Origin of the sequence: Streptomyces sp. NPDC003036 (genome assembly GCF_040611175.1) — a bacterium.
Classification (GTDB): Bacteria; Actinomycetota; Actinomycetes; order Streptomycetales; family Streptomycetaceae; genus Streptomyces.
Map to the genome: position 1 here is coordinate 57,672 of NZ_JBEXNO010000009.1, position 56,438 is coordinate 114,109.

Here is a 56,438-nt window from a genome sequence, read left to right on the forward strand (position 1 = left end):
GTAACGTGGATGTGGCAGCTCAGTGCCCCTTGCAAGGCCGGACGAAAGGCGCAATGTAGGGACCTGCACGTGACCTAAACACCGGCGACATCGACGTCTTCCTCGGTGGACGTCGGAAAGGGCGAACATCGCGCCACCGCCGTCACACCGACCGGGAAGAAGGCGTTCGACAAGCGGCTGCCCAACACCGAACCCAAGCTCCGCGAGCTGTTCGCCAAGCTCAGAACCAAGCACGGAACGGTGCTGGTCGTGGTTGATCAGCCGACTTCGATTGGCGCCCTGCCGCTGGCGGTCGCGAGGAACACACGGCGACAGCACCCGAGGTTTCGCCGGTAGGAGTGCGGCGTTCGCCTGGCGCGACAGCCTTACGGCCTGCGCGCAGCGAGGGCTTCATACGATCCGTACGTCCAGCTTTTCCGCTAGGACGTCCGGCCAATTGGATCTTTCCAGACCAGCCCTCATCAGAAGGTCCCTCCAGTCCCTTTTTGCCGCGCTGAGGATTGTGTTGATGTCAATCCCTTCTTTTGACAGGGTGACGATCGCACCTGCCAGTGCGGTCAAGCGGGAGCTCGGCCGCCATGCGTCCGTCGGGGGTCCGACCATGGGAGGGGAGCAGCACCGCCCGGTCCTGTCAGCGAAGCGCGGCCGCCCCTTCCTGTCTACGCCCCGGGCCGCGGCCTGCGCGACCGGCGGGCCGGACGAGTCGGCGGCCCGGGTCCCTCGTACGGGTTGCCTTCCCGCGATCGGCGAACCGGCCGGCCCGGCTGAGCCGTCGGTGGGGGCATGGAGATCGATGAGCAGCGCATCGCCGAGCCCGGGCTCGTGGTCCTGGACGTCGCCGCCGCGGATGAAGACACCGTGCGCGCCGTTATGGAGGGCCTTCAGCGGACGTGGGCGACCTCCGGCATCACGCCGGTGTGGCGTACGCCGGGTAAGCCCGGCGTGAGGGCGCGGGTGTACGCCGACGTACGCCGTCCCGACACCGCGCGCTAGCGGGCCCGGTGCCGCTCGTACGGCTGTGAGCAGCTCCTGACCATCCTTGCTGGTTTCCCCATCGGCGGAGCTCGTCGGGTGCGAGGATCGCACCCTCTGGATGCCGCCCCCCATTTACTGCAGAAGGGTTCTTGGTGAGCCGTACCGTACGCACCACCGCACTCGCCTCCGCCGCGCTCGCGTTCGTGGCCCTGGCCACGCCGAGCCAGGCCGCTTCCACCACCGGCGCACTGATGCTCACGCAAGTGCGGCCCAACGCCGCCGGCGCCGACAGTCGCGACGGCACCCAGCTGAACGTCAACGGCGAGTACTTCGTCATCAAGAACGTCAGCACCCGGACGGTGAACACCGGCGGCTACGTCCCCGACATCACCACCAACACCTACGGGCGCGCCCTGCCCTCATACAACCTGCCGGCCGGTGCGAGGGCGTACGTGCACACCGGCAGCGGCCGCCACTACCGCGACAGCAGCGGCGCACACCACATCTACCGCGGCTACGCCCGCCACGTCCTGCTCAACACCAGCACCGCCAAAAACCCGGACCTACGGCTGAAGAAGCCCGGCAGCCCGGACAACAACACCGCCACCGGCAGCATCACCGCCTGCAACTGGAACACCGCCGCCGACGGCACCACCTACACCTGCTGACCCAGACCCCCGCGCCCGCAGCGCAGAGCCCCACCCCCAGCGCCGGCTCCGCGCTACGGGCATTACTCCCTCCCCCATCGCCGCCGAACCACGATCGCGGCGCACAGCAGCCCCCGGACGACGCGGGAGCTGCGTGAGAAGTCAAAGACGGCTCTCATGGCGGCGTTGCAGGATGTACAGGTCCCAGCTGTCGGGGTCGCCGATGTAAACGAACAGCTTGGGCTGCTCGGGGCTCCCAAAGACCTCCCAGGTGCCCATAGCGCAGTCGCCCACGGACACCTCTACCTTCTGGGACCACGGTCCGGTGCCCGGGTCGTACGTCCAGGACCCCGTGCCGGTGCACTTGTGCACTACGGGTTCGAAGGCGTCGTCGATGTCGAACGTCTCGACGTCGGCCGCCGTGGCCTTGCCGTCCGCCGTGAGGATGAGCGTGCCACCCTTGCCGTCGGACCACGTCCCGGCGACCCGCTCCGCGCTCAGTTGCGGAGGCTCGTAGCCGATCCCCGCGTACAGGCCGATGCCGGCGAGCGTGCCGACCATGACGACAGCGAGCGTCCCGTAAAGAGCCACCAGGCCGAACATGGCACCGCCGGAGACCTGCGGACGGTTCGGCAGCAGCAGCCTGCGGGCGGTCAGCGCCGGGGCGGCGAGGACCGTTGTGGCCACAAGCCATCCGCTGAGGCCCGCCAGGACGTCGGCCTCCACAAGCTGCGCCGCCGCTAGAACCGCTGGGGCGGTTCCGGCGGCCGCCAGAGCCGGGATCCACCACCACGTCTCGCGCCCCGAAAGCCGGCGGCCGAGCCATCCACCCACCGCGAGGAGCGGCATCACCACGCCGATCGACAGCAGGGCTCCGAGGACGGCTCCGACCACCGCCACGAACGGCGCCATCATCAGCAGGAAGAAGACGCCCATCGCGTTGTTGGGCAGGGCCGGGCTCTCCCGGGTCTGCCCCCACACGAAGAGCGCGATCGCCCCGACCACAGCCTCGACGAACAGCACCGACATCGAAGCCGTCAGCACCGCGCCGAACCTGTCCCTCACGCGCGCCCTCGGCTGTACCGGCTCCCAAGTTTTTGAACGCATTCAAATCCCCTCCCATCCCGCATCCTCCCCCACGCGAGACGGCTCTGCGTAGCCGGGTCCGCCTCGAATCGACCACACATGATCAAGTAGGGGCAGTTCTGATCGCCCGTTAGTTTTCGGCAGGGCTCGTACGTAGGACAGGTGCCGGCGCGGTCCGCGTCTGCACCCTACGAACCAGTTGGAGTCCGCATGACGCTCCTGGAGCTGGCCGGGCTTTTCCCGGTCGCCGTGAGCGCGATCAGTGTGCTGAGTGCTGTGAGGCGCTGGGCCCGTCGGAAGCCGCGTGGCGGCGTGTGTGTACGCGGAACCGGTCGGGCAACCGTGTCCGGTGACTGCATGGTGCGGCGTGTGGTGCGGTACGAAGCCGCGGACGGAGGTGTGCTGACCGTTTGGACGGTCTGGCCCGCTCACGCGGCGGCGGCTCGTCGCGAGGAGCATGACCTGTGGTGAGCGACGAGTCCTCCGACGGTACTGCCGGCCGGCAGGAGCAGGTGTATCAGCTGCTCGTGGAGAAGCACCAGGAGTGCCTCCGGGAGGTGCAGCAGATGCTGAGCCGGAAGTTCCCCGCCATGCTGCTGGCGCGGCGCGAGGACATCGCGCTGGAGGCCTTCGCGCGAACGGCGCACAAGTGGCTGCGCGAGCCGGATCTCGTATGGCGGGACCCCGTCCCCTACGCGCGGATTGTGGGCCGGAACCTCGCTGTCGACAGCCTGCGGGAGAAGTCGGCGGTACCGACCTGCCCGCACGACCTGGACCAAGTCACCGTTCCGCAGGCCGGTCCGGACGACAGCGCAGCCCTACTGACCGACGTGGTCATCCCGGCGATCCGGCGCATGCCGCGAACGCAGCGGCGTGCGGTGGTGGAGCTGCAGAGCCGCGGTGCCGACGACACCCTGATCTCCGCCGAACTCGGGATACCGCGCATGCAGGTGCAGGTGCAGCGCAGCAGGGCGATCCGGGAACTGCGGAGCAAGTTGAAGGATCACATTCGTCCCAAAACAGAGCGAAATCGGCAGCGACGCGGGGAAGGGGAAACAGGTGAATGACGTGAGCAGGACCGAAGGCCACGGCGGGCGCCGTGAGCAGCCCGCACTCGCCGACCAGCTCGCCGCGCTGATGTCGCAGCCACAGCACGGGGTCGACTTCTGGGACCATCCGGACGGGGACTGGGCCTCGGTGGAAGCGGACGGTATGACCGCCAGCGCACGCAGGGAGGCTCTGGCCCACGCGAACTCCTGCTACCGGCTGGGTTCGAAGGCTCTGCGTCGGGGCGATTGGGAAGCAGCCACGAACTGGCTGAGCGAAGCAGCCGAGCGCGGGCACCCGGGAGCGATGTTCCGGCTCGCGGTCGCCGTCCACCGGATCGGTGCGCCCGGGGTGAAGGGCGATGTGCGTTACCTCGTCGAGCAGGCCGCGCAGCTTGGGCACGGTGATGCCCGCGTGCTGCTGAACCTGGCCGACAGGCGACCGGCGTCGCGCGCCCTGTCCGAGGATGCCGAGTTCGCCGATGAGGTTCGGCTCGCTCTGCTGCAGGCCGTCGTTCCCCGACCGCGGGAAAGCGCGCCTGGGCGCAGCGAGCGGTTCTCGACCTCTCCCCTGCGGGCACCGGAGCTGACGGTCGCCGCCCGGCAGGTTCCAGGGCGGGGTCCGGCACCTGGGCAGTGGAAGGCGGTGGAGGGCGCGTTGCGAATCCTGCACGTTCTGCACGGGTCGTCGGTGGCGCTAAGTGCGGCGCAACTGGCGAAGCGGACCAGCCTGCCCAAGAAGGTGCTGGAGAGGCTGCTGCACTGGTTGTGCCAGTGCGGTATGGCGGCGGGGCTGCCGGACGGCGGCTTCACATCCGGCCCGCAGTTGCAGACCCTCGCCCAGCCTCCCGGCAGGTCGGCTGAGGCGGCGCTGCAGCACCGGCTGGCGGCCTTGCGGTATGCGGTGGGCGCGGCGGTCTATGTCAGCAGCTACACCGACGGAGAGATCCACATCTCCCGGTTCGCCGACGGCCCACAGGCCCCCCGCGTGTATGAATGGGTGGACTTCCGCGCAGCGGCGCACGCCAGCGCCGTGGGCAAGAGCCTGCTGGCGCAGCTGCCCTTCGAGCAGCGCATGGACCACCTCTCGCGCCACCGGGCGGCGCGCTTGACCTCGCGGACCATCACCGATCCCCGCCGGCTGTTCGCGGACATCGACGAGCGGGGCCCCCGCGCCCCGCAATTCGACCGGCAGGAGTACTCCACCGGCGAGGTATGCGTGGCCATCCCGCTCAACCTGGGCAACCAAGCCGATGCCCTCGCGCTGTCCATGCCCGCGAGCCAGCAGCACCGGCTGGAGGAGGCTGCGCAGATCCTCTCCGACCAGTCCACCGTGGTCTTGCTGTCGCTTCTTCTGGCCGGTGACCCACCTGTCGAGCCCACGAGCGCGCCGGGACAGCAGATCATCGTGGTCCCACCCAACGATGTCCTGCGCCAGCGTACGGAACCGATCACCTTGCTGACACGGCCCGCTCCCCCGCCGCTGCAGGCGGCGCCGGCACCGATGGTGGAAGACGGTCATCCCGGCACGGACGGCGCAGTCACGCCAGGCACACAGGTGGTCGCCTGGGACGACGTGGTCGCCGGCCGTGAAGAACACGTGGTGACGATGGAGCCGCTCGGCGCCTACGCCGCCACCCCGTAAAGCCGAGACGACCACTGCGGTATCGGTGCCCCTGCGGGCGCCGATACCGCCTCGGGACCCGGGGCTTGCAGTGAGGCTTCACACCACCCGCATCGCCGCCACGCCCATCCCACTCCCCACCACCAGCTACCACGGGAACTTCAGGAAACACCTCGTGAGCCCAGCGTCGGGGGCTCCAGGCCTTCGGCGCTCTCCGGCCCACCGGTCCCGGACACGTCGTAGGCACACGGCATCGCGGTGTAACCCTCCAAGGTCTGCCAGTGCGACCACCAGGTGAAGACCACCCGGTCGGGATTGTCGTCGGCCTCGTCGTGCCGTTCGGCGCGCAGCTCCCAGTCCTCGCCGGCTGCGCGGAACTGGGTGATGGTCCAGCCGCGGGCATCACCGGGTCAAGAGTTCACGAGAAGGCGCGGCAGCCAAGGCAGCCGCGCGCCGACGTAACAACCGCAGGTTCCGCCGGGTGGAAACGCATCCCAGCCTGCTGTGACCGCGCAGAGCTCCGGGCCCTGCCCGTTGAGCCGCGCTGGCCCCCGAGGACCCCTCCCTCGGGGGCTCCGACTTACGGAACGGAACGGCGGCCCAGCACGCGCGGCGCAGAGCCAGACACGCAGGGACCCGGCCAGATGCGACGGCGAGCCCGGGCCTCCGGGCGCAGCCGGAACTGGGGCCGGACGCCGGCGTCGGCTGATGGCCGTCCTCGTCGAGGCCGCGGTGCGCTCCGGCGCGAGCAAGCAGGGGGCCGGCCATGGCCTCGCCCCGCCCTGGCACGGTGCAGGAGCCGTTCGCCGACCTCGCCGAGCACCTGGCGCCCTGCGGTGAGGTCCGGTGCTCGGTCACAACGTCGGCTGCGTCGGTTGGCCATGAGTGACAGCCCCTCTGCGGCCGTGATCCATCTGGACGCTGGTTAGTCTTCCTGCTGGTCGGTTGCTCCAGGCATAGCAGCGATTCGGTGAGGGGTGGGCATGAGCCGAGAGACATCTTCCGGCACGAGAGGCGGAGGCACTGACGGTGCCCGTGTGGACTTCCTGCCCGTGCCGAACGGCATCGACTACCTCTTGGAGGTTGTCGCGCGGCTTGCACAACCCGACGCAGAGGTCTCCCCGCGGGACCTGAAGTACGCGGTCCTTCACCTGCAGGCCGCCACCGAGGTGCTGGTTAAGGCACGCCTGCAAATAGAGCACTGGTCACTGGTCGTGAAGGACGTCAGCAAGTGCACCAAGGAGAAGTACGACCGTGGCGAATTTGAGAGCGCCACAGTCGCTGAGTCGATGCGCAGACTCGCTGACATCGTCGGGGTTCCCATCGGGAAAAGCGACCGGGGCGCGGTGGAAGAGCTCGCAAAACTCCGCAACCGTCTGCAGCACTGGGGGCTTCAGGAGACAGTCGCCCTGGTGGAGAAGCGAGCAGCGAGCGTGCTGGACTTCCTCATGCGGTTCGTGGATGAGCACCTGCTGCCTGCCCTGGGGGACGAGCAGGTCGCTGCCATGCAGGCCGAGGTAGACGCCGTACGCCGTGGCGTGCGGGACATCGCCACCTTTGTGGAGGCGCGGCGAACCCGCTTGCGTGACGAGCTCAAGGCGTTCGCCAGTACAACTGTGCAATGTCCTTCCTGCCACGAGTGGGCACTTGTTGTGCAGCAGGAGGGCAGCAGGTGCCACTTCTGTCCACGCGCCTGGGAGGATAACGAACACCTCGCGTACGCCTACGCAGAGACCTTCGAGACGATGAGCATCGAGGATCACGTCTCCTCGGGTGACTGCCCCGAGTGCTGGACTAGAGCGCTCATCGTTGGCGTGCGCACCGCGGCCGCTCCAGGGAAGCCGATCGACATGTGCTTCAACTGCACCGAAGTCTTCACCGGCCTGCATCTGTGCAACTGCCTCGAGTATTTCGTCCCCCAGGCAGAAGAGGACATCTGCCAGCGGTGCTTGGACAGATACCTGGAGCTGAGCGGGATCGCCTGATAACCGCGGCGCTGGTTGTACTCCCCTCGGCGTACTCGGCGAGCCAGGCACCGGCCGTCCGCGGGGCGGTTGCGGCGAGGTGCTCAAGGAACGCGGCGGTGAGGTACATGGCTACGGAGAGCAGGCACCGCTGCGGCTACCGCCGCGGTGTCGCCACGGTCATGCCCTGCCAGCCGGGGCCGAGTCCGCGGCGCCTGAATGTACTCGAGGGCGCCGACCGCGCAGAGGCGGGGGCACGGCCGACCGAAACGCCTTCCGAGCCGTCGAGGTGGTCGCGAAGCCGGCTGAGAGTGCCTCGGATGGCGAACAGGTGGAGGGCTGCGTGGCCGTCTATCTGCGGGGCTTCGGACAGGGCCTCACTCAGCGTTTCCATGGCCGTGATGACGTCCTCGACCGCCGCGTCGCTCCACCTGCCTCCTTGTACGTCGGCAAGGAGGCAGGCGGTCTCGGCAACGGCGTCGGCCAGGTCCTCTACGCCCGCGGCGGTGCTCTTTCCCATGACGTGATCAACGATGTCACACCGCCACCAACGTGTGAGCGGCACGACGGGCAAGGCCCGCCCCGGCGCGGGGCGATACGGCGCGTACCGCCCTGCGAGACGGCGGGGCTTGCCCAGGCACCGGGACCGTCCCGCCCCCGCGGCGGATGGTCCCGGCCCAGGCCGGCGGCCTAGCGGTGCCCCGGCCCCGGGCTGACCGTTCATTGGGCGCCCACGACAGCGACGGCGGCAACGAAGAGGGCGCCGATGGTTCCTGCCGCCATCAATGGCGCGGCGAACTTCGGGTGGCGGTAAGCCAGGTAGAAGGCGGCGCTCATGATGAGCAGGCCGACCAGGGCCAAGAGCAGGACGACGAGCAGGGCGAGCTTGGACACGGGTGGTTCCCCCTTCGGGTTGGGGTGTGCCGGGTCGGCACAGCAGGTGGCGGAGCTTGAAGTGCTGTCGTGCCTTAGGTCGCGGGCACGGCCCCGGACAGGGCGGCGAACCGGCACGACCGCGGCGCGGGATGACAGTGCGGGATGCGAGCCCTAGCGGCGCAAGCCGCGCCCAGGACGGTCACCTTGGCCAGCGCGAAGAGCCCCATTCAAGGCTTTGACCTGCGCAGATGCGGGTCAGGAAGTCTTGAATGGGGCTCGGAGTGCTGATAGGTGATGTGATTTGGTTATGGGGCGAACGGCCTTGCACGTTGGGACAGGTGACGCAGATCATGTGATGCGGGGTGGGTAAGCCTCCCCGGCGGACGGCTTGCCCACCGCGCAACTGGTGCGTGCCCAAACCTTCTCTATGGAGTCGAGTGCCGGGGCAGAGGCGTCCCGGGATCGGCCGGGCCGGCCCCCAGCCGACGCCGCCCGACGCGCGGCGCGGCCGGCGGGGCGAGTGGCTCGGCTACCCACTCCGCATCCGCGGCCCGTTCAGCGGCCGTACGAGCCCGCGGATCACGCGGAGCGGCTTCGGGGACGTCCGGGCCGGATCCCAGGGCCCGGCGGCGTGTAGCGCTCATCGCCGCAGTCTGGCACGCACCGGCAGCACAGCCTCGGCTGCAGGACGGCTGACGGACAGCAGCACGACCGACAGCTAGGGGCGGCCAACGGCAGCATGGCCGACGACATGACGACGGCGGCGAGGCGCGCCACAAGCCCCCCCCCCCCCCCGCACAGCCACGTAGCGGGGCGGGATGGGTGTCCCGCCCCCTGCGTTTCTACTCGCTCAGGTCGAGCCGGAGGGGCATCAGCAGGTGACGGTAGTCCTGACCGACCATGTCGGGCCCTTCCGTGAGCAGCACCGGCTTGGTGGTGAGTCCGTCCTTCATCTCGCGAATGTGCAGGGTGATGGTCTCGCTGATGAACGTGCCGAGCGCGTCCAGCAGGAAGGCGGGGTTGAGGGCGAGGAGGTTTCCGCGCAGGGTGTCGCTGCTTCCGTACGTGATGGTGGGCGGGATGGTCATGCCCTTGGTACGGGCCTGGTCTTCGGCGGTGCCGATACGGGGGGCGAGGGTGAGGGTGCCGTCGTCGGCCCACGCGAAGCTGACGGGCATGCCGCTTTCGCCCTTGGCCTTGATGAGGGCCTGGCACTTCTTCGCGGCCCGGACGACGGTGGCGCGGTCGACGCGTACAGACACGTCGCGCTGCGCCGGGAAGAGGCTGCTGTACTTCGGCAGGCTGCCGTCCAGCGGGCGAGTGGTGATGGTGGTATCGCCGATTGACAGGGTGGCGCGGGCGATGACGCCGTCGCCGTCCTCGAGAATGCCAATGCCCACGGGACCGTCGTACTTCTTCAGGCGCTTGGCCAGGGGCGCGAGGATGCTGGCGGGGATGAGGGTGGTCAGGGGCTTGTCCAGCGGCTGCACCGTGCCGCTGGTGGGGACTTCCGCCACTGCGAAGCGGTAGCGGTCGGTGGCCGCCATCGTGAGCGTCTCGCCCTCCAGGGTGATCTGGACGCCGGTGAGCACAGGGAGCGTCTCGTCGCGGCCTGCGGTCGGCAGCACGCGGTTCAGCTGGGTGACGAAGGTCTGTGCGTCCATGGTGGCCATGGCAGGCACCGCCTCCGGTGGGTGTGTGAACTCGTGGATGTCGAGGGTCGTGATCGGCACGGTGATGTGCTCGACGGTCAGCAGGTCGCCCGCGAGGGAGACGGGCGTGCGGGCGGCAACCGTCTAGGTTTCGCCCGCCACCATTGCGGCGAGTGCCTTTTTCAACTCCGCGAAATCGAGCAGCGAATATCCCTTCGCGACGGGCGTGCCCACGGGCACCGTGACCGACACGGCGGTCCAGAAATCGAAGGTGCTGAGGGTAAGCCGGTTGCGGCTCGTTTCGATAGGCACGCCGCGCTGCGCGAGTGGCTGAGCCTGGGTCGGTACACCGAATTCGGCGATGTTCAGCGCCTCGGTGATCTGCGCGTGCATTCCGGCGAAGTGCGCGGTCGGCTTGACGGGCTTCTTTTCGTCCTTCTCAGCCGTCTTCTCGGCGGTGACCTGAGTTTCGGGATGGGACATAGCTCTCCCTCGGGTTGGGGTATGCCTTCGGTTCGTTGACCGGCTGCCACCGCCGACCAACAAGACAACAATACCATCTATGAGTCACAAGCGGGGTGGTTCACGGCTGTTTCTGGGATCAATCTCCGCTGGCGCCTGGCATATGGGGCGGGGCACTACGCGGCGGGCATCGGCGGTGCCGCGTGGCGCGCAGTCCCGAGGGCAAGGAGGCGGGTGCGGAGCAAGGGAGCGAGGCGCGCAGCGCCCTCAGCGACCGGCCGACCGGCCTCCGTGGCACGTGAGAGCGCGCAGCGCTCGGTCCGGGCCGCAGCGCAGCGGAGCGCCCGGCACGCAGCAAGGGGCGAGGGCCGCGAGGCGGGCCCGCCCCGGCCGCCGCGCAGCGCCCCGCACCCGTCCCAGCAAGATGCCGCACCCGCTAGTGACGTCGCGGCGTTTTGACGGCACTCGGCCGTGCTGTCCAGATCAGCGGCCGAAGGGACCGGTGCCGGAGGGATCGCCCGCGAGTGCCTGATGGATACGGGCACGGGCAGCGTCCAGCTCATCTTCGGTGAACGCGCCATGCTCTTCCTCATAGCGGTCCAGCTCTTCCCGAAGCAGCCGACGCCTCACCCGGCGCGCGTCGGTTTCCGCCCGGACGCGATCCGCCACGATCTCCGCAACAAACTGCGGGACGTCGTCAGTCAGCTTCTCCAGCGCCTCCACCACGTCGGCCGGCAGCAACACGCTGATGGGCCTCATGTCCGTCATGGCTCTACCGTACGGCCGCCAGCGCTGCCCATACGAGACACGGGCAGCGGCCCGCCCCAGCCACCATGCAGGGCCGCGCCGCGCCCTGCACTCGGTCAACGAAGGTACTGCGCATGTGTCACTCGCGGCGGTGACAGGACGGGCGAGCAATGACCGAGGGGCGGGTAGGCTCCGGGTATCCGCGAAGCGGCCACCTCAGCGGCCGGCGGATTGTCTCGGAGGCCCGTGGCCCGGACTTCATGCTGGGATCATGAACGACTGGGACGGCCCCGATCCGCCGGACTGGCAGCTGTACGTCGTCGGCCATCTGGGGCCCGGCGAAGGGCCGGTCACTGGTGAGAGCTATGTGATCTATGTACGGCCGTGCTGGCAGTGCGGAGCGCCGGTCGGCGAGCTGTGTCTGCCGCTTGCCCGGGCGCGGCGGTTCCGGGGTGCCCATGCGGCGCTGACGTCGTACGACATGGAGCGCAATCGGGAAGCTCTCGGCCGAACGTGCCCGCGATGCGCCGCGGCTGCGGGGGCGATGTGCCGGACGGCGCCGATGGACGGGGACCGGCCGCGGGAGCTGCGACAGACTGTGCACCCAGCCCGCGAGAACGGCGCCATGGGCTGACGGGTCGGGCTGCACCGCCGTCTGACCCGCGGCGGTTATAAAAATTCGACCGTGAATGAGGGCGCAGTCGAGCACGAGCATCCTCTTCTTCGCCCGGCTGGATGGCTCCGAGTCTGCATCGGGCGAGGTGTTCGGGCCGGGAACGGCGTATCGGGCGGCAGCGATCGGGGGCTGCCTCGTTCGGCCCAGGCTGTGGCCCTGTTCACTGTGTCCCGGCTATCGGCAGGGCAGTGTGGGGAACGGAGTCCGCCCGGGAGTCCTTCGCACGTCGACCGGGCGGACCGCTCTGTCGTGGTCCTCAGAGAGGATGCAGGACGGTGACCACCTTCCGCGGATAGCTGCGTCGTCGCCCGGAGTCGGCTCGTACGCCGCGTTGTGGGGCATCAGCCACCCGGCCCGTTCTCGCGGCGCAGGCGCTTGACGGTGGATTGCCGCCCAGGAGCGCGGCAACGATGTCGCCGTGGTCGGCGATGGTCCTGGCACCGGGTGGTGACGATGCCGCCGTCGCAGATGGCAGCCTCGATCATGCTGTCGCCGACGACTTGAAACCGACCGGTTCGCCGCGTCTCGGAGGACTCCTCCCTAGAACCAGTCGCGGTTCTTCCTTTACGGGGCAGAGCCTGACGTGGGTTCGCTCGCTACAACCGACCAGCAGCACTGGAGTCGTGGCAAGCAGACGGCGGCTGGACCCGCTGGCGAGCCCGGAGAAGACGACGACGTAGTCCACGCACGAACACGGCAGCACCAACAGGGCCCCAAGGCGGATCGCCTGGTCGGCGAGCAGGGAGGTAAACATCGAGGCGACCGCCAGCGGGACCACGATGAAGTTCATCACCACCGCGGCGGACAGGAACCGGCCGTCACGTAGGCAGCGGACCAGCTCGGGGCCTGGATCTGGAGGAAGAGGCAGGTGATGAACAGCAACACGCGCCAGGACCGGCTTGATCACGTGTTCCAACCCCGGCCTGAGACCGGGCCCTGGTAGTGGAGGGCAGACGCTCCATCTCAGACGCTCCATCTGATTGCGGGCGTGGCACAGGACGCGGAGCGCCGAACCGGTGATGCGCAGCCTCTCAGTGATCTGGAGTCCGTCGTAGGAGAACTCACGGCGGATCGGGTCGAGTCGTTTCGCCCACCGCGTGGTGCTGACCGGCTGGGCCGGGGGGATGTGACGTCCCGCCCCCGACCCAGCCGGGGTCTACAGGGGCCGCAGGATCACCAGGACCAGGGCGGCGAGGGTGCCGCCGAGGAGCCAGGTCTGCCAACAGGCCCACCAGGGCAGGGCGCGACCGCGGCGGCGGTGGCTGGTCGTCACGGCGCGGGTGCGGGGTCCGGCGTGAGCGGGGCGTGCTGCTCGACCTCGGTCAGCCGGTCCAGCCGCTCGTACAGGGCACGGACGAGCCGGGCGCGGTCCTGGACGCAGGGCGCGGTGCCCTCAAGACCGGCGGACAGGCACCTGTCGGTCTCGTCGAGGACGACGTCGGCCAGTGCCCGGGACTGGTGGTCCTCGGGGAGCCGGGCGGCCGCGCGGCGGACGTCGCCGGCCACCGCCCGGGCGGCTCCGGCCAGCAGCAGGGCGAGCTGCTGGTAGTCCGCCGTCTGCAGGCCGGGGTCGCCTGTCCACGCGAGCACGGCCTTGGCCAGGCACTGGTGGGTCGCGCGGTCGAAGGGGAGCGTGCCTTCGATGCGTCCCTCGGGGTCGTACAGGACCGTGTGTGTGCTGGTCATCGGGGGGCCTCGCTGAATGGCGTGGTCGCGGAGGGCGCGGTCTCCTTCGTCGTACGTTGACCGCAAGGCGACCGTACGGGGACGCTCAGTGCGGTAGGACTTACCGTGAGTACGGGTTTCGGTGCGCAGGGCGACCGGGGAGCAGGCCGGTATGGGCAGGCCGCGACGAACATCAGCAGGTGCCGTCACCGGCTTCGTGCTGCGCCTGGTCCGCGAGTCCATCCCGCTGACGCAGGCGGGCCTGGCGGAGGCGCTGGGCGTGGAGCTGGACACGCTGCAGGGCTGGGAGTCCGGGCGGCGGCCGTTGGCGAACATGCGGGCCGGTGCGCTGCTGAATCTGCGCCGGCGGCTGCCCGCGCTGGGCGCGGACGCGGCGCTGGTGCAGTGGCTGGACGCGGCGATGGACGCGGACCGGATCATCGACGCCGGGCTGGGCGGTGACACCGGCGGGCCCCACCCGCTGGCCGTGTGGGTGCACACCCGGGACACCGCGCACATGCTGGCCTGGGCGCTGAACGGCGCCGTGCCGCCCGCGCTCGCCGGGCGGTTACCCAGGCCCCGGCGCGGCCCGGTCGCCGTGGCGCCCCAGCTGGCGCCCGCCGAGCAGACGGTGTCCTTCGACCATCTCCGCGCGACCACCGAGCAGGCGGCGGCGCAGGGGACGGCGGGAGCGCTGCTGCACCGGCAGGCGCTGTATCTGGCCTCGTACGACCGCGGCCCGGACGCGGCCGCGTGGACCGCGCACACGCTGCACCGGCGGCGCGACCTGCTGGCCCGCAGGGGCTGGTCGCCGCACTGGGCGGAGGCCCGCTCCACCGCCACCGCGCTCGCCCGGCTCGGCGACCCGCAGCCGCTGCTGGACTTCATCGACCGGCCCTTGCCGACGACGACACCGCCGAGGCCGCGAACCTGAACTACTGGGCGCTGTGGCTCGGAGCGCTGCCGGTACCGCAGCCGGACGACGCCTTCATGCGCGACCGGGACCTAACGGCGTGGGATCCGGTGACCCTACTGCGGGGCCTTGCCCGCGGACTGCACCTGGCGCCCGGCTATGTCGACCTGTACGCGCACTCGCTGTGGGCGCTGCTGACCGCGTTCCCCTGGCTGTCGCAGGCGGCCGGCCCCCTCGCCGGGCCGCTGCGCGAGCGGACCGCCCAGCTCCTGGACGGGGCGGCCATCTCGGCAAGATCGCGGCGCGAGTTGGGCCACGTCCACTACGTTTTCGATCACAACCGCTGACGACGGAGGACCGCATGGCCGACGACACCACCAGAGGCACCGCGAGCTTCATCTCCGAGATGGGCGTGCTCAAGCGCGTCGCACGGACCGGCTGGTGGTTCACCGGCAACAAGGCCCCGGAGTCCGTCGCCGAGCACAGCTTCCGGGTCGGGGTGATCGGCTCGGTGCTCGCCATGATGGAAGGCGTCGACCCCGCCCGGGTCGCGCTGCTGTGCCTGTTCCACGACAGCCAGGAGACGCGGGTCGGGGACATCCCGCACATCGGCCGGAAGTACATCAAGGCCGCCCCGAACCAGGAGGTGACCGCCGACCAGGTCGCCAACGCCCACCCGGCCGTCCGCCAGGGTGTCCAGGGCGCGGTCGACGAGTACGAGGCCGGCGAGACCCCGGAGGCGGTCGTCGCCCGTGACGCCGACAAGCTGGAGTGCTTGGTCCAGGCCGTGGAGTACCGGGAGCAGGGCTACAGCCTCACGCAGAACTGGATCGACACCAGCCTGGCCAGTCTCAAGACGCCATCAGCCAAGACCCTCGCCGAGGCGGCGCTGACCATGAACTCGCTGGAGTGGCAGAAGAACTTCCTGCCCTGACCCGCCCCTCCCACGACCGAGGCCCCCAGCACGCGCTGGGGGCCTCTGCGTTGCTGCTCAGCACCAGTTGGCAATGTTAGGACCAACAGGTCTACGTGCTCGACGACCGCTTCGTGTCGGGAGCCGTCTGCAGCAGCTTGGTAAGCCTCCGCCACGAACTCCTCACGGCAGGCAGACGAAACTTCCTTCGCCTGCCAGTACGTGTCGTACCGACCGCTTCCGGACTCCTCCCCCGGAGAGAGGTACTGGGCCCCGATACCCACAGCCAGGTCCTCGAGGGCTCCCATCATCGCGGTAGCAGCAAGCGCTACGGGCCGAGGGCCGAGCATGGCGACTCGCTCGCCTGCCCGGGCCACCGGAATCCGGTCCCGATGCATCTGCTCCGCGACGGCCTCGTTCGCTGTGTCCCAGCCGTCCTCTTGGTCGAGGATCTCGATCTCGTACTCGTTCAGAGTCCGTTCGCCGAGCTGCGCCACCGCCTCGTCCCACAGCGCAAGGAAGTCGACGAAAGCTTCCTGCCGCTGCCCGCGAAGCCATTGCTCGTGCTCAACCTTCGCCTGATCGCGCACCTGTCGGCGTCCGACCCACACGCCGATGAAACTGCCGGCCACAGCCACAGTCCCCGCTACTCCGGCCGCTACGACGGCCGCCACCCCCTGATCCATGAGGCTCATCCTGCCCGACTCCTACGAGAGGGGAGTCATCTGCAGGGGCCCGGTATCGGCGCCTCCGGGTCTATCCACGCGGACACCTCCTGATGCCGCTGAGGAAGGACGGGCCTTGGCCCGCCAGGTGATCTGGACGCGGTGATCGTCGGTGATAGCGGTGACCTTGGCGCGGTAGCTGTTGAGAACGTCGGGCTGGTTCGGGTCGAGGCGGGAGCGGTAGTCGTTGACGCGGACGCGGGCGACGTCGTTTTCGGCGAGAACCAAGGCGCGGCCGCCGGGCAGGGCGTAGGTGTGCATGGTGTGGAACGGTCCCGGCACAAGCGGCCGTGAGCGCGGAGCATGGTTGAGGCGGCGACCGCACGATCGGCAGCGGCAACAACGGCCGGACCCCAGTAGGGAGCGGCGAACTGCAGGCTCGTACGGCGGGCGCGGCAGACTGGCCTGGTACGGAACGGCCGAGCGACAGGTGGCGCTAAAGGACAGCCGGCCGCCGCGCGGTCTGGAGCCCCCGGCACAGGCGGCGGAAGCGGCGCCGTACGGCGGGCGACGGAACAGCCACGACCCGCCCGGCACGGCCGAGGGCGTCGCTCGCCTCAGCGGTTTTCCCGCACGTACGGGGCGCCCTTCTGAGTCACGCTGGTGTCGCCGTGCCTGCTCTTGGGTGGGCGCGGATTGGGTGTTCCCTGGCGTGAGGGGAGGCTTTTAGCACGGTGGTAAATCCCCCGGATGATTCCCGGTGTCCGGGGCTATGAGGGTACGTGCACGTTGGGGTCGGGCTGGAGTGACAGGCCGCTGTGGCGGTGGTAGCTCAGACGTGCGAGACGACGGTCGATCGGGTGCCCGTTGGGATGGAGGAGCAGGACGGGGCGGTCGGTGAGGGCTCCGGGGCTGGGGATGGTCATGGTGGTGAGGTCGAACGGGGATGTGGGGGCGGTGAACCAGTGGGCGGGGGCTTGAACGGTGTTGAGGAGGATTGCGAGGCGTTGCTGTCGGTGAGCTTCGGGGTGGGTGAAGGGGTGGTGCGGGGCAAGGTCGGCGGGGCGTTTGCCTTGGTGGTCCCAGGTGAGCTGGCCGGTGTGGGGGTTTTGGTAGAGCAGGACGAGTTCGACGGAGGGTGTGCCCAGGCGTGAGCGGGCGATTGTGTCGTGGATGGGGCCGGAGGCGATTTCGGAGACGCCGCTTGGGGATCCGTATTCGTCGTAGGGCCAGCGTGCGCGTTGTTCGGCTTGGTCGGCTTCCTGCTTGAGTCGGCGAAGCCAGTGGGGGTGGAGTTTGGCGAGGAGGCTGTGGGCGGGTTGGTCTCCTGTGGGGGGCGGGGTGCTGTAGACGGCGTCGATGAGCGCCTGGGTGTCCTGGGGGTGGGTGAGGGTGAGGGGGGCGTGGGTGGGGGCGCGTTCGGTGAGGGCGTGCCAGGTGGCGGCGAGGATGTAGGGGTCGTAGACGGTGTGCGGGCCGGGGGCTGGGAGTTGCGGCAGGCCGTCGGGGCGGGGGGTCCACAGGACGTGGGTGAGGGGGGCGAGGTGTCTTTTCGTGGGGCGGTTGATGAGGTGGCGCCATTGGCGGCCGCGGCGTTGGAGGAGGAGGTCGAGCGGGGCGAGGTCGGTGTAGAGGTGGTCGGTGTCGTAGTCGAGGCTCTGTTCGAGTACTTGGGTTCCGACGAGGATGAGCCGGCTGGGGCGCTGGGGGTTGGGCTGGGTGGCTCGGAGCTCGGGTTCGGGGTGAGGGCCTAGGAGCTCTTCGATGGTGTGCTGGTGGTCGGCTCGGTCGCCTTCGTTGTAGCGGCTGTGCAGGAGCTTGATCTCGTGGGGTAGCCAGCCGTGTCGGGGGGCTGCGTGCAGGAGGGCGCGGTGGAGTTCCTCGGTTCGGGTGACGGTGTTGCGGATGAGGGTGGTGATGCCGTTGGGGTGATTGGTGAGGATGTGGTGGGCCAGGGCTTGTGGGCCGGGGTCGGGCATGAGGCGGATGCGGGTGTGGTAGTGGCTGCGGCGTTGTCGGGGTGGGGTGTGGGTGCGGCAGTGGCCTGTTTCGTCGACGACGGTGATGGGGCCGGTGGGGTCGGAGGTGGTGGGGGTGGTTTTGTGTCCGCGGCACCAGGCGTTGATGAGGTCGCGCCGCAGGGCTGCGGGGAGGGTGGCGGACAGCACGACGATGCTGGCGCCGGCGTCGGCGAGCCAGGCGATGGCGGCGGCGAGGAGCCGCTGCTGGTAGAGGGCGTAGGCGTGGGCTTCGTCGATGACGACGGTCTTGTTGGCGAGTCCGTAGAGGCGTAGGAACCAGTGCTTGCCGCGCTGGGAGGCGAGGACGATCTGGTCGATGGTGCCGACTCCGAAGCAGGAGAGCAGGCCGCGGCCGCGGTGCAGGTACCACTGGTCGAGGATGACGGCGGGGGCGTTGTTGTGGAGGTCGGGGTCCTCGCAGGTGATGTTGGTTGGGGTGATGGCGGTGCTGTCGGTGATTTGGAGGTGGGCGGTGGTGCCGTGGGCGAAGGCGTTGCCGTGGACGACGGCGAGGTGGGCGTTTTCGCGGTCGCCGAGGATGTTGGTGAGGTAGGCGGCTTTGCGTTCGGCCAGCTGGTCGCCGGCGGCGCGTAGGGGCAGGGCGGTGTAGGAGCCGTGGTAGCCGCAGGTGAGGGCGAGGCGGTGGGTGAGGTAGTCGGCGGTCTCCGTCTTTCCGGCGCCGGTGGCGTCTTCGATGATGACGAGGCTGGGCCGGGTCGGGGGGTTGTTGATGATGGTTTGCTGGGTGGGGCGAGGGTGGGGGGTGCTGGGCATCTGTTCGGCCCAGGTCATCGGGCGGGGGGTCCAGCGTGTAAGGCGGAGTGTGGTGATGGCGGCAGCGGCCTGCTCTTGGCTGGCCTGCCACCAGGCTTGTGTGTCGGTGCCGGCGTTCTGAGGGGTGCGGTAGGAGAAGAGGTTCTCGTTGGAGGCGGTCCAGTCGCTGTGGACGACCAGGCCGGCGAAGAGCGGCAGGATGCAGGGCCGTTCGGGACGGATGAGGTCGGGCAGGCAGGTGAGGTCGACCTCCAGGAGGCGGGCGAGCTCGTGGAACAGGGCGCGGTGGACAGCCGCCCAAGCGGGGTCGAAGTCGCAGATCCCGGCGGTCGTTGAGCTGGGGATGTCGCCGTGGTGGCCGCCGAGCAGGGCGGCGATGTCGTGCAGGTTGCGGTGAGGGCGGGCTGAGGTGTCCTGGTCGGTGCACCTTGCACAGAGGCAGCCCAGGAGGCCGGGGAGGTACCGGGCGGTGACGAGGGCGTGCGGTGGAGCGGGCCGATGGCGGCCGGTGAGCGGCACGCCAGCTCGTGTGGCGTCCTCAGCCCAGCGTCGTCCGGCGGCGGCGAGTTCGGTGTCGCGGCTGTGGGCGTGGGCGAAGAGGAGTTGGAAGCCCGGGATCGCCTTGCCGGGCATGTCGTGGAGGGCGGCGAGCAGCATCAGCACACGGCGTGCGGTGGGGGCGTGTCCAGCGCCGAAGGCGTCGGCGAAGCGGCCGCGGACGGGTGCGGCGAGGTAGTGGTCGAACAGGGCGCCGCACGCGGCGGCTGTGTCCAGGCAGTGCGCCAGAAGGCTGTTCCAGGCCGGGCCGCCGCGCCGGCGGCTGATCCCGTAGCGGTCGGTCTTGCCCCATAGCCACAGCACGATCCACACGGGTGACATCGGCGCGTCGTTCACCAGTTCCCGTCCGGTGGGGCCTTCAAGCTGTGGCCCAAGTCCCAGTGAAGGGCGATTTACCACCATGCCTGCCATTTCGAGACTTTCTATCTACTCTGAGCCAATTACGTACGATCTGCGGCATAGAGTCTGCATCCCGGCACTGACAATCGGCCCTGACCTGCAAAAACACCTTGAGATGCTGTCCTTGCTGAGCGTTTTCAGGCAGGCCGAGAGCATCTCCGCGCTGGCGCACATCAGCCCCGGCGTCTGTGTTGCCCTGCACGACCTGCTGCTCGGCCTGATGTACGCGACCGGAGTCCATCCCCGCACCGAGACGGAGGCACAGGAGTGGGTGGAGGACTCCCACCCCTTGGACGAGGTCGCCGAGAAGCTGGCCGGCAGCGAGTACGACGGCCAGCTCGACCTGTTCCACCCCGAGCGGCCGTTCGGGCAGAACGCCAATCTGGCACCACATCTGGCCCGGCACGGCTACGGGCCGGCACAGCTCGACATCGAACGGGCCGGCGACGGGGCCCAGCTGGCGGAGCACGTCCACCTGCACCATGAGTGGCGGCCGACTGCGGCCGAGGCGCTGGCCGCGATGCTGGTCATGCACGCCTATGACACCGGCGGCCGGATGATGGCCCGCAACGAGTGGTTCGGGCGGGCGTTCACCTACGGAGCGGTGGGCCGCAACGCGCTGCGCGTGCGGAACTTCGCGCTCGGGCGGAGCCTGGCGGACACGCTTCGTCTGAACATCGTCCCCGTCGCGCGCTCGCGGACCGGACAGTTCAATTTCACGTGGACGGACGGCCGTGTGGACCGGCGGGTGTTCACCGGCCCAGCCGCGGCGCGGGCACGGACGGTATCCGGTCCGGCGGACTTGCACAGCTGGCTGGGGCGGTCGGTGCTGATGCATCCGGTCCGCCGTGCAGACGGCGAGATCGTGGTGGACCGGGTGCTGGTCGGTGGTGGGGAGCTGATGGAGCCGCTGCCTCCGGACCTCCTGCAGGACTGCGTCCTCGTGAAAGGCCGCCCCCAGCAGGCCCGGGCCGACCAAGCGCTGTGGCGCAGCTCGTCCGCGCTGTATGCGGGGGTGGGGCCGGCGCCGGAGGACGCCAAGGGAGCGGACCTGTTCTCCAGGCTGGAGGCTCTGGGGCGCCGGGTGGACATCTGGTCGGTCGCCCTGCTCACGTCGCAGAGCAGCTTCGTGGGGTGGGTCAGCGACACCTTTCCCTTCGTGGGGGTGCTGCGGCAGGAGCTGTACCTCGCCGCGGCGGACGGGGCGGCTTGGTGTGAGAAGGCCGAGCGAGCCGCAGCCGGTGCCGCGGCCGTGGCGCGGGATGTCGGCTACCCCCGTGCCCGGCCCGAGGAGCGCAAGCGGATCCTGGCCCGGCTGCTGGCGGCGCCGCTGCTGTGGGCACGCTTCGAGGAGCCGTTTCAGCGGCTGCTGGAGGAGGTCGCGTCCGGGCAGGACGCGAAGGCGGCCCGGGCCCGGTTCGCCGTACAGGTCGCGCAGACCACCCGCACCTCACTCCAGGAGTCCCTTCGCTGCCTACCTCCGTCAGGCAGCGGGCCGGAAGCCCGGCTGCGGGCTCTGGCCCGCCTCGAGATGGCCCTGACCAACCCGCGCATGTTTCCGTCTGAGTTCTTGGAGGCCACCATGCCCCCCGCCGCAGGCTCCCCCACCGCGGCGTCCTCACCGGCCCGCGCGCTGGCCGGGTGGCTCGCCAGCCTGGTCGAGTCCCGCAACCACGACCTGCTCAAAGGCCTTACCGTCCCCGGCCACCACTTCGAAGCTGAAGCCCGAAGCCAGGCTCGACAGTTCGCTCCCGCCCAAAAGCACGAGGGCGGCTACCTGCTGACCGCCAAGCTGTTCGCCCGCTATCACCGGGGCATCCCCACCCTAGACCGCGTACGCATCTTCGGGTCGGGCGACCTAGGTGCGGCGTGCCGGCGGATCGGGAGCAGCCGGTCACAGGGCGCCCGCGATCCGGGCGTGCAGCGGCTGTTTCGCCTGCTCGTAGCCTCCTCGCCCCTGCACAAGGTCGAGCCGACCTACCTCTTCCAGGCCATCGACCGGCTCCGCGCGACCCGTGCGGTTCCGCCCCACTGGGCCACTCTCGCCGACGACCTGGCCGCATGGGGCACGGGGGACGTCGTGCGCGACCGGTGGGGGGCGAGCTTCTACACCCCCGGTGTCCAGGCCCGCCGCCAGACCGCCGCCGCAACCCGATAGCGACAAGCGGGCCGGCTGCGCCGCACCCGCGACCGACCGGCAAGCCGCCGCTTCGATCCCATCAGGCCACACGCCACCGACACCAGGAGAACCCCGTGACCATCGATCCGACGAAGCAGTTCCTCAGCCTGCACTCTCTGACCACCTTCAGCCACGTGCTGCTCGTGCGCGACGACGCAGGCGAACCCAAGACCTCCTTCTACGGGGACGAGCTGCGGACGATCCTCCCAGCGCAGACGCAACGGCGCGCCGACCGGATGCACATGCGTGACGCGGCCAACCTGGGCACCGGCCCTCTCGCCTCACACGCCTGGGGCGTTCGCACCAGGGAGTGGGCGCTGCGCATCGCTGAAGCACTGGAGTCTCAGCACGCATGGAGCAAGCCCGAGGCGCTCGAAACTGCCCGGACAGTACTGCGCGGTACCGGACTGAAGTTCGGTTCCACTCCGAGCACCGCCTACCTGACCAAGGTCATGGTGTTCGCGCCCGAGACGACCGGCATCACCCTGGCGAAGATCATCCACAAGTACCGCAAGGAACTCACGGAGTGGATGGCGGCGGTCGCACGTATCGAGTCTGCGGAGAAGGAAGCGGGCAAGAGCAAGGGCCGCAAGGGGCGCGCGGCGGAAGAGGTTCGCGAGATCGAAACCCCTGCGGAGGAGCCGGATTCCCAGGCAGAACCGGGCAAGGTGCCACCGCTGCCCGGTAAGATCAAAAGGGAGTTGGTCACCGGGCTGGCTCCTGCCGACGCCATCGACATCGCCCTCTACGGGCGCTTCATGGCCGAGGTCGCCGACGCAGGCAACGTCGATGGCGCCATCCAGACCATCACGTCCTTCTCCGTGGACCGCGCGGCCATCGTGCGGGACTTCTTCAGCGCCGCGGACGACTTCAAGATCATCCGCCAGCGTCAAGGACGTGACTTCACCAACGCGCTCGCAGCCATGAAGTCCGCCGACCCCTTCGACGCGGAACCAGCCAGCGTCGCTCCCGTCGCTGACGACCGCGGCGCTGGCATGACCGGCTACCAGAGCTTCTTCAACGGCACCTTCTACGCCCACAGCGTCCTGGACCGGATCCAGCTGCGGCGCAACCTCGCCAACGGCGGCATGGCGGCAGAGGAGGTCGAACGGGCCGCCCGCGACGCTGAACGCGCCCTCCTCGACGCCTTCGTCAACGCCGTACCCAGCGCGAAGAAGAACACCACCGCAGCGCCCGGCACCTTGCCCAAGCTCGTCCTGGCACACGAAGCACCCCGCCCGTACAACTACGCCGCCGTGTACGAGGAGGCCATCCGCCCCGAGAACGGCACTCCGAGCATCCAGGCCGTCCAGCGGCTGCTCCAGCACCACGCCATGATCACCAAGAAGCGCGGCCTGGCCCCTGGCACCATCCTCACCTACGACATCGCCGTCAGCGAGCTCCTCGACGAGCACCGCCTGGCCGGCCGCCTCGGCCCGACCGAAGTGCACCACCCGGGCGAACTCAGCCCGCTGACCGCTGGACAGCCCGCATGAGCCCAGCACCCCACACCCTGCTCATCCGCCTGGAAGCCTTCCGCCAGTCCTGGGGCAACCGCTCCCCCTACAACGACCGCGACACCCTCACCCGCCCCACCAAAAGCGGCGTCATCGGCCTCCTGGCCGCTGCCGACGGCCACGACCGCGACGAGCACCGCGAACATGGGGCCGACTTCCTGCCCCTGGCCGACCTCGCCTCACTGCGCTTCGGGGTGCGTGCCGACCGTCCCGGACACCTCACCTGCGACTTCCAGACCAGCGGCGGAGGCCCCTACCCCCTTCGGCCCCGCGACGTGATCACCGACCCCGCCCGCGCGGACCGCGCCGCCACCCAACTCGCCACCGCCCAAGGCCCCGCCTTCGGACGCATCACCACCCCTCACCTGGCCGACTGGTACAGCGCGCCGAAAAACATCGCTCCCCACCGCGACACCCACACCCTCCACGCCACCAACAACCGCCGGCACCCGCAGATCTCCCGCCGCTGGTACCTGGCCGACGCAGCCTTCCTCGCCGCCGTCGAGTCCACCGACAAGGCACTCCTGCGCCGTCTCGCCCACCGCTTGGACAACCCCCGCCGTCTGCTGTGGCTCGGCCGCAAGCACTGCGCCCCCACCCAACCCCCGTTCCACGGCCTGCGCCCCGGCACCCTCGAACAGACCCTCGCATCCACCCCTCTCCTCCCCCGCTCCAGCCCCGGTCCCACGCCGGCCTGGGTCGAGGTAGCCCCCCATACACCCGGTGCCACGGCCACCAACGACCAGCCCGTCAGCTACGCCACCCACAACCGTGCCCGCGCGGTGCGGTGGGAGCAGCGGCTGTCCCTCACCCCTCCGGAGCTGCCGTGACCCCGACCGCCCGCGTCGTCGTCCATCACACCTTCGTCGAGCTCGATCTGAACCACCCCCGCACCGCCGGAGTCCTGGCCGATGCCCAGGAGCTGCACCGCCTCGTGATGAGCATGTTCCGCCACTGGGTACCCGACGGCGAGGAGCATCCGCGCGCCCGCATGGGCATCCTCCACTCCAGCGCCGTCGACCTCGAGCGGCGCACCATGGTCGTCATCGTCCAGTCCCTCGTGCCCGCCGAGACAAGCGCGCTGCCACCCGAGATGGTCATCGGCGTGCCTCAGAGCCGCATCGTCGACCTGGCGCTCGCCGCCGGACAGGACTACCTGTTCCGCACCACCATCACCCCCTCCGTCTACCGGTTCCACCGCGGCCGCTACACCCGCGAGGGACCCACCGATGCATCCCCAGCCGCAGCCCTGGCCTGGCTCACCCACCGACTCCAGCCCGACCCTCACGTCGCCTACGACCGTCACCCACTCATCGGGGCCGCAGCCCGCCCCGAGGACCTCCAGGCGCGCACCCTGCCCACGCTCACCGCGCGCAAGCCCGGCCGGCCCATCACCATCGCCCGATCCCAAATCCAGGGCCGGCTCACCATCACCGACCCCGCCGGCTTCGCCCGAGTCCTCACCGAAGGCCTCGGCCGCAACCGCGCCTACGGCTGCGGGCTCCTCCTCACCCAGCCCGCCCCCGCCCGGCCACACCCAGCTCCGCGCACACCCCGTACGGACCAGCGCCCATGCACTCCTACACCCACCCCACCCCGCCCCCGGAAGACCACCCACAACACCTCCCACACCTCTTCACCCGCAACATCGACACCGTCCCCGTCCACTGCGTCCGCCCAGCCGACACCGACCTCCCCACCTGGGCCGTCTACCAGCACCAGCACTACCTCGGAACCCTCCACCACCACCCCAGCATCGGCTGGTACGTCCAACACGCCCGCGAACACCACCACCACCTCAACGACGCCATCCGCGCCCTGCGCCGCCCGCCCACCTGGCCACACACCCGCGCCCGAGCCGCCGACTGGGCCCACCGCCTCCTCAACGCCGACAACATGTGCGTCATCAACATCCAAACCACTGGCCTGCGCCATCCCCGCGCCCTTCAAATCGCCGTCACCAACCTGGACGGCGTCCTCTTCAACGAACTGCTCAACCCCAACCACCCCATCGACCCCGAAGCCACCCGACTCCACCACCACACCCACCACACCACCCGCAACGCCCCCACTTTCAGCGACGTGCTCCCCTACCTCACCGACACACTGCGCAGCCGTCACTGCATCGCCTACAACCTCTCCTTCGTCCAACACGTCCTGCGTGGAGAACTCGCCCGGCACCGCACGCCCCCCCGGCCAGCCCGGCCATCGCTACAAGCCACGAGCTGGCACGACGCCATGACACCAATCGCCCATTGGGCCGGCCTATGGTCCGCCAAACACCAGACATACCGCCGCCAGAAGCTCCACGGCTCCCACGAAGCCTCAGTAAAATGTCGAGCCCTGCTCCAACGCCTCACCGACCTTGGGCGAGGGTAAATGCATGGCAAAGCCCCGATAAGACCGCAGCTCGCAGAAGGTCCAGCCCGTGCGCGCGGGAATCAGCGGGCGCTGCGCGAGCTCCGGGCGCGGCCGGGTGAGTCCAGCCCGTGCGCGCGGGAATCAGCGGGCTGGCTCCACGGGCCGATGGACGCCGCCGCCGTCCAGCCCGTGCGCGCGGGAATCAGCGGCCGTCACGAGCGGTGGGGTTCCGAAGCCCTCCGTCCAGCCCGTGCGCGCGGGAATCAGCGGGCCTGCGGCTGTACGACGTCGACGGCGAGGAGGTCCAGCCCGTGCGCGCGGGAATCAGCGGGAACCGACGCGCCCGCCGAGGGCGACGCCCACGTCCAGCCCGTGCGTGCGGGAATCAGCGGCGGCCAGGGTCAACGTCAGTGAGTTAGACAGTGTCCAGCCCGTACGTGCCCCGTGCGTGCGGGAATCAGCGGTGGGCCAGCTTCTCCAGCTTGTAATACCAGCCGTCCAGCCCGTGCGCGTGGGGATCAGCGGTTCGCGCTGGAGGAGCACCTCAGCGACGAGGCGTCCAGCCCGTGCGCGCGGGAATCAGCGGCCGTCAGGGACGACCAAGCCCAGCTCCCCGACGTCCGCCCCGTACGCGCGGGAATCACCCGGAGGCCACGTACATCGACGAGGAGGGCGCCGTGTCCAGCCCGTACGCGCGGGAATCAGCGGGGCCTGGAGTCGGAACGCGTCCGCATCGCCGGGTCCAGCCGTACGAGCGGGAATCAGCCGGCACCTCCACCCGCGACAATCACGGTCACCGCGTCCTGCCCGTACGCGGGAATCAGCCGTCATGGCATACCGAGCCCGGCGGGAAAGGGGGGTCCAGCCCGTACGCGCGGGAATCAGCGGCGCAAGGGCATGCGGATCGCCGCCCGCCTGGTGTGGCCCGTGCGCCGGGAATCAGCGGGCCGCGTACGACAAGCGCCCGATCGACGAGGCGTCCGGCCCGTGCGCGCGGGAATCAGCGGCCGTGTGAATATGCCAGAAGCTGACGGAGCGTGTCCGACCCGTACGCGCGGGAATCAGCGGAATGCGGGGTTGGTGCAGTAGGGGGTGTACTGGTCCAGCCCGTGCACGCGGGAATCAGCGGGAACGCTCGTGGAACCCGTGAGACCGTCCTACGTCCAGCCCGTGCGCGCGGGAATCAGCGGCGCAAGGGCATGCGGATCGCCGCCCGCCTGGCGTCCAGCCCGTGCGCGCGGGAATCAGCGGGCCGCGTACGACAAGCGCCGGATCGACGAGGCGTCCGGCCCGTGCGCGCGGGAATCAGCGGGCGCCGCAGGTGGGCGGCCTCGTCCAGCATCAGCACGATGCGGTCCAGCCCGTGCGCGCGGGAGTCGCGGTCGTCGCGGGCCTGCTGGTACCACAGCGGCGGGTCAGCCCGTATGAACGGGAATTAGCGGGACTCGAATGCTGGCCGGGACAAGAACCACGAGTCCAGCCCGTGCGAGCGGGAATCGGCGGGCGCCCCGGATTCCGGCGGAGGGGAAGCTGTCGGCCGGCCCATACGCGCGGGAATCAGCGGATCCGAATGCCCTGTCAGGGCAGAGGCGTGAGGTCCATCCCGTACGCTCGGGAATAAGCCGCACCCGCCGACGCCCCCTAACTTCGCGGCGTAGTCGAGCCCGTGCACGCGGGAATAGGCGGACCTTGTGGGACGAGGTTCGCGCACCACGTCTTCCAGCCCGCACAGCGGGAATCAGCGGCGGCAGGGGTATGCGCGGAGGGTGGGGCCGCCGTCCAGCCTGCACGCGTGGGAATCAACGGGAGGCCAAGACCCACCGGCGGGAGCCGGTAACGTCCGGCCCGTACGTGCGGGAATTAGCGGGCCCCCGCTTCCGATAAGGGCGGGGCCAATCGGTCCCACCCGTAGACGCGGGAATCAGCGGGCGGCGCTGTCGCTGGACGTGGTGATGCACACGTCCGACCCGTAGACGCGGGAATCAGCGGTACTTCGCCCAGCCGACCCACTCGGGCATGATGTCCAACCCGTACGCACGGGAATCAGCGGGCGCTCCAGGGGGCGGACGAGCACGTGGACAAGTCCAGCCCCTACGAGCGGGAATCAGCGGACGCCGATGATGGTCACGTTCACGTGCCGACCCTCCAGCCCGTACGCGCGGGCATCATCCGCGGCGCCAGACGTCGTTGACGCCGCAGCCGAGGTCCAGCCCCTACGTGCGGGAATCAGCGGGAGCACGTCGAGCTCGCCTCCGCAGCGACGTGTGCACCCGTACGCGCGGGAATCAGCGGTGGATAGGCGGCGGACTGGCGGCGATCCTGCTGTCAGCCCGTACGCACGGGAATCAGCGCGCGAAGACCGCAATCACGCTCCCGCAGGAGGTGTCCAGCCCGTACAGCGGGAATCAGCGCGACCCGGAGGACGTGATCGTGGCCCAGGGCCGACCGAGCCCGTACGCGCAGGAATCAGCGAGCCAGGGCCAAGCTCTTCGAGGACGCCCGCAAGTCCGGCCCGTAGGCGTGGGAATCAGCGGTAGCCCCAGCCACGGGCCACCCCGCCCCAGTCGTTGAGCCCGTACGCGCGGGAATCAGCGGTGCGCGATGTACTCGATCCTCACCACCGGACAGTCCAGCCCCGCACGCGTGGGAATCAGCGGATGTGTCGACCGCTCTCGTCGGTGATGCGGCGGTACAGCCCGTGTGCGCGGGAGCCAGCGGCGCGGCTGGGCTTTACGGCGTAAAGAAGACCCGATCCGACGCCTCCGCCCGCACGCGCGGGACCGGTGTCCGGACGGCGACCGCGAGCACCGGCGGCTGGCAGTAGCTGGCCGCTGTTAGCGGGCTCGGGTAACCGGGCGGGGCAGCAGGTTCCTGAGTAGTTCTGCGGTCTCGGCTTCCATGTCGACGCCGCCCAGCAGCTGTTCGTTGATGCGGGCGAGTCGGGCGGCGGCTTCGCGGAGGGCGTCGATGTCGCCGGCGGCATGGTGGGCGAGGAATACCTGGCGGTGCAGCAGCTCGCTTTCCTCGGCGGCGAGTAGGCCGCGCTTGGCCGCCCACAGGGCGCCGGGGATGTCATTGGCTTCCCTGCGGCGTGTGGACAGCTCGTACGCGACGTCCACGATCGCGGAGACCATCTCCTGGATGATCGGCTCGGCCCAGGCGTAGCGCTGGGGGTCGATGCCGGTGAAGGGGCGGCCGCGGACGAGGGCGAGCGCGCGGCGCAGGGCGAGGTCGCCGTCTTCGTCGTGGCGGGCCAGGCCGGTGCGGGCAAGGCGCTGGAAGCGGGTCCAGTCGCACGTGACGCCGGGGCCGAGGCGGTAGCGGCTGTCGCCGGTGTCGTGGACGCGCGGCAGGTGGGCGTTGCCGTCGGCGTCCTTGCCGAGCCAGGAGCGGGTCCGGCTGATCACGGAGTTGCGCATCTGCTTCTTGACGAGGCCTCCGGGCCACAGGGCGTCGTCGATGGCGTGGCGGTCGACGCCTGGGTTGAGTGCGAGGAAGGCGACCAGCTCGGTGCCGACGGTGAGGCGGTTGGAGTCGATGCGGCCGCCGGCGCCCTCGATGGTGATCGGACCGAGCAGCAGGACGGCCGGGCCTTTAGGTGCTTCGGCTACCGGCGCGGGCGGCTCGGTGGCGCTCGTGTTCGCTGTTGCAGGCGAGGAGCCGGCGGCTGCTGAGTTGTCGGTGTCGGCGGCGGGTGTAGGGGCCGGGATGGTGACGTGGATGGCAGGCGCGGCGGGCGTGGCGCAGGGCGTGGTCAGGGCCAGCGCAACGTCTGTCGGTTCGGCGGGCGGCTCGGAGTCGCCACCCTTCGTGGCGGTGGGTGCCGTCTTGGCAGCTGCTGTGTCGTCTTCGTCGCCTGCGGCCAGAACGTCGGCCAGCGTGGGGCCGGCGGGTGCAGCCTGTGGCGCGTTCTCGGCCTCCGAGTTGGCGGGGGCCGTCGACGGAGCGGGGTCGACTCCATCCTGAGCGTCTTCGATGTCCTGACTGCCAGCTGTCGGGCCGTCGACCTCGGCGACCGCGTCCATCTCGAGCTCCGCGTACTCCGCGGGCAGGCCGTCCTCGTCCACGGTGTCTGCGGCTGCTGCCGTGGCCGGTTCCTCGGGTGCTTCTCCGTCCGCGACGGCATCGTCGTCGGCGTCGTCGGCGTCGTCGGCGTGTACAGGCTCGCCCTGGTCGTCCGCGTCAGCGTGGATCCAGTCGGGGGCCGGGACGTCGGTGCCGCTGGCGGCGAGGGTGAGCAGCTCGATGGCGTCGGTGAAGTGCTCGTCGCTGAGGCCTTGCAGCTTGACCGGAAGCTTGGAGCCGGGCAGGGCAATCGTGTGGTCGGGGCCCTGGCATTCGAGCGTCCACGCGGCCGCGGGCAGCTCCTCCGGGGCGCCGGAGGTGATGACGGCGCCTGCCGCGCGGGGCTCTGCGGTGAGGGCGTCGAAGAGGGCGGTGCGGGCAGCGCCGTCGGGCAGGGTTGTGGCAAGCAGGATGTGCGGGGTCCAGGCGCCGGCGGCGTCGTCCATGAGGCGGGCGGCGCACAGAGTGCCCGCGCCGACGGCGGCCAGGGCGCGGCGCTGGTCGGCTGTGTGGCTGACCAGGTCTGCCGCAGCGTCGGCGAGGTCGTCGATGCGGGCGACGCGCTCGGGGGCAGCAGCGTCCAGGCCCGGCGCGGTGTCCGCCAGGGTGGTGACTTCGAGGTGGCCGGGCAGCGGGGTACTGGCCAGCTCGACCGCGATGGCCTGGAGAACCTGGCGGGCGTAGGTGTCGTCGCCGGCCAGGTTCAGGATGCCGACGTGCTCGAGGTCGACGAGGACCAGGTGGCCGGCGGCGTCCCAGCCGATCGAGACCAGCGCCGGGTACGGGGCATCCGCGTTCTTCAGCTGCTCTTCGTCGGCCAGGTCCGGGCTGGATGCGGAGCAGACCCACAGGTCCTTGCGGCCAGCGGCCTGTGTGAAGGGCTTCATGGGTGCGGTGTCTTCGGCCAGGTGCAGATCGACCTTGGCTTCGTGCAGCACGACCGCCTCGAGCACAGGCAGTTCGCGGTCTGCGGCGGCGAGGTTGAGGGCGAGGGAGCGCAGCGCGGTGCTCAGCAGCTCGAAGCCGGTGGGGTGCTGCGCTGCGCGCAGGCCCTGCTCCGTCGCGGCCGCCCGGCCCTGCGGCATGGGGATGCGCCGGCCGGGGCGCCGACGGCGCTGCTGGAGGATCCGGCGGGTGGCCAGGGTGCCGACCAGCGCGGCCGCGAGGGCGCCGGCGCCGGCCCATACGGTTGCCGGTGCGAGGGCGGTGTCGCTGCTGGGCTGAGCGGCGGGTGCCGAAGAGCGGCTGGAGTCTTCGCTGGGTGTGGGAGCTGCGCTGCTGTTGGGGGTCGGCTGGGCCGTACGGGAGGGAGCAGGGGTCGCGGCCGGCGGAGTCGGCTTGCCGGCCTCCGTGTCCTTGTCGGGCGTCTTCTCAGGCGCCGGCGTCTTCTCGCCCTGCTGTTCCTCGGCCCTTTCCGGCGTCGTGGGGTCTGCCGTGTCCGGATCTGCGGGCCGCTCGTCAGCGTCGGCCTGGGGCAGGTCCAGCACCTGACCAGGGATGATCAGGTTGGGGTTGTCGAACGTACCGCCCCCGGGGAGGGGCTCGCCCTTGTTCGCCTCGTAGATGGCCAGCCAGTCCTCCGGGTCGCCGTGCTCGTCGGCGATCGTCCAGAGGCTGTCGCCCGCGCGGACCGTGACGCTGTCCGCCCGCTTCACCGCATCCTCGGCTGTGACGGGGCCGCTTTCGGCGTTGGCCTGGGCCTGGCCCGGCCTGTGCTGCTGCCCGGCGGCCTGCTGCTCTGAGGCCTTGGTCTGCGGGCTCTTGCTCGCCGCCGGGGTAGGGCTGGTTGCCGGGGCGACGGGCCGGGCATCGGCTGGCAGCTTGATGACGGCGCCCTTGGGCAGGTACTGGTCGCCTCCCGCGAGCTGCGGGATCTCCGGGTTCAGCGCGGCGATGTCCTTCCAGCGCTTGCCGTCCCCGAGGTACTTCTCCGCCAGGTCCCACGGCAGCTCGGTGGCGGAGACGACGGTGTGCTTGGGCCAGTCAGCTTCGTCAGCCGTGGCGGACGCCTGGGCGCTCGGTGTGCCGCTTTGCCCCACGGTGTGCACCGTGGTCGCGGCGATGGCCGGTCCCGTCGTAGCAGCGGACGCGGCGGTGGGGGCGAGCAGCACGATGCCGCCGATAAGGAAGCTGGCAAGGGACTGCAAGCTGCGCAGCCCCTTGATCCTGGGTGCGGAGCGCCGGCGCAGCAGAGCGATGATCTCGACCAGGACGGAGAAAGCGAAGGCTGCCCAGCCGACCCAGCCAATGCAGGTGAGCACGACCAGGAACAGGCTGCCGTCGTCCTGCTCCATGAGGTTGATGCTGCCGGCCAGTTCGGTCGGCTGGTGACCCACGGCGAGGAGCAGCAAGGGCACGCCGGCGACCAGGGCGGCCAGGATGGCGAGGCCGAGCAGGGCCCGGAGCAGGGCACCGACGGCGCGCAGCGGGGCGGGGGTGCGTTGGGCCATGTCGGCTCAGCCTCCAGCGGCTTGGGTCTGCAGGTGTGCTTTCGCGGTGCCGGTCACGCTGATCGTGCCCTTGCCGACGAACTGCGCGAAGTACGTGTCGTAGGTGTCGGTCACGGTGACGGTCAGGCTCTGCCCGCCGTCGGTGATCTCGGCGTTGCCCTGGACGCCTGCGGCGGCGAGGTAGTCCTGGGCAGCGCCCATGGCGGCGTCCGGGTCGATCGTGATGGCGGTGCCTTCGATCGCTTGAGCCGGATCGAGCTGCTGGCCGGCGCTGCGTGCCGCTTCCTGGGCGATGGAGGTGGCCCGGTTAGCCGCGTTGAGGGCGCCGCCGCCGTCGACGAGCAGGCCCATCACCATCAGGATCGCCAGCGCCGAGAGCGCGAAGAACAAGGACATGGAGCCGCGGTCGCGGCGACGCCCGGTCTGTGCCGCGCGACGCCGCGCCACGAGCCGGTGAACGTACGACTTCACTCGCGCCCCCGGTAGGTGTCGATCGGGCTGGTCCATGACGCGGTGAGCGTCTTGGAGCCGGGCAGGCCCGGCAGCCCGATGTCGGACAAGTTCGCCGTACAGGAGATCGTCGCGGTCACGTTCGCCTCCACGCCGATGTCGAGCGCATAGCCGGAGGTGTCGACCACCACGCTGGAGGTCTCGCACGTGATGCCCTCGCCTTTAAGGCTGCGGTTGGCCGCCGCCTGGGCCTCGGACTGCGCGCTGCCCGCGTCCCGTTCGAGGGACGCGGCCCGGGCGGCGGCCCGGGCTGCGGAGTCCACGGCGCCGTCGGCGTCCGTCACCCGCCCGAAAGCGATCATCAGCAGGAGCAGACCGATCACCACCGGTGCGAGGATCGCCGTCTCCAGCGCATAAGAGCCCCGGTCGCGGCGTAGCCTTCGCGCCAGCCGCTGCCGGTAGGTCCGGGCCCTCATGGGTTGGTCCAGCGCTCGATCGGTGCGTCGGCGTGCTGGACGACGTCCAGTGTCAGGCCGGGGACCAGGGTGGCGACATGACCGCGCACGGTGATGCGGATCTCCTGGTCGGTGCTGCCTTCCGAGGACACGCTCGCTCCCTGGACGCTTCCGCCGAAGCGGTTCAGGAAGGTCTGCGCCTGGGCGACGCCGTCGCCTTCGCTGGCACCGAACTGCCGCCCGGCCTCGACGCCCTGGCGGGCGGCGGACTGGGCGACTTTGCGGGCGTGGTAGTACAGGCCGGTCTGGATAGCGGTGAAGATCAGCGCGAGCACGACGACGGCTAGGACTGCGAACTCCACGCTGCCGAAGCCGCGGTCGCCTCGCAGCTGGCGATGGTGGATGAAGCCTCGCAGGCCCCTCAGCATCCGTGGTCTCACGCCTTGTCTCCCTCCCCTCCGTCTGGTGGTGTTCCGGTACGGCTCAGCCGCCGTTGATGATGCCGATCTTCTCCATGAGCTTGGTGCGGATGGCCAGCACCAGCAGGCCGGCGCCAACCAGCAGCGCGCCGGCAATGAGGGCCATCTCGGTGGAGGTCTGCCCGGTGTCCCGCCCGGCCTTGAGCGCCTCAAAGCGGCTGCGGATCCACACGGTCAGCATCTGGATGTCCATGGGTCATTTCCCCCTTCTGATTCAGCTTCCGAGGATGGTGATCGTGATGGGGATCATCACGAAGACGAGCATGAGGATGACGCCGGCCGTGACGGGCAGGATCATCGCAGCGCTCGCGGCGTTGGCCTGGGCCTTGGCATCGGACAGCAGGGCGATGCGCAGTTGCCGGGCCTGGGCCTGGAGGGTGGTGTAGACGGCCGCGCCGTCGCCGGCGAGGGCGAGAGTGTCGGCCGGGCGGGTCAGCTCGGGGATGTCGAGCTCGTCGCCGAGCTGCTTGAGGGCGTCCCAGACGGTGACGCCCGCGAGGTCGGCCTGGTGGAAGACCTGCCGCATGCGGACGAAGATGAACGTGTTGCCGACTTCTGCGGTCTGGGTCAGGGCCTGGGTCGCGCCGGAGTTGGCGATGCGGGCAAGCGCAACGCGCTCCAGGTAGGAGGCGGCGGCATGCCGGACGATCAGGCGCGCGGCGGCTGCCTCGCGGGCGACTTCCTTGCCGGGCCAGAACCAGAACAGGCCTGCCATGCCGAGGGAGACGAGCGCGGGGAGCGCGAAGGGCAGCGGGCTGCCGGCCAGGGCGAGCAGGGCCTGCAGCAGCTGCGGCAGCAGCAGCCCGTACAGCGCGAAGAGGACCTTTTTGCCGAGGTGTTCGGCCGGGCTGATGCTCAGCAGGTTCAGGTCCTTGGTGGGCAGCGTGATGCGGCCGCCGAGCTCAGCGAGCAGTCGTGTGCCCACGCGCTCCGGCAGGGTGCCGGTGCTCTTGGGTGCTGCCGAGGGCAGGAGGGGGCCGCTGGTCTTGGAGACGTCCAAGCGGTCCAGCGCGGAGGCGAGGTCGCGCCGGGCGGGCATGAGCGCGCGGACGGCCAGGCCGATCAGGGCGCCGGCGGCGGCCGCGGGCAGTACGGCCTCCATGGGGATCACCGGGCGCCTCCCGTCACTGAGAACTGGGTACCGGCGGGCAGGGGGTCGATCAGGCGCGGGTCGGGCTCGGTCCGGGCGATCTTCCGCAGCCAGCGCAGGGTGTAGGCGAACAGGCCGCCGAGCACAGCGAGGACGATCTGCCCGATCGGGGACTGGTACCAGCCGGACCAGGCGTCGTTGAGCATGCAGCCGACCACGACTACGCAGATGACCATGGAGACCATGCGGCTGGACTTGCGGACCTTGGCGCGGTCGGCCTCGATGTCTCGGGCGTCGGCCGCCTGCTGATGGATGGTGACGGCCAGGGCCTCGAGCGCGTCCGCGAGGCCAGGGCCCTTGTAGAGGGCGTGGGACTGGAAGAGCAGCACGACGTGGTCGGAGACGCCGTCGGCGAGCTCGTCGGCGAACAGCGCGAAGGCGTCCTCGGCTTCCATACCGGCGCGGAGCCGTTCCGCCAGGGCCCGTACGTTCGGCGCGATCGGCGCCGGCGCGGCCTTGGCGGAGGCGCGGATGGTCTGGGGCAGGGAGATACCCGCCTGATGGACTCCGGCGAGGTGGTTGAGCCACTGGCCGAGGGCTTCGAGGCGTTCGATGCGGGCCTGGGCGGCGGTGCCGGGGTTCAGCACGTAGGGCAGACCGAGGACCGCGGCGCCCGCCAGGAGGCCGTGGACGGGCCAGCCGGTCCACGCCCACACCAGCAACACGGTGACGCCGGCAATGGTGACCAGGTGGCGCCAGCGGCGCTGCCACGCCTCCGGGAGCTCCGTCTTCGCGCGCTGGATACGGCCGGTGAGCCGAGACTTCGGCTTTGCCGGGTCGGGAACGCGGCCGCGGATCTCCCGTACGGCGGCGACGAGGGCAACGACAGCAAGGACGGCGCAGCAGGCCGCGACGAGGGCGAGCTGGGAGGTGTTCACCGCACGGCCCTCACCGTCTGCAGGGGGCCCATCCAGGCACCGAAGGGGTTGTCGGAGAGCCACTCGCGGCGCAGCAGGCCGGTGAGCTCCAGATCGTCGATGAAGGTGGGCATGTTCTTGTAGACGGCCCGGATCTCTCCGCCTTGCGGGCCGAACAGCTCGGTCGTGACCGGGCGGCCGCCTTCGCCGACGACGTCGTGGACCTCGTAGATGTGGGAGACGAACCGATGCTTTTGGCCACCGATGGCGGTCTCGTCCAGATAGGTGAGGTAGACGACGACGTCGATCGCGGAGGCGATCAGATGGTGGGCGGCCTCGGTCTGCATGCCGGCCTCGGTGCACAGCTGGACCAGGCGGCTGATGATGGCGTGCGGCCGGCGCACGTGCAGCGTGCACATCGAGCCGGAACCGCCCGCGGACATGGCCTGCAGCATCGGCACGATCTCGGTGGAGCGCACCTCGCCGACGATCACGCGCGTGGCGTTGTAGCGCAGGGCGGTGGCGAACATGTCGGAGATCGTGACCTCGCCGGCGCGGTCGCCGGCGCGGACCTCGCCGTTGGACTGCCGTGCCTCGAAGGCGTACGTGACCGGGCCGGGCTTGGGGCCGGGCTCGTCCAGGTAGAGCTCGCGGTCCGACTCCAGGGTGACCAGCCGCTCCGAGGGAGGGATCTCCCGACCGAGCGCGCGCAGCAGCGAAGTCTTGCCGGCGCCCATGTCGCCGACGACGAGGATGTTCATCTTGGCGTGGACGCAGGCGGTCAGGAACCGCTCCAGCATCGGGTTGATCGAGCCCCATTGGACGAGCTCGGCGATGCCGTGCTGCCGGATGCGGTGCCGACGGATCACGACGGACGGGCGGGTGGTGAGCAGGCTGGCGGTGACGCGGGAGCCGTCGGGCATGCGGAAGCCCACCATGGGGGTGGCTTGCGTCAGGGCGCGCTCGCCGTGCCCGGAGAGCCGCGCCATGCGGTTGACCCAGGTGATCAGCTCTTCGTGGCTGTCGGCGACCTTCTCGATCGTCTGCCGGGGCCGGTCGTGGTACTCCACGTGTGCGCGCAGCCCGTCGACCATCACGTCCTCGACGCCGTCCTGATCGAGCAGCGACTGCAGCCGACCGCCCCGGTACATGGAGTCGAAGACCGCGGTACCGATCGCCGCTTCCTGCTCCGGCGTGAGCGGGGTGTTGCCCTGGGCGTACTTGGTGGCCCACTCCGCAACCGCGTTACGCACCAGGCGCTTGGCCAGGGCCCGGCGATCGACTTCTTCCAGGAGCTTGTCGGGGTCCTCGGCGCTGAGCTGCTTGGACACCAGCGCCTGCAGGTCTTCGATGACGTCCCAGGGCACCGGGATCTCTCCCGGCAGGCCAGCCAGCCGCGGGATGTCCGCGGCACGGCTCGCGCCGGCCGGGACGGCGGCGGGAGCGGCCGTCGTGGCGGGGGCAGCCGATGCTGGTGCCGCAGCGGGGCGGCGCTGGCCGATGCGCCCGGCGAGCAGGTCGGCAATGTCGTCGCGTCCCATCGGCGCCGGCTGGCCGTTGACGCCAGGGCGCTGCTGGGTGTCAGCCACGTGCTCCTCCCCTCTCGCTCAGACGCTGCAGTACACCGGCCAGCTGCGGGTTGGCGGGCCGGGGCGGGTACTGCTGCTGGATGTGCCGCCGGGCCGCGGCCGCTTCGAACTGCTCGGTGGCGGTGCGGGCGTGGCGCAGCAGGGGGCTGCGGCCGTAGCCGCGCGGCGGGCGCCCGCCGGACGTGAAGTAGGTCGCGGTGCTTGGGTCGAAGGGCAGGGCGGCCAGGACGGGGATCTTGAGGGCCTCGGCGACCTGGTGGGCGCGGTAGGGGCCGTCCTCGATGAGCAGCAGGCCAAGCGCGTCGGGCCCGCTGCCCCGTTCGGCCAGCTCGGTGCGCAGTGGGTCGACGACGTGCCGGGCCAGGGTCAGGGACTGCTCGGTGCCGCGTACGACGAGCAGGACGAGGTCGGCCTGGTGGAGCAGCGGGGCCGGGGTCAGCGTGGCGTGCAGGCGGCCAGACTCGAGCGCGAGCCGGCCGGCGTCGATGACGACGTCGTAACCGGCTTCGTCGGCCAGGACGTGCATGACCTCCGACAGCGCCGGCCAGGTCCGGCCCAGCGCAGCGGCCTGGGCAGGGTCGGTGAGGCCGGGCAGCAGTTTGCGGTGCCCGGCCTCGTCCATCGACCACAGGTGGGCGGCGAAGGCCTGGGCGAGCGCGTCGGGTCCGGTGCGCTCGGCGGCCGCCAGGTGGTACAGGCCGAAGCCGGCGCCGACCTCGCCCTGCAGGAAGCCAGCCCTTATCGTGCCGCCGGCCGGGTCGCACTCGGCCAGCAGCGACGGACGCTTGGAGGCGAGGGTGAGAGCGAGGGCGGCGGTGGTGACGCCGCAGGACTTCGCGGAAACCAGTGCGGTGACAGGCATCGGTCAGCTCCGCGGTTCACGCACGAGAGCGATGCGGCCCTGGGCCGCGCGCGTGGCCAGCAGCGGACCGTCCGTCGGGCTCACGGCGAGGTTGACGACGACGTTGCCGGAGGCGTCCGGCCGCGAGACGGTGACGACCACGGCGCTGATGGTCGACGGCGGTGCCTCGGCCTGCTTGGCGCTTTGCTGCTCTCCCTGGGCAGGCGTGGTGACCGCGAGGACCTTGTCGCCCGGGGCGAGGGTGCCAGCTGGTGCCTGGCCGCGCTTGACCTGCACGCCGACCTGCTGCTTGTCGTCCCCAAGACCCGTTCCTCCGGCGAGTTGAGAGGTGGTGAGCAGGCCGCCCTTGCGCAGGTCGACGGCCGGTCGCTTGCCCACCAGCGACGCCTTTTGGGCAGCGGGCACCGGTGTCAGGGCGGCGTCGGCGGATACCTCGGCGACGGTCAGGTCGGCCGCCGTCAGGGCCTGTCCGGCGGGGACATCGCGGGCGATCGCGATGACCTTGGTGCGGTCGCTGGCGGACGTGACGGCCGCGGCCGCGCCGAGGCCGGCAAGGACGGCTAGGACAATGCACAGCGCGGCCACCGACCATCGGCGCTCCCGCTTGACCGGGGCCGTGGTGGTGATGGGGACCTCGGGGCGTACCGGAGCGGCCGGGCGCGGCACCGGCGGCGCAGCGGGGGTTTCCATTGCGGTGATGTGCCTCTCGAAGTGCTGAGCGATTAGTTGAGGACCTGGACCTCGGCGACGGTGATGTCCACGGCGCTGTCGCGGATCTCGGTCAGCTGGCCGGACTGCCCCGTCGTCGCTTCCCAGTCGATCGTCCAGGTGGACGTCGCGGTCACGTGGAACTTTCCCGTCGAGGTGGTCGACGAGGGGACGTTGTAGCGGTGGCCACAGTCCGGCGAGGGCTTCTTGCCGTACTCGGCTTTGTAGGGCGTGCCGGCGGTCGTGCAGGTGACGGTGTTGCCGTCGCCCATGTTCCACACGATCTTGCTGACCTTCGCGGTCGCGGTCACTGTGACGCCCCCGGCCGATGCGCTGGCCGAGTTCGGGCCGTACGTCTCCGGCCCCGTCTTGGTCCACATGTAGACGGGCATCCCGACCACGCCCTTGCCGCCCGGCTTCGGCGTGATACCGATCTCCGGCCCAAGTAGCAGCATCTCGTCCACAGCCTGCTGCGCCAGGACCGCAGGGTCGACCGCCGGAGCTGCTGGTGGGCCGCCGGGCCCTCCGTAGAGCGTCTCGGTGACCATCGTGGACGCTCCGCTGGCCATGAAGTACCTGCACGTACGCACGTACACGGCGCCGCCGTCGGCAGGGTCATGGCCCTCCCACAGCTCGCTGCTCGCCGGCGGCGGGGGTTCCAGCTTTTCCGCGGGTGTGCACTCTGGAGGCTTGGCCTTGCCCTTGTTGCCGCCTTTGGGCCCGGTGGTCCCGCTGCCCTGCTGTGCCGAGCTGGAGCCACTGGCCTGCCCCGGGACGTCGACTTCCACTTGGCAAGTGAACAAGCCGCACTCAGCCCCTCCTGTACCACCTAGGGGATTGCCATCGGCCTGAGCGGGCACGGCCGTGGCGGCCACTGCCGCCACGGCAAGCAGCACGGCAACAGAACTCTGCCGCCCGATCAGCATGCTTTGCCCTGGGGCTCGTCGCGGATAACTCGCCACCCCTCAGGCCAGCGCTCGATCGTGGTGACGATGACGTACTTGGTGAGCCGATTGGACGGCAGGGTGACGGGCTTCTTGGTCGTCGCGTCGACGACGTGCCACTGCGAGATGTCCAGGCAGCTCGAGAGGGTCACGTTGGGGATCTCCCTGTCGAGGTCTGCCTTCGTCACGGTGGGGTTGCCGACGGTGACCTTGCCGATGTGGATGCGGTTGCGGTCATGTGCCCGCTTGGCATCCGACTCCGCGGCCTTCAGCGCTGCGGCGGCGGCGTACACCTTGAGGTTCGCGCTCGTGCCGCCGGGGTCGGCGTAGAGCTTTTCCATCTCCTGCCAGTAGGAGCGGTAGATGGAGATGGCGTGGTTCTTGGCGCTCTCGGTGGGGTCCATTAGGCCGGTCGACGGGGACGCGGACGGGGGAGGTGACGGAGTGGGGGACGCCTTTGGGTCGTTGTTCGCCGCTCCGCCGGATGTGCAAGCCGCTGCCGCCGTCAAGCTGCAGGCCACCAGAAGCAGAACTGCGGACCGCTTACCGTTCCGCTTGCGAAGCAGTGCTCGGCCCGGCCGAGTCGACAGCGCCACTGCGCCTCCCCGTATGTGTCGTCCATGTGTGTACATACCTGCGGCATCGTGTGAGCAGGTAGAACCGCGCTGCAGTCTCAACCACCCCAGGTAGCCGCGCTGTTCCCATACGTTACGCAACGATCCGCCAATGGCCCAGCCGTTTCAGCAGTTCAGAGCCAGAGGACGGATGTGGAACCGCCACAATTCCACCCGTCGGGATAGGAGCAGCCGAATTTGGCCAGCCCTTCCCTTTCCTTGGGAGGCTCCTTGTAATTCGCGAGCTGTGACAATGTCGACTGATCGGCATTGCCTGGAGGGTGAGGCGGACGAAGGTTGGTCCGCCTTGGCCCGCGACCATCACGTCAACCCCAGCACCGCCCGCCTGGCCATCGCGTCCTCATGCCCGAGCACGCCGCCGACCACGAGGATGCCCGGATCCGGAACTGCCAGCTACCCCCGGCCTCCACGCCGCCGAGCCGGAGCGCAGCCGGTGGGTCGCGCTCGACAAAGGCGTGACCGTACGGCGCGGCCGAGCCACTCACTGCGCGTCAACGCCATCCCCCTGACTGCCGCGTGAGCGCGCTGGGAGCAGTCGCCGTCCACTTGGTCACGGCGGTGACCAGATGCCTGGCTGCTAGAAGTGGTCCGGGAGCCAGGGCTCAAACTGCGCGGTGCTGCGGACGAGGGCCGCGAGGGTGTCCTCCGATAGGGCATGGACACCGGCCATGCGCGCCGAGGTGGTGGACCGATAGCCGCCGGCGTACCAGACCGCGAGCTGCCTCCGTGTGAAGGTCACCTGCGGCTCGGCGTTGGTGGGGATGGTCTCTGCCGCTCCAGCCTTGATTTGAAGCATCCACCGGTCCTTCCCGCCAGTCTCGTTCTCGGTCTCGATCGGTACGGCGGTTGTGAGGTCGGTGGGCCAGCCGCGGAGCCGGATGGCCTCGGGGATGTTGAGGATGCGGAGCATCCAGGGGTGCCAGGCTTCGGCGGTGGTGCGGTGGTGGCGGAGTCCGTGGAGGAGGGTGGGGTAGGGCGGGAGGGCGCCGCGCCGGAAGGTGATGGTGCGGGCGCGGGTGTTGTGGCGGCCGAGGAAGGCGAGCATGGCGGCGGCGGCGGGCTGGTCGGCGGCCCAGAAGTCGTGGACGGTCAGGCTCATGCCGTGGCGGTCGTGCCGTGCGGTGGTGAGGCTGAGCAGGCCGGAGATGGGGTGGCCGGGCCGGGAGAAGCGGTAGGTGGTGAGGTTGCTCTTCTCCTGTTTCCAGCGGGTCCACCAGGCGGGCCGGTGCATGGGGCCGTTCCACTGGCGGGCGAGTTGGTGTTGGAGGGCTTCGGCTTCGTCGGTCAGGCCGTGCTCGACCTCGAAGTCCTCGCCCGTGAAGGACCGCTTGAGGTCGTCGGTGGCTACCGCCCAGGCGAGGACGTTGGTGGGGGCTTCCCATCCGAGGCGGCGTGCGTAGCCGGTGGAGGAGGTGGTGATCGCGGAGATCACCGCGCCGCGCTCGGTCAGGGGGTGCAGCCGTGCGGCCGTCATGTCGGTGGCGAGGTGGTCGCCGCGCTCCTCGGGGGCCACGCAGCCGTCACCGAGGCAGGCGCTGGGGACGGGAGCGCCGCCGAAGAACTGCTCGACGAGGAGGCCGAGGCCGCCAGCGACGACCCGGCCGGCACGGACGGCGACTCGGAGGTCGGCGTGCTCGCGCAGGTGGGTGATGTCGCCGATGGGGTGGCCGTACGCGCGGGCGGCGAGCTTGTCGTACTGCTCCCACAGGTTGTCGTCGGCTGGGGTGAAGATCAGGGGCTGGTTCATGGTCGGCCTTCAGTAGTGGGTGGCGTCGCGGGCGGCGTCGGCGTCCAAGGGCACGAGGAAGGTGCGGGCGAAGGCCAGGACGCGTGTGCCCGCCTGGTTGTGGGCGGTGGTGTGGCAGGTGATGACCCCGGTGTCGGGACGGCTTTCGGAGACCCTGCGGGTGAGGATCTCCGTCTGCGCGTACAGGGTGTCGCCGATGTGGACAGGGGCGGTGAACCGCACCTGGTCGATGGCGAGGTTGGCGCTGGTCAGGCCGCTGATGCTGCGGACGGTCATGCCGCCCACCAAGTTGAGGGTGACGCCGGAGCAGACCAGGATGCGGCCCCACCGGGTCTGGCTGCTGTAGTGGGCGTCGGTGTGGAGGGGGGCGACGTTGCCGCTCAGGGCGGCGCCGAGGAGGTTGTCGAGTTCGGTGACGGTCCGGCCGGGCCGGTGCTCGATGATCAGGCCGGGGGCGAGTTCTTCGTAGGAGAGACCGACGTTCTCCCGCACGCGGGCCTGGCCGATCTGGCGGTAGCCGTGGGGCAGTCCGGGGCTCATGACGCGCCGTCCGCTTCGGCGAGGATCGCGCGGGCCCGGTTGAAGAAGGGGGTGCCACGCATCTGCCCGTCCACGGTGGTCACCGTTCCGCCGCTGGCGTCGGCGGCGGCGACGATGGCGCGGGCCTGCGCGATCTCCTCGCCGGTGTGTGTGAAGACGTCGTTGATCACCTGCACGTGGCGGGGGTGGACACAGCCCTTGCCGGAGAACCCCATGTCCTTGGCTCGCTCGACGTCCCGGCGCAGGGTGTCGGGGTCGTTGAGTTCCCAGGTGGGGGCGTCGATGGCGGGGACGTTTGCGGCGGAGGCGGCGTTGATGAGGGCCGAGCGGGCGTAGTGGAGGGCGTCCCAGTTCAGGCCGCAGCGGACGGAGGCGGCGTAGTCGGCGGAGCCGAAGATCACGCCGCCGAGCCGGGGCGCGCGCATGATCGACGGGAGGGTGTTGAAGGCCCGGGGGCTTTCGATCAGCGCCCAGATGTCGGGGGTGTAGCCGTCGGTGTCGAGCGCGGCGGCGACCAGTTCGACGTCGCGGGGGGATTCGACCTTGGGGATCACGATGAGGTCGGGTCGGGCGGTGTAGCTGGCGAGGGCCACGAGGTCCTTGATGCCCTCGATCGTGGTGAGGCTGTTCATCCGGATGCCGAGGGTGCACGGAGGGTCGGTGACGAAGAAGTCTTGCGCAGCGGTGCGGGCGGCGGGCTTCTCGTGGAGGGCGACGGAGTCCTCGATGTCGACGAGGGCGACCGCAGCGCCGGACGTACGTGCGCTGGCGAAGCGGTCTCGGCGCAGGCCGGGTGTGATGATCCAGGCTCGTCCGGGCCGGCGGCTGGTGCTGATGCTGGTCATAGGGGTGTTCACCTTTCGCTGCGCGTCCGCGACCGGCGCCGTGCGGTGATGAGCTGGTTGAGATCGCTGAGGGTGGCGGCGTGCTCGATTTCCCTGCAGCTCACGTCGATGCCGTAGCGCTCGGCGAGCAGGACGGAGAGCTCGACGACGGCGAGCGAGTCGAGTCCTGCGTGGTCGAGGCTGGTGTCGCCGGTGAGCCGGTCGGCGGGAAGGTTGAGGTCGTCGAGCAGGATGCGGGTGAGGTGTTCGTTCACGATCGGTCCTTCCGGAGAGTGGTAGAGGGAAGGGGCCGGGCAGGGCGATGGAAGCCCTCGTTGGCGGCGCGCTGGCTCGGGCTATGGGCTGGTCGCTTTGAGCTGCCGGGCGGCTTCGGCGATCAGGTCTTCCTGCCCGGCGACGACCTGGCGCTCGCCGAGGGCGAGGAACAGGTCGAGGGGGTCGACGCCTTCGGTGTGCGCGGTCTCCAGGGCCGGCCGCTTGAAGCCGGAGAACACCCCGGCGAGCCCGCTGACGACGGCGATTGAGTCGATGGACGGCGGGGCCTTCATCAGGCGGTCGGCGGCGACGTCGGCGGCGGCCAGGATCTGGCGGAGCCCGATCCCGGTGTTGATGCTGCGGCGTTCGAGGACGGCCACGAGGACTTCGAGCTGGGTGTTGCCGGCTCCGGCGCCGAATCCGCGGGCGGTCGCGTCGATGACGGCCGCGCCGGCATCCACAGCGGCCAGCGAGTTGGCCATCGCCATGCCCAGGTTGTTGTGGCCATGGAAGATCACCGGTACGTCGACGGCGGTGACGATGGCCTGCACGCGCTCGGTGACGTCGTGCGGAAGGTAGTGGCCTGCGGAGTCCATGATGCCGACGGCCTGGGCGCCGAACTTCACCATCAGGGCGCACTGCTCGGCGAGCTCGTCGGGGCCGGCCATGTGGCTCATGAGCAGGACGCCCTGGGCTTCGGCGCCGAGGTCGCGGACGACGCCGAGGTGGCGTTCGGTGACATCGGCCTCGGTGCAGTGCGCGGCGATTCGTATGACGTCGGCGCCGTGGCGGACGGCGGCCGCCAGGTCACCGGAGGTGCCCCAGCCTGGGGCCATGAACACGCCCATCCGCGATGAGGTGAGGGCCTCGCGGACGGTGGTGAGCATCGTGGCGTCGTCGAGCCGGGCGCGGCCGATCTGGAGGCTGGAGGCGCCCAGGCCGTTGCCGTGGCCGACTTCCACCACGGGCACCTTCGCGGCGTTCGCGGCGGTGGCGTAGGCGCGGAGCTGATCGGTGTCCAGCTGGTGGCCGACGGCGTGGTGGCCGTCGCGCAGCGTCGGGTCGTGCAGGAGGATCTGGGGCCGCTCGGGGCTGTCCATGCTGTCCATGGGGGGTTCCCTTCATCGCGAGGCGGCGGCCGACTGCTCGGCGAGCAGGACGGCGGCGGCGTTGATGATGTCGACGCTTCCGGCGTGGTGGGGCAGGCGGCGGCCGGAGGCGCCAACCTCCACCGCGACCGAGATGCGGCTCGGCTCCACGGCGAGGGAGGTCACCTTGTACCCGGGCGCGTAGGCGCGCACGGTGTCGGCGGCCGCCGCGATGCTCGTGCGGACCTGTGCGGGGCGGATGCCGTCCGCGAGGACGGTCATGGCCACCCGGAACGGTGGGGCGGGCCGGGCCGGGCCGAGGTTGACCAGCACCTTCACGTCGCGGGTTCCGGTGAATGTGCGGATCGCGGTGGAGGTGGTGGCGATGTACTGGTCGAGGTTTAGTCGGGTGGCCCGGCCGGCGCTCGCGCTGGCCCCGGTGGAGACCACCTCGATGTAGGTGGGGGTGCAGCGCTGGGAAATGGCGTGCAGCAGGGGGATGGCCGCCTGCCCGCCGCAGCTGATGAGGTTCAGGTGCCGGTACGCCGCCGCACGATGGCCGTTGACTCCCGGCACGATGACCGTCCCGAGGTCCGTGGGTGTCAGGTCGATCAGGGTCGTGCCGGTCGGGCGCAGGGCCGCCCAGTGCTCGGCGTGGCTGTCGGCGTTGGTGGCGTCGAAGACCACATCGAAGGGGCCGGCCTCCACCACGGCGCGGACCCCGCCGGCGGTGGTCAGATGGCCCATCTCAGCCGCCCGGCGCAGGCCCAGGCTGTCCCGGTCGCGGCCCGCCACGAGCGCGAGTTCCAGCTTCGGCGACCGGCGGATCTTGTCAACGAGGTCGATCCCGATCAGGCCCGCGCCGAGTACGGCGACAGGGCGTCGTTCGTCAGCAGCCATGGGCCACTCCTCCATGAGTGTGCAGGGATGCAGGGATGTGGTGTCGGCCGGACGCCGCGGGCTAGCGGACGTGCAGCTCGACCGACGGCAGATGCGGCGACCGGGCGTGCACCGTGGTCTTGGCCCCAAGGGGAAGGCTGGCGTGCACGGCTCCGGGCAAGACGAGCTGCCCGGCCCGCAGGCCGTCGCCGAAGCGGTGCAGCCGCCGAGCGAGCCAGATCAGGGCACACAGCGGGTCGCCGAGGACGGCCCGGCCCTCCCCGGTAGCCACGGCGGTGCCGTCGACGCTGACGACCAGCGGCTCAGCCGCCAGATCCAGGTCCGCGCCGAGGGGCACCATGGGGCCGATCACCGCCCGCGCGCAGGAGGCATTGTCGGCGATGCTGTCCGCGATCGTGATGCGCCAGCTGGTGAACCGGGTGTCGATCACCTCCAGGGCGAGGAACACCTCCTGCACCGCCGCCCGCGCCTCCTGCACGTCGAGGTCCGGGCCCGCCAGGTCACAGCCCAGCCGGAAGGCGAACTCCGTCTCCACCCGCGGCTGCATCAGCGCGGATCGGGCCAGAGTGCTGCCGGTAGGCAGCACCATGTCGTCCAGCAGGACGCCGGAGTCTGGCTCATCGACACCCATCTGCTCCTGGATGGCCTTGGAGGTCGCGCCGGCCTTGTGGCCGACGACCCGGGCGCCGCCCGCGATCCGCCTCTCGACCGCTGCGGCCTGGACTTGGTACGCGGTCTCCAGCGGCAGGCCCGGCCGCCGGACGGTCAGCGCGTCGATCGGGACTCGCTCGTACTCGGCGGCCAGCAGGGCCGACGCCGTAGTGGCGATCCAGCGGTCATCCCGCTCGTCCATGAAGATCACTCCCAGGGCATGGGGCCGGTTCGCAGAGGTGGGCATGGCACGGGAGCTGATCCGGGCGGCGCTGGTGCGGCCGCCGGGCTCCGGCCTGATGAAGAGTCAACCGCCGGGTGCTCCGCGGCGGTACGGTGGCGAGCAGGCCAAGCGGTATATCGCGTATACGGGGGCAGGTGCTCATGACCACGCGCACACCGAATCTCCAGCTCAAAGCCCTTGTCGCCGAATCCGGCCTCACCTACGAGGCGTTGGCCAAGGCAGTCTGCGCGGTGGCCGCCGAATGCGGCGCGCGCCTACGCACGAACAAGTCCAACGTCGAGCACTGGATCTCTGGCTCAGCACCCCGGGGGGACACACCCACGTTCCTCGCAGTCGCGCTCTCCCGGCGTCTGGGTCGCCTCCTGACCCCCGCCGACCTCGGTCTGCCCTCCCCAGGCCAAGCTGAAAATGACACCATCGGACTGTCCCTCGGGGTCGACCCGCTGGATGCCCTGCTGCCCATGTGGAGGTACGAGTTGGACCGCCGCCGCTTCCTGACGGCCTCCGCCTACTCCGTGGCAGCCGCAGCCCTACCCCTCAGCCACGTCCAGGACATCGCCGCCCGCACCGCCGCCGCCCGCACCGGCTACACCGTCGGCATGGCCGAGGTCGCCGCCGTCCGCGACATGATCACGGCGTTCTCCGAGATGGACGAGCGCCATGGCGGACAACACGGTCGCAGCGCCCTGGTCACCTACCTCCGCGACGACGTCGCTCCGCTGTGCCGTGCCCGCTTCTGCACCGACGCGATCCGCCAGCAGATGCTCTCCGCCGCCAGCCGCGGCGTCCACCTGCTGGGCTGGAAGTCCTACGACGTCGGACAACAGGGTCTCGCCCAGCGCTACTACCTCCAGTCCTACGCCCTGGCCACCGAGTCCGGCCTGCGCGGACACGACGGCTTCGTGATGCGCACCATGGCCATGCAGGGCCTCAAGCTCCACCGCCCCGAACACTGCTTGGGCCTGGCCGAGACCGGCCTGAACCGGGCCAAGGGACACGTGGACGCCCAGACCGAAGCCCTCTTCCGTGTCGTCTACGCCCACGCCCTCGCCAAGAGCGGCAAGCGCCGCGCGGCACTGACCGAGGCCGAGCACGCCCGCACCCTGTTGACCGGTGCCCCCGGCGACGAGGTGCCGTTCTGGGCGCTGGCCTGGGGCCCGCCGCCCGCGTCCGTGTACTCCCGGACCGCCAAGGTCCACGAGACCCTTGGAGACCACCGGGCCGCCGCCGAGCACTACGCTCTGGCCGCCACCACCCGCCCAGCAGATACCTACGCGCGCATCGTCGCCCTGGACCTGGTCGCGGGCGCCGAGATGCACCTCAAGCGCGGCAGCATCGAGCAGGCGTGCGCCACCTGGCACCGGGCCATCGACCACATGGACGGCGTCCGCTCCACCCGCACCCGCAAGGCCATCTCCCGCATGCGCATCGATCTGGCGCGGTTCCGGGCCCGTGGCCTGCGGTGCGTGGCAGAACTCGACGAGCGCGGACGCAGTTTCCTCGCCGATGCCTGAACGGTGCTCCGATGCCTCACGCCGAGGTGTAGCGACGGATGATCGGCTCCAAGTAGTCCGCGTGCGGACCGGTCAGGGTGGCCAGCTCCTCCGGTGAGCGCACCAGCGCGATGTCATCGAGTTCGGGGGCACGCCCATATGCTCGCTCGGCGGCCGCAGCGGCGGCGAAGCGTGCGCGCAACGCCGCCTCGGGGAGGGCCGGGGCGAGGTAGGTCAGCCCGATACTGCCGTTCTCCCCGCGCGTTACGACCCACAACTTCAACGTCTCGGGGGCCGCGTCGACCCCCAGTTCCTCGAGGAGTTCCCGCGCGGCCTGGCCAGCCAGGGCCGACTCGTCCAGCACTTCGCCGTCCTGGGGCGGCTCTACGGAACCTCCCGGCAGCTGCCAGCGGCCCGGGGCAGCCGTGGAGGGCGACATCCTCCCGGCCAGCACACGGCCGTCATCGGTCGGTTGTACGACGTTCACGAACAGTGAGGGCAGCGCCGTGGCGCCGGGAACGCGTCGCAGGGCGTAGTGCCGGTAGGTCACGCGCACCCAGGAGAGCCGCACCATGCGCGGGCCCACCCACTCCAGCCCTCCACAGGCCACCGCAGGTCCGTCGAAGAGGGTCGGGTTGGCCTGGACCGCCTTGTCCCATACGCGGTCTCTGGCCGATGCATCCGAGGGTGACAGCGGTGGCTCATCGGCCTCCGAGAGCTGGAGTCGTTCGACGTCGAAGACGTCAATACCAAGAGGCAGCATCTCGGTCACCAGGTCATCGTAAAGCTCACGTCTCCCCGGGCGCGTCCTGGCGGTCCCCGGCCGGGGCCCACGGACTCGCCGAGCGCGCGGCGCAGGAGGACGATGTGCCGCATATCCTCGGTGAGTCGGCGTCACGCCCGACAGACTACGGACCCGCTCTGCCTCGCGAGGACACATGCGGCAGGTGGTCAGCAGGGGGCCTCACGCCACGTGCAGGTGCCGACCTCGGCGCGGGGGCTCCTCGTCCTTCTTGGCGGGCGGTTCCGGCACGGCCTGGAGGGGGCCCGTCTCGGCGGTGTCCTCGGGCTTGCGGTTCAGCTTCGACCTGAGGCCGTTGAGCTTGCTTTTGATGTGCGGCGCGGCCTTCACGGCGACGGCACCGAGTGCGGCGGCGGCGACGGTGGCGGCGACGCCGATCACCACACCGTTCGCGACGCCTTCCTGACGGCCTTCTTCCCTCGCCTCAGCCCTGATCTCGTCGAGTTCGGCGTCGGCCGGGTAGAGCACGGCGTGTCCAGAGAGCACGTTAGCGGCGTCCCGCAGGAGGGCGCTGATCCCCCCGGGACTGCTCGAATCCGAGAGGCTCGTCCCAGCCGGGCGTTCCACCACGAACACGTCTCGGATGGTCCCGGTCTCTTCGTCATAGGCCATGGGAGCACTGTAGGGGGCATCGCCTTTGCCAGGACGTGGTATCCGGCAGGTGGCCCTTGGCCGAGGTGCTCTTCTACCGGCGGCGCTGCCGCACCACAATCTCGGACATGCGAGAAAAGGACCTCTACACCGAGCAGTACTTCGGCGACGAGCGGCAATCCGTCGCCGATGCGCCGCAGTGGGTCCAGCAGGCGTTGCCGACGACGAGGCTGAACGTGCAGTACAGGAACCCGTACCTGGACTCCATGACGGCGAAGGTACTGCTGGGCGACTACTTCGACACCGGGCGTCTGCCGCCCGCGGAGGTCGTCGCGGCGGTACGGCACCAGTCATGGAGAGACCTGGAGTACAAGGGCGGTTCGCTCGACGTCGTCGGTGACCCGCTGTACGTCCTGTTCTTCCGTTCCATGTGCTCGAAGCTGTCGTACGTCAAGGTCGGCCGGACGAAGAAGAAGGAAAAAGCGCAGGTCCAGAAGCGGATCATCGCGCATGAGAGCGAGGCCAAGATCGCCCAGGCGGTCCTTTTCGACGCATGGATCTCCCGTCCCTGCGTGTCGGCCGTCGTCTGGGAGAAGAGCGTCAAGGCGCACTTGAGTGCTACGGCGGAGGAGGACATCATTCCGGTCGAGCAGGTGAAGGCGGAGTACTTCCGTGGCATCGCCTTCGGCACTGCTGTCCGGGTGGCTCGGATGCAGGAAGACCGCAGCGGGGTTGTCTTCCTGGCACCGTGATGTCCGGTCCGGGGTGTCGTTCTGCGCTGCGTGTCCGACGGCTGCGGGGGCAGGGGTCTCTTGCGGTCGCCGCACGCAGCGTCCAGGGAGCCGGTCTTCCACAGCACGCGCATCCAGGACCAGATCGGCTCGCACGGTCTGGTCCTCCTGACCTTCTCGGTACGCCTGCATCGGGCCGAACGCGCCGAGGAGTCTGAGTTCGTATCGGGTGGGCCAACCAGCTCCGTCAGGCCGGGCCGCGCTCTATCCGAGCAGCCCAAGGAAGCTCGGACGGCCAGCGCCGTGTTGTGGTGCCTGCTCGGGGGTCCGTACCAGCGCACACTGAAGGTGCTGGGGAGCTGGGCGCCTCTGACCTGGGCCAAGAGGCGTCCGGCTGGAGCTCGTCTACAACAGCGTCGCCCGCGGGCTGCGAGCGCTTAGTCACAGCGGGAGCGTTATGCCAAGTTCCTGCATCGCGGTGGAAGGCGGCCCACCTTCGGAGCGCTCGGTCTTGCGCCCTCTGCTTCCTACCGCGACGGTACGGGGGTCAACCGCCTCAGCAGGAGCACCCATCGCGTAGAGACCGTCGGGGGCGGAGTCGCGGTCGTGAGGTAGGAGCCAGAAGACGCGTCGGCGAAAGGTGCCGGAAGCTCGGGAGGCCTTGGCTTTTGGGCCGAGGATGGCGTAGCCAACCATGCGCCCATCACGGAAGTACGCCGGCTTGCCGCTGCGGGTGGGCAGCCGGTCGAGGCTCTGGCGGACGTAGTCGAGGCTGGTGATGTCCTCGAGCCAGACAAGCTCGGTTTCGTGTTTGATCTCGTCGTCGCTGATCAGGGCACTCATGCCATCTCCTCGTCGGCGAGCAGTCCGATACCAGGGTAGTACTTCCGCGAATTGGACAAGATCATTTCTCTTGGTGAGGAAAGTCCGGCCAGCTCGCGGGCGCGGGCGGCGAAGGCGCGGCTGGAGACTGGTGGGGCGCCCTCGCTCTGGCACCAGTTCTTGTAGGCCGTGTACAGGGTGGCCTGTTCGGTGCGGTAGTCCGGGCCAAGGACGCAGGTTTCGTCGAAGAAGCGCCCGGTGTGGTCTTCGGTCTCGGCGTACGCGTTGGTGGCGATGCGGACCTTGTCTGGGCCGGTGAGGTCTTTGTCCCCGCCGAGGTATCGGCGGGCTCCGTCGATGAGCCAGTTGAGGATGCCTGGGCCTTCTTCGGCGACGAGGATGTCTGCCAGGTTGTCGATTTTGCGTTCGTCGGAGACGGTCCGCTCGAATGGGATAAGTCGCATGCGCCGCCAGAACGCGAATCCGCCGGTGCCGACTTCCGGCCGGTGGTTACCCAGCAGCCACAGCTTGTGCGTGGGTTCGAAGGAGAAAAAGTCCTGCCGCATGCGGCGGGCCTTGATGCGGTCTCCACCGGTCAGGAGCTTGACGCGTGCCTCGTCGAACTTGTCGCCCGGCTTGACCTCGGAGCAGACGATGACGCGTCGGCCGTGAAGCTCGGCGAGGTCGGTCGGATGGCCCTCGTAGGGGCGGGCCATGAGGAAGCCCGGCGGGGCTGCGTCGGCGTAGTCGCCCAGCAGCTTCATCAGCACATCAAGGAGGACGGACTTGCCGTTCTTTCCAGCACCGAAGAGGAACGGCATGACCTGACCGCCGACGTCGCCCGTGATGGAGTACCCCAGCAGGAGCTGCAGGAAGTGGATCATCTCAGCGCCCTCGGTGTCCTCGCCGAAGGTGTCGGTGAGGAACCGGTTCCACCGCGGCGTTGGCATCGCGGAGGGGCCGGTGGTGGTGGAGCGGGAGTGGAAATCCTTGTTCGGGTCAGGGGTCCGTACCAAGCCGGTGTGTAGGTCGACGATCCCGGCTGGGGTGCACAGGGCGTAGGGGTCGGCGTCGAGCAGCGCTGCGTTCAGAACCATGCCGGGAGCCGACTTGGCCTGGGTGAGCATGGCGTTGATGCCCGAGGTGCTCAGGGCGCGCCTGCGGTGTTTCTTGAGGGCTTCGGCGGTGTAGAGGCCGCGGGGATCGGTCGTTGCGATGTGCTCGCCGAGATCGCCAGCGGCCCAGAGCACGGTGTCGTCTTCGTCCATCTGCCAGCGTGTGGTGTCCCAGCGGTACCAGCCCAGGCCCGGGACATGGCGGAAGTCTGACGCGTAGATGCGCACGAAGAGCTTGGCGTTGCCGCGGTCGGTGAGTGTGTCGGGAAGCAGCCCCTGGGCGGTAGCCGGGCCGTGAGCGGCGGAGGTTTCGCCTGCTGCCTGGGCGGGCACGGGGGCGATGGTCTTGGCGATGATCTGCTCGGCCAAGGCCTGGGGGTCGAAGTCGAACAGGACGTTGTCGCCACCGGTGGGGGTGTTCACGGGCGGCTCCCGGGATTGAGCGGGCGGCGGCCGCCGGCGTTCATGCCACTGCGGATGATCTGGAGAGCACGGCGTTCCTGGCCGGGGCGGGCCAGCGCGGCGGTGTCCAGCAGGGCACGTTCTGCGTCCTGCTCGTTGAGGTGTCCGGCGGCGACGAGGCCGCCTGCGGTATAGGCGGCTCGGTTGAGCTTGTCGGAGAAGCCCGCGCCTTCGGGGACCGTACGGCAGGCAGCGACCTCAGCCAGGACCGTGGCGAGGGCTCTGGTGGCGCCGTCCTTGCCGCCGCCGGCAGCTGCGACCGCTTGCTGGGCGCGAGGGGGCACGGGGCGGGGGGCGGGGATATGAGCGGCGGGCAGGTGGTTCGTGCGCTCAAGTTCCTTGGCGAGCCAGTGCGGCAGGGGGGCGGGCGTGCGGGCGGTGCCGACAGGCGTGTATGAACCGGTCGAGGTCCTGGTACCGGGGGCGACGATGTAGCCACCGTGCGCGCGGACGTCGACCTGCCAGGCAAGGCCGCGGACGCCGACCTGCCCGTCAAGAGCGCGCCCGGTGCCGGAGCCGGTGGAGCACTGCCAGCGGCGGGCGTCGGTGGCTCTGTACCAGATGTGGAGGCCTCCGGACGGCGTTCGCACGCGCAGGGTGCTGTCGTCGTCTGCGGGGCTGTGCTCCCCGCGCAATGCGGCCAGTACAGCCAGGGTGTGGAAGCCGGTGGTCATCGCCGAGACGTCGATGTCGTCGGCGATCGGAATCCCGGGAAGAAGCCGGTCTCGCTGCGGCGGAAGGGATGCGTGCGCGTCGACATCGATAACGACCAGGTTCGCCGGGCCGCACGAGACACCCACCCCCATCTGCGGTCGACTCCCCCACCACTGGTTGATGCGGGACTGGTCCAGCGTGGCGGCATGAAAGCCATGACACCAGCGCCCTGCCGCTCGGCAGGTGCAGGTCTCCCGCTTGTGGCCGCGCTCCTGGCACGCGTCGCAGTTTGAGGCTGGCGTCTTCCTGCCGGGCGCCAGAGGGTGGACGGGCCAGCCGAGGCTGGCGCACCAGCGGGCGATGGCCAACGGCTCAGCGACCGAAGCGCCAGGCGCTGCTGGTTCTGAGTAGCTGCGGGAAACCTGCAGGTCAGCAGGCATACGGTTCCCCCATCAGCGACTGAAGCGACTCAACGACGGACACAGCCTAGCGAAAACGTCCGTTCGGCGGATCAACCTCCTCCGTGGCGGCGTGCCGGTCACGGAACAGCGACTGAAGACGAGGAGCAGCGACTCAGCGAACGTCGGGGTAGGCGTCCGGTCGCTGATGAAGTCGCAGGTCAAAGCCCTGGGAAGAGAAGAACAGCGACTGAAGCGACTGAAGCTTCCTATATATAACGCGCACACGCGCATGCATTACAGCTCATATACCCGGACCTTGAGTCGCTTCAGTCGCTGTTCTCCTGGAATACCTGTCTGACCTGCGGTTTTTCGGAGCGACTGAAGTACTCACCGGTCGCTGTTGTTCAGTCGCTGTCCAGAGCGTGGCAACGACGTCCAGCTACTCAAGCGACCGAAGCGACTCAACCTCACTGCCTGCCGTACGTTCACGCCGACGAGACTGCAGGAGCAGGTCTCGCAGCTGCCCCGGTGATTGGTCTGGTACTCCAGTCCGGGAGGCGAGCAGTCAGCTGGTACTCCTGCGGGCGGACTCGTTCTCGCGGCCGAGTTCATCGCAGCCCACGTTTGGTGACGCGGCTGCGGAGCTCTTGGAGCGACCGAAGAGCATGGCGTGCCCTTCGCGGTCAGAGCGGGAGACCTTAAGGCAGCCCGCGCAGTCCCCGGGCTGGCACGTTCTACGACGTGCTCGAGCAGATCCTCGCCCAGCACCAGGCGCTCACCGCGGGCCAGGACGGCCTCGCCGAGCCTGAGGAGGCCATTGTTGGCTGCAACTTCCCTGTCACAGGACTTCCGTGGGCGCGGCAGTCGCGGACGTCGCGTAGCGGCGGGCGGCGAGCCCGCCGGTCGCGGGTCTCGCCGATCGCGATACACAGCGTGGCGAGGACGTCGGCGGCCGCCGTGCCGGATAGGTACGCCGGGGCCGCATCAGCTCGCCGACCAAGTGGGCGCTGGCGGCGAGGTTTCGGCGACGGCGCGCAGGGCGGCGAGGGTCGGGGCCGTCTGCGATCGGCGGGTGGCGGCGGCGGGGCGGGGCAGACGTTGGGGACGGCCTGGCGGAGCACCGCGCGCACCGTGGCCGCGTCGAGGGCCTGGAGGCCGTTGTGGGCGAGCGCGGCGAGCCGGCGGGTGATCAGCTCCGCGACGTCGTCGCTGCGGCTGGAGACGGCGATCAGGGCGCGCTGGGACAGGCTGTAGTCGGGCGTGGCAGCGGCGGCCGGGCCGGTGTCTCGCGTGCGAGACGTCTCGGTGCCGACGGCGACGGCGCCGTGGATCGCGGCCAGGGCGCGGGCGACGTCGCGGAGCCGGTACGCCAGCGCGCGGCTGATGCACTCCGTCGGGCAGTACGACTCCCAGCTTGGGTGTCCGAGGGGAAGCCAGACGCGGGCGGCGTGTACTTCACGGCCCCGGGCGGCGAGCACCTCCACGGAGCGCCGGACGTCGTCCGCCCAACGTCATCCATCGCCTCGCGCAGCCCGGCCGTCATCTCCCGGGCGCGGGCCACGGTGAGCGGCGGCCGCGCCGGTTCGACGCCGTGCTCCTGGTTCCTCGTGCTCGCCCACGACTCCATCGTCCTCCGGGCTGGCGGGCCCGGCCAGGGCGTGGGCGGGCGGCGCAGTCGGCTTGGAGGACCTGGCGGCGCAGGGCCCGCAGCAGGGCCAGGGCGTCCTGGTTGTCCGCGTTGGTGAAGGCGTGGATCGCGAGCAGGAGGGATCCGCCGATTCGTTTGGCGGTGACGAGGTCGTCGCCGACGAGGGCGGTCTGGTGGTGCAGGGAGTCGGTCAGGAGGAAGACGAAGCGCGCCATGGGATCGCCGTTGAGCTCCGCGACACGCTGGCCGTCTCGTCGTGCGTCATGGTCGCCTCGATGCCGAACGCGGCGAGCAGGATGCGGTGGAGCGTGTGCTTCCCGTACGCGGCGAGTAGGGCCGCCAGCGGGCGCTCGTGAGCGCCGCCCGCCAGGGCCTCGAGGGCGCCGTCGTTGTTCTGGACGACGGCCTCCAGCGCGGCCAGGGCCCGGAGATGGTCATCGTTGGTCAGCTCGTCATCCATGGCCCGCAGGCTAGGCCGCCGTCTGCGAGACGCGTCGGCGTTCGATGCGAAACCACCCACACCGGTACGGCCGCGAGCTCCACGTCACAGCCTCACACCCTTACAGCTCACCCCGTCTACCTGCGGAAACGGGCTGTGAGGCTCATAGCCGACGCGTCGCCGGGGAGGTCGGGGCGTGGTGGTCGGGGTCCGGGGATCAGGGGGCGTGGGCCGCCGGGCATCAGTCCGCGTTTGCGCAGGACCTGGGCCCGTGCGCGGCATCGGGTGGTGGAGAACTTCCGAGGGCGGCGGGTGGTCTCGGGCAGGGGCTGGAGGCAGACCGGGCAGCAGCCGGGAGCGGCGACGGGCCAGGCGCTTAAGCAGCCGCCGGACGTGGTCGACCTCTTCCTGGGTGGTGAAGTAGGGGGCGTCAGCGTGGCCGTGGCAGCCGGGCCGTCGGCCTGGACCAGCGGGCCCGCGCGGCACTTGGCCCGGCCCCTGCCGCCGAGGAGACCGACCGGGCCCTGCCCGCTGCTGGCATAGATGAGGCCGTCGGCCGGGAGGAGCTGCTCGCCTCCTGGTTGCGGCCCTTGCGCCGCCAGCATCGGCTGCTGCTGGGGGGGGGGGCGGGACGGCTGGCGAGCAT

51 protein-coding genes, 4 pseudogenes and 1 CRISPR repeat array are annotated in these 56,438 nt (G+C 70.1%); of the genes and pseudogenes, 17 read left to right on the forward strand and 38 right to left on the reverse strand.

Annotation, left to right across the window (positions count from 1 at the left end; translation table 11 throughout):
* Positions 1-105 precede the first annotated feature (105 nt).
* The 3 genes and pseudogenes from ABZX67_RS08995 to ABZX67_RS09005 form a co-directional block, all read left to right on the forward strand.
* Positions 106-300 (forward strand): annotated as a pseudogene (locus ABZX67_RS08995) (transposase); the annotation flags it as partial.
* 483 nt (positions 301-783) lie between these two features.
* Complete coding sequence (locus tag ABZX67_RS09000; protein ID WP_355356422.1) at positions 784-993, forward strand: DUF6207 family protein; 210 nt, start codon at positions 784-786, stop codon at positions 991-993.
* Between the two features lie 134 nt (positions 994-1,127).
* The gene (locus ABZX67_RS09005; protein WP_355356424.1) at positions 1,128-1,643 is read left to right on the forward strand and encodes a hypothetical protein; all 516 of its coding nucleotides are present in this window, start codon (positions 1,128-1,130) and stop codon (positions 1,641-1,643) included.
* A 141-nt stretch (positions 1,644-1,784) separates the two neighbouring features.
* On the opposite strand, the gene ABZX67_RS09010 is transcribed toward ABZX67_RS09005, so the two are convergent.
* Entirely contained in the window at positions 1,785-2,687 is a 903-nt protein-coding gene (locus ABZX67_RS09010; protein WP_355356426.1) for a hypothetical protein, read from the reverse strand.
* Between the two features lie 488 nt (positions 2,688-3,175).
* Here ABZX67_RS09010 and ABZX67_RS09015 point away from each other — a divergent pair, with 488 nt between their 5' ends.
* The 3 genes from ABZX67_RS09015 to ABZX67_RS09025 all read left to right on the forward strand — a co-directional run bounded on the left by ABZX67_RS09015 (position 3,176) and on the right by ABZX67_RS09025 (position 7,363).
* Positions 3,176-3,775, forward strand: coding sequence for a hypothetical protein (locus tag ABZX67_RS09015; protein ID WP_355356428.1), 600 nt, complete (start codon positions 3,176-3,178; stop codon positions 3,773-3,775).
* A gap of 1 nt (position 3,776) precedes the next feature.
* Positions 3,777-5,399 (forward strand): IclR family transcriptional regulator C-terminal domain-containing protein, encoded by a 1,623-nt coding sequence (locus tag ABZX67_RS09020; RefSeq protein WP_355356430.1) that lies wholly within the window; start codon positions 3,777-3,779, stop codon positions 5,397-5,399.
* Positions 5,400-6,415: 1,016 nt separating this feature from the next.
* The gene (locus tag ABZX67_RS09025) at positions 6,416-7,363 is read left to right on the forward strand and encodes a hypothetical protein (protein WP_355356432.1); all 948 of its coding nucleotides are present in this window, start codon (positions 6,416-6,418) and stop codon (positions 7,361-7,363) included.
* Between the two features lie 136 nt (positions 7,364-7,499).
* Here the strand turns inward: ABZX67_RS09025 and ABZX67_RS09030 are convergent, their stop codons facing one another.
* From ABZX67_RS09030 to ABZX67_RS09050, 5 genes are all read right to left on the reverse strand, one after another.
* Entirely contained in the window at positions 7,500-7,862 is a 363-nt protein-coding gene (locus ABZX67_RS09030; protein ID WP_355356434.1) for a hypothetical protein, read from the reverse strand.
* Between the two features lie 200 nt (positions 7,863-8,062).
* Positions 8,063-8,236 (reverse strand): hypothetical protein, encoded by a 174-nt coding sequence (locus ABZX67_RS09035; protein WP_355356436.1) that lies wholly within the window; start codon positions 8,234-8,236, stop codon positions 8,063-8,065.
* 824 nt (positions 8,237-9,060) lie between these two features.
* Positions 9,061-9,951, reverse strand: a complete 891-nt coding sequence (locus ABZX67_RS09040; RefSeq protein ID WP_355356438.1) for a DNA polymerase III subunit beta — start codon at positions 9,949-9,951, stop codon at positions 9,061-9,063.
* Between the two features lie 63 nt (positions 9,952-10,014).
* Positions 10,015-10,353: a hypothetical protein gene (locus ABZX67_RS09045; protein WP_355356440.1), complete on the reverse strand. Its 339-nt coding sequence runs from the start codon at positions 10,351-10,353 to the stop codon at positions 10,015-10,017.
* A gap of 462 nt (positions 10,354-10,815) precedes the next feature.
* Positions 10,816-11,100 carry a hypothetical protein gene (locus ABZX67_RS09050; protein ID WP_355356442.1) on the reverse strand — a complete coding sequence of 95 codons (285 nt, stop codon included), beginning with the start codon at positions 11,098-11,100 and terminating at the stop codon, positions 10,816-10,818.
* A gap of 250 nt (positions 11,101-11,350) precedes the next feature.
* Between ABZX67_RS09050 and ABZX67_RS09055 the strand changes: the two genes are divergently transcribed.
* Positions 11,351-11,713: a hypothetical protein gene (locus tag ABZX67_RS09055; protein WP_355356444.1), complete on the forward strand. Its 363-nt coding sequence runs from the start codon at positions 11,351-11,353 to the stop codon at positions 11,711-11,713.
* 324 nt (positions 11,714-12,037) lie between these two features.
* Here ABZX67_RS09055 and ABZX67_RS09060 read toward each other — a convergent pair.
* The 3 genes and pseudogenes from ABZX67_RS09060 to ABZX67_RS09070 form a co-directional block, all read right to left on the reverse strand.
* Positions 12,038-12,258 (reverse strand): annotated as a pseudogene (locus tag ABZX67_RS09060) (S24 family peptidase); the annotation flags it as partial.
* A 101-nt stretch (positions 12,259-12,359) separates the two neighbouring features.
* A pseudogene (locus tag ABZX67_RS09065) lies at positions 12,360-12,689 on the reverse strand (arsenic resistance protein); the annotation flags it as partial.
* A gap of 335 nt (positions 12,690-13,024) precedes the next feature.
* A complete protein-coding gene (locus ABZX67_RS09070; RefSeq protein ID WP_355356446.1) occupies positions 13,025-13,441 on the reverse strand; it encodes a restriction endonuclease in 417 nt (138 codons plus the stop codon).
* Between the two features lie 151 nt (positions 13,442-13,592).
* Here ABZX67_RS09070 and ABZX67_RS09075 point away from each other — a divergent pair, with 151 nt between their 5' ends.
* The 3 genes from ABZX67_RS09075 to ABZX67_RS09085 all read left to right on the forward strand — a co-directional run bounded on the left by ABZX67_RS09075 (position 13,593) and on the right by ABZX67_RS09085 (position 15,267).
* Positions 13,593-14,354, forward strand: a complete 762-nt coding sequence (locus ABZX67_RS09075; protein WP_355356448.1) for a hypothetical protein — start codon at positions 13,593-13,595, stop codon at positions 14,352-14,354.
* An 89-nt stretch (positions 14,355-14,443) separates the two neighbouring features.
* Positions 14,444-14,680 carry a hypothetical protein gene (locus ABZX67_RS09080; protein ID WP_355356450.1) on the forward strand — a complete coding sequence of 79 codons (237 nt, stop codon included), beginning with the start codon at positions 14,444-14,446 and terminating at the stop codon, positions 14,678-14,680.
* Between the two features lie 14 nt (positions 14,681-14,694).
* On the forward strand, positions 14,695-15,267 hold the full coding sequence (locus tag ABZX67_RS09085) for an HD domain-containing protein (protein ID WP_355356452.1): 573 nt from the start codon (positions 14,695-14,697) through the stop codon (positions 15,265-15,267).
* A 686-nt stretch (positions 15,268-15,953) separates the two neighbouring features.
* Here ABZX67_RS09085 and ABZX67_RS09090 read toward each other — a convergent pair.
* Entirely contained in the window at positions 15,954-16,232 is a 279-nt protein-coding gene (locus tag ABZX67_RS09090) for a hypothetical protein (RefSeq protein ID WP_355356454.1), read from the reverse strand.
* Positions 16,233-16,681: 449 nt separating this feature from the next.
* Positions 16,682-19,585, reverse strand: a complete 2,904-nt coding sequence (gene cas3, locus ABZX67_RS09095) for a CRISPR-associated helicase Cas3' (RefSeq protein WP_355356456.1) — start codon at positions 19,583-19,585, stop codon at positions 16,682-16,684.
* Between the two features lie 79 nt (positions 19,586-19,664).
* Here cas3 and ABZX67_RS09100 point away from each other — a divergent pair, with 79 nt between their 5' ends.
* The 5 genes and pseudogenes from ABZX67_RS09100 (at position 19,665) to ABZX67_RS09120 (ending at position 25,738) form a co-directional block, all read left to right on the forward strand.
* Entirely contained in the window at positions 19,665-21,821 is a 2,157-nt protein-coding gene (locus tag ABZX67_RS09100; protein ID WP_355356458.1) for a type I-E CRISPR-associated protein Cse1/CasA, read from the forward strand.
* Positions 21,822-21,916: 95 nt separating this feature from the next.
* Positions 21,917-23,338, forward strand: a complete 1,422-nt coding sequence (locus ABZX67_RS09105) for a type I-E CRISPR-associated protein Cas7/Cse4/CasC (protein WP_355356460.1) — start codon at positions 21,917-21,919, stop codon at positions 23,336-23,338.
* A complete protein-coding gene (gene cas5e, locus ABZX67_RS09110) occupies positions 23,335-24,189 on the forward strand; it encodes a type I-E CRISPR-associated protein Cas5/CasD (RefSeq protein WP_355356462.1) in 855 nt (284 codons plus the stop codon). Before ABZX67_RS09105 ends, cas5e begins: the two co-directional genes overlap by 4 nt.
* Positions 24,186-24,866 (forward strand): annotated as a pseudogene (locus ABZX67_RS09115) (type I-E CRISPR-associated protein Cas6/Cse3/CasE); the annotation flags it as partial. The gene cas5e and the pseudogene ABZX67_RS09115, both read left to right, overlap by 4 nt.
* Before the next feature lie 65 nt (positions 24,867-24,931).
* Positions 24,932-25,738: a 3'-5' exonuclease gene (locus ABZX67_RS09120; protein WP_355356464.1), complete on the forward strand. Its 807-nt coding sequence runs from the start codon at positions 24,932-24,934 to the stop codon at positions 25,736-25,738.
* 40 nt (positions 25,739-25,778) lie between these two features.
* Positions 25,779-27,100: direct repeats of the CRISPR family, unit length 31 nt; unit sequence GTCCAGCCCGTGCGCGCGGGAATCAGCGGGC.
* 1,454 nt (positions 27,101-28,554) lie between these two features.
* On the opposite strand, the gene ABZX67_RS09125 is transcribed toward ABZX67_RS09120, so the two are convergent.
* The 19 genes from ABZX67_RS09125 to ABZX67_RS09215 all read right to left on the reverse strand — a co-directional run bounded on the left by ABZX67_RS09125 (position 28,555) and on the right by ABZX67_RS09215 (position 46,592).
* Positions 28,555-32,235, reverse strand: coding sequence for a LysM peptidoglycan-binding domain-containing protein (locus ABZX67_RS09125; protein WP_355356466.1), 3,681 nt, complete (start codon positions 32,233-32,235; stop codon positions 28,555-28,557).
* Between the two features lie 6 nt (positions 32,236-32,241).
* Positions 32,242-32,631, reverse strand: a complete 390-nt coding sequence (locus ABZX67_RS09130; protein ID WP_355356468.1) for a pilus assembly protein TadG-related protein — start codon at positions 32,629-32,631, stop codon at positions 32,242-32,244.
* 71 nt (positions 32,632-32,702) lie between these two features.
* The gene (locus ABZX67_RS09135) at positions 32,703-33,161 is read right to left on the reverse strand and encodes a TadE family protein (RefSeq protein WP_355356470.1); all 459 of its coding nucleotides are present in this window, start codon (positions 33,159-33,161) and stop codon (positions 32,703-32,705) included.
* Positions 33,158-33,580 carry a TadE/TadG family type IV pilus assembly protein gene (locus ABZX67_RS09140; protein WP_355356472.1) on the reverse strand — a complete coding sequence of 141 codons (423 nt, stop codon included), beginning with the start codon at positions 33,578-33,580 and terminating at the stop codon, positions 33,158-33,160. The genes ABZX67_RS09135 and ABZX67_RS09140 overlap by 4 nt, the downstream gene beginning before the upstream one ends.
* A 43-nt stretch (positions 33,581-33,623) precedes the next feature.
* Positions 33,624-33,812 carry an LPXTG cell wall anchor domain-containing protein gene (locus ABZX67_RS09145; RefSeq protein WP_355356474.1) on the reverse strand — a complete coding sequence of 63 codons (189 nt, stop codon included), beginning with the start codon at positions 33,810-33,812 and terminating at the stop codon, positions 33,624-33,626.
* A gap of 21 nt (positions 33,813-33,833) precedes the next feature.
* Positions 33,834-34,721, reverse strand: coding sequence for a type II secretion system F family protein (locus ABZX67_RS09150; RefSeq protein WP_355356666.1), 888 nt, complete (start codon positions 34,719-34,721; stop codon positions 33,834-33,836).
* A 5-nt stretch (positions 34,722-34,726) separates the two neighbouring features.
* Positions 34,727-35,647: a type II secretion system F family protein gene (locus ABZX67_RS09155; protein WP_355356476.1), complete on the reverse strand. Its 921-nt coding sequence runs from the start codon at positions 35,645-35,647 to the stop codon at positions 34,727-34,729.
* Positions 35,644-37,215 (reverse strand): CpaF/VirB11 family protein, encoded by a 1,572-nt coding sequence (locus ABZX67_RS09160; RefSeq protein WP_355356478.1) that lies wholly within the window; start codon positions 37,213-37,215, stop codon positions 35,644-35,646. Before ABZX67_RS09160 ends, ABZX67_RS09155 begins: the two co-directional genes overlap by 4 nt.
* Complete coding sequence (locus tag ABZX67_RS09165) at positions 37,208-38,077, reverse strand: hypothetical protein (RefSeq protein WP_355356480.1); 870 nt, start codon at positions 38,075-38,077, stop codon at positions 37,208-37,210. Before ABZX67_RS09165 ends, ABZX67_RS09160 begins: the two co-directional genes overlap by 8 nt.
* A gap of 3 nt (positions 38,078-38,080) precedes the next feature.
* A complete protein-coding gene (locus tag ABZX67_RS09170; RefSeq protein WP_355356482.1) occupies positions 38,081-38,767 on the reverse strand; it encodes an SAF domain-containing protein in 687 nt (228 codons plus the stop codon).
* A gap of 32 nt (positions 38,768-38,799) precedes the next feature.
* Complete coding sequence (locus ABZX67_RS09175; protein WP_355356484.1) at positions 38,800-39,573, reverse strand: ATP/GTP-binding protein; 774 nt, start codon at positions 39,571-39,573, stop codon at positions 38,800-38,802.
* Positions 39,574-39,704: 131 nt separating this feature from the next.
* Positions 39,705-40,133 carry a secreted protein/lipoprotein gene (locus ABZX67_RS09180; protein WP_355356486.1) on the reverse strand — a complete coding sequence of 143 codons (429 nt, stop codon included), beginning with the start codon at positions 40,131-40,133 and terminating at the stop codon, positions 39,705-39,707.
* 808 nt (positions 40,134-40,941) lie between these two features.
* The gene (locus ABZX67_RS09185) at positions 40,942-42,111 is read right to left on the reverse strand and encodes a GNAT family N-acetyltransferase (RefSeq protein ID WP_355356488.1); all 1,170 of its coding nucleotides are present in this window, start codon (positions 42,109-42,111) and stop codon (positions 40,942-40,944) included.
* Between the two features lie 9 nt (positions 42,112-42,120).
* Entirely contained in the window at positions 42,121-42,651 is a 531-nt protein-coding gene (locus ABZX67_RS09190) for a MaoC family dehydratase (RefSeq protein ID WP_355356490.1), read from the reverse strand.
* Complete coding sequence (locus ABZX67_RS09195; RefSeq protein WP_355356492.1) at positions 42,648-43,496, reverse strand: CoA ester lyase; 849 nt, start codon at positions 43,494-43,496, stop codon at positions 42,648-42,650. The genes ABZX67_RS09190 and ABZX67_RS09195 overlap by 4 nt, the downstream gene beginning before the upstream one ends.
* Before the next feature lie 8 nt (positions 43,497-43,504).
* Positions 43,505-43,750 (reverse strand): acyl carrier protein, encoded by a 246-nt coding sequence (locus ABZX67_RS09200; RefSeq protein ID WP_355356494.1) that lies wholly within the window; start codon positions 43,748-43,750, stop codon positions 43,505-43,507.
* Between the two features lie 81 nt (positions 43,751-43,831).
* Entirely contained in the window at positions 43,832-44,851 is a 1,020-nt protein-coding gene (gene dmpG, locus ABZX67_RS09205; protein WP_355356668.1) for a 4-hydroxy-2-oxovalerate aldolase, read from the reverse strand.
* Between the two features lie 21 nt (positions 44,852-44,872).
* Entirely contained in the window at positions 44,873-45,739 is an 867-nt protein-coding gene (locus ABZX67_RS09210) for an acetaldehyde dehydrogenase (acetylating) (RefSeq protein WP_355356496.1), read from the reverse strand.
* A gap of 61 nt (positions 45,740-45,800) precedes the next feature.
* Complete coding sequence (locus tag ABZX67_RS09215; protein ID WP_355356498.1) at positions 45,801-46,592, reverse strand: fumarylacetoacetate hydrolase family protein; 792 nt, start codon at positions 46,590-46,592, stop codon at positions 45,801-45,803.
* A 182-nt stretch (positions 46,593-46,774) separates the two neighbouring features.
* Here ABZX67_RS09215 and ABZX67_RS09220 point away from each other — a divergent pair, with 182 nt between their 5' ends.
* On the forward strand, positions 46,775-48,148 hold the full coding sequence (locus ABZX67_RS09220; RefSeq protein ID WP_355356500.1) for a hypothetical protein: 1,374 nt from the start codon (positions 46,775-46,777) through the stop codon (positions 48,146-48,148).
* A gap of 16 nt (positions 48,149-48,164) precedes the next feature.
* On the opposite strand, the gene ABZX67_RS09225 is transcribed toward ABZX67_RS09220, so the two are convergent.
* Positions 48,165-48,890, reverse strand: coding sequence for an NUDIX domain-containing protein (locus ABZX67_RS09225; protein ID WP_355356670.1), 726 nt, complete (start codon positions 48,888-48,890; stop codon positions 48,165-48,167).
* A gap of 201 nt (positions 48,891-49,091) precedes the next feature.
* A complete protein-coding gene (locus ABZX67_RS09230; protein ID WP_355356502.1) occupies positions 49,092-49,415 on the reverse strand; it encodes a hypothetical protein in 324 nt (107 codons plus the stop codon).
* 182 nt (positions 49,416-49,597) lie between these two features.
* Here ABZX67_RS09230 and ABZX67_RS09235 point away from each other — a divergent pair, with 182 nt between their 5' ends.
* Positions 49,598-50,272: a hypothetical protein gene (locus tag ABZX67_RS09235; RefSeq protein ID WP_355356504.1), complete on the forward strand. Its 675-nt coding sequence runs from the start codon at positions 49,598-49,600 to the stop codon at positions 50,270-50,272.
* 420 nt (positions 50,273-50,692) lie between these two features.
* Here the strand turns inward: ABZX67_RS09235 and ABZX67_RS09240 are convergent, their stop codons facing one another.
* The 6 genes from ABZX67_RS09240 to ABZX67_RS09265 all read right to left on the reverse strand — a co-directional run bounded on the left by ABZX67_RS09240 (position 50,693) and on the right by ABZX67_RS09265 (position 55,813).
* A complete protein-coding gene (locus tag ABZX67_RS09240) occupies positions 50,693-51,094 on the reverse strand; it encodes a DUF6009 family protein (protein WP_355356506.1) in 402 nt (133 codons plus the stop codon).
* Positions 51,091-52,611, reverse strand: a complete 1,521-nt coding sequence (locus tag ABZX67_RS09245; RefSeq protein ID WP_355356508.1) for a phage/plasmid primase, P4 family — start codon at positions 52,609-52,611, stop codon at positions 51,091-51,093. Before ABZX67_RS09245 ends, ABZX67_RS09240 begins: the two co-directional genes overlap by 4 nt.
* Positions 52,608-53,744, reverse strand: coding sequence for a bifunctional DNA primase/polymerase (locus ABZX67_RS09250; RefSeq protein ID WP_355356510.1), 1,137 nt, complete (start codon positions 53,742-53,744; stop codon positions 52,608-52,610). The genes ABZX67_RS09245 and ABZX67_RS09250 overlap by 4 nt, the downstream gene beginning before the upstream one ends.
* 695 nt (positions 53,745-54,439) lie before the next feature.
* A complete protein-coding gene (locus ABZX67_RS09255; RefSeq protein WP_355356512.1) occupies positions 54,440-55,189 on the reverse strand; it encodes a hypothetical protein in 750 nt (249 codons plus the stop codon).
* A 55-nt stretch (positions 55,190-55,244) separates the two neighbouring features.
* The gene (locus ABZX67_RS09260) at positions 55,245-55,568 is read right to left on the reverse strand and encodes a hypothetical protein (protein WP_355356514.1); all 324 of its coding nucleotides are present in this window, start codon (positions 55,566-55,568) and stop codon (positions 55,245-55,247) included.
* Complete coding sequence (locus ABZX67_RS09265) at positions 55,544-55,813, reverse strand: hypothetical protein (RefSeq protein WP_355356516.1); 270 nt, start codon at positions 55,811-55,813, stop codon at positions 55,544-55,546. The genes ABZX67_RS09260 and ABZX67_RS09265 overlap by 25 nt, the downstream gene beginning before the upstream one ends.
* Positions 55,814-56,438: the final 625 nt, after the last annotated feature.

Coding starts and splice junctions, on each gene's coding strand:
- ABZX67_RS09085 (WP_355356452.1), top strand. CDS start 14,695: ATGGCCGACGACACCACCAGAGGCACCGCGAGCTTCATCTCCGAGATG.
- ABZX67_RS09030 (WP_355356434.1), bottom strand. CDS start 7,862: ATGGGAAAGAGCACCGCCGCGGGCGTAGAGGACCTGGCCGACGCCGTT.
- ABZX67_RS09170 (WP_355356482.1), bottom strand. CDS start 38,767: ATGGAAACCCCCGCTGCGCCGCCGGTGCCGCGCCCGGCCGCTCCGGTA.
- ABZX67_RS09195 (WP_355356492.1), bottom strand. CDS start 43,496: ATGACCAGCATCAGCACCAGCCGCCGGCCCGGACGAGCCTGGATCATC.
- ABZX67_RS09000 (WP_355356422.1), top strand. CDS start 784: ATGGAGATCGATGAGCAGCGCATCGCCGAGCCCGGGCTCGTGGTCCTG.
- ABZX67_RS09250 (WP_355356510.1), bottom strand. CDS start 53,744: ATGCCTGCTGACCTGCAGGTTTCCCGCAGCTACTCAGAACCAGCAGCG.
- ABZX67_RS09145 (WP_355356474.1), bottom strand. CDS start 33,812: ATGGACATCCAGATGCTGACCGTGTGGATCCGCAGCCGCTTTGAGGCG.
- ABZX67_RS09090 (WP_355356454.1), bottom strand. CDS start 16,232: ATGCACACCTACGCCCTGCCCGGCGGCCGCGCCTTGGTTCTCGCCGAA.
- ABZX67_RS09180 (WP_355356486.1), bottom strand. CDS start 40,133: ATGGACCCCACCGAGAGCGCCAAGAACCACGCCATCTCCATCTACCGC.
- cas3 (WP_355356456.1), bottom strand. CDS start 19,585: ATGTCACCCGTGTGGATCGTGCTGTGGCTATGGGGCAAGACCGACCGC.
- ABZX67_RS09135 (WP_355356470.1), bottom strand. CDS start 33,161: ATGAGGGCCCGGACCTACCGGCAGCGGCTGGCGCGAAGGCTACGCCGC.
- ABZX67_RS09050 (WP_355356442.1), bottom strand. CDS start 11,100: ATGACGGACATGAGGCCCATCAGCGTGTTGCTGCCGGCCGACGTGGTG.
- ABZX67_RS09240 (WP_355356506.1), bottom strand. CDS start 51,094: ATGAGTGCCCTGATCAGCGACGACGAGATCAAACACGAAACCGAGCTT.
- ABZX67_RS09120 (WP_355356464.1), top strand. CDS start 24,932: ATGCACTCCTACACCCACCCCACCCCGCCCCCGGAAGACCACCCACAA.
- ABZX67_RS09215 (WP_355356498.1), bottom strand. CDS start 46,592: ATGGACGAGCGGGATGACCGCTGGATCGCCACTACGGCGTCGGCCCTG.
- ABZX67_RS09190 (WP_355356490.1), bottom strand. CDS start 42,651: ATGAGCCCCGGACTGCCCCACGGCTACCGCCAGATCGGCCAGGCCCGC.
- dmpG (WP_355356668.1), bottom strand. CDS start 44,851: ATGGACAGCCCCGAGCGGCCCCAGATCCTCCTGCACGACCCGACGCTG.
- ABZX67_RS09070 (WP_355356446.1), bottom strand. CDS start 13,441: ATGACCAGCACACACACGGTCCTGTACGACCCCGAGGGACGCATCGAA.
- ABZX67_RS09055 (WP_355356444.1), top strand. CDS start 11,351: ATGAACGACTGGGACGGCCCCGATCCGCCGGACTGGCAGCTGTACGTC.
- ABZX67_RS09130 (WP_355356468.1), bottom strand. CDS start 32,631: ATGTCCTTGTTCTTCGCGCTCTCGGCGCTGGCGATCCTGATGGTGATG.
- ABZX67_RS09150 (WP_355356666.1), bottom strand. CDS start 34,721: ATGGAGGCCGTACTGCCCGCGGCCGCCGCCGGCGCCCTGATCGGCCTG.
- ABZX67_RS09265 (WP_355356516.1), bottom strand. CDS start 55,813: ATGGATGACGAGCTGACCAACGATGACCATCTCCGGGCCCTGGCCGCG.
- ABZX67_RS09210 (WP_355356496.1), bottom strand. CDS start 45,739: ATGGCTGCTGACGAACGACGCCCTGTCGCCGTACTCGGCGCGGGCCTG.
- ABZX67_RS09185 (WP_355356488.1), bottom strand. CDS start 42,111: ATGAACCAGCCCCTGATCTTCACCCCAGCCGACGACAACCTGTGGGAG.
- ABZX67_RS09045 (WP_355356440.1), bottom strand. CDS start 10,353: ATGTCCCATCCCGAAACTCAGGTCACCGCCGAGAAGACGGCTGAGAAG.
- ABZX67_RS09100 (WP_355356458.1), top strand. CDS start 19,665: ATGCCTGCCATTTCGAGACTTTCTATCTACTCTGAGCCAATTACGTAC.
- ABZX67_RS09125 (WP_355356466.1), bottom strand. CDS start 32,235: ATGGCCCAACGCACCCCCGCCCCGCTGCGCGCCGTCGGTGCCCTGCTC.
- ABZX67_RS09075 (WP_355356448.1), top strand. CDS start 13,593: ATGGGCAGGCCGCGACGAACATCAGCAGGTGCCGTCACCGGCTTCGTG.
- ABZX67_RS09220 (WP_355356500.1), top strand. CDS start 46,775: ATGACCACGCGCACACCGAATCTCCAGCTCAAAGCCCTTGTCGCCGAA.
- ABZX67_RS09260 (WP_355356514.1), bottom strand. CDS start 55,568: ATGGCGCGCTTCGTCTTCCTCCTGACCGACTCCCTGCACCACCAGACC.
- cas5e (WP_355356462.1), top strand. CDS start 23,335: ATGAGCCCAGCACCCCACACCCTGCTCATCCGCCTGGAAGCCTTCCGC.
- ABZX67_RS09225 (WP_355356670.1), bottom strand. CDS start 48,890: ATGCTGCCTCTTGGTATTGACGTCTTCGACGTCGAACGACTCCAGCTC.
- ABZX67_RS09165 (WP_355356480.1), bottom strand. CDS start 38,077: ATGCCTGTCACCGCACTGGTTTCCGCGAAGTCCTGCGGCGTCACCACC.